Here is a 54,665-nt window from a genome sequence, read left to right as displayed (position 1 = left end):
TCACCTTTTCCAGTAAAAACGCTTTTTCTTGAGTATATTGCAACTTTCATTTATTTCACCTCATACATTAGTATATAATTTAATATTATACATTTTAAGTAGAAAATTATTCTAATAGATAACCAACCCTACAAATTTAATTGTAGGGTTTAAATATATTTAAGCAATTTTAGTTGTATTTTTAATATTAATTGATTTTTCAATTACAAGAGTTTTTCTATAATCTTCAGCAGCGGCTATTTTAGTAAATTCAATTGTTGCATTATGTTTTTCTTTTACTAAAGATTCTATTTTAGTAAGTGGAACTTTAAAAAATTCTTTTCTATTATTAATTTTATTAACGCTATAATGCTCAAATTCTTTATGTAAAGTGTTTTCTAGTGTTGGAGCATCATCACTAAATATCATCGCATGTACATCAAAATTAAAAGGTACAGATGCATTGCTTAATTCACGAACTCTATCTAATGGCTCTAATCGTCTAGTCATACCAATTTTATATACATCTTCTCCAAAAGAGCCAATATTAGAAATCACATATACATATCCAGCACGTGTATTTTGTTCGCGATTAATAATATCTTCTTTATTTTTCTTAGTGTTCTGTAAGGCCATTTCTAATTCTTGTAGTTTTGCAAGTAGTTTTTCTTTTTCTTTATCAGAAGCTTTCTCTAGCTTACTATGTATATTATTAATAGCTTGCTCAAAGTGTTTTTCTTCTTTAACTATTCTTTCTTTGGCTTTTTCAATTTCTTTAGCAGCCTTAGCTTCTTCTTTCATTCTTTCTTTTATTTCTTGTTGTTCTTCCTTCTCTTCTTGAAGTTTACATTCAAATTCATACTTTAAATAAAGTTCTTCAAGTTTTAAATTTAAATATTCATACGTAATTGAAACATTTTGCATATCAGTTAATGAGTTTAATTCAATATAAATTTTATTTATACGTTTTTCAGCACGATCAATAGTATTATATTTTACTTTAGAAATTATATTATCACATTCGTTATTAAAAGCTCTAAGTGTAAGTTTTATAGTATCTAATATAAATTCTTTTCCACGCTTTCTATCATCTTCTATAACCCAATCTAGAGAATGACTAGTTGCATTTTTTTGTTTTACTAGTTTTTTTTGTTTAGCTCTTACATCATCAAGGTGAATTTTATAGGTTGATGAGTCACGAAAACCATATTTAGGTTCATAGAAACCGAATGATTGTTCAAGTTCTATTTCTTTTAAATCTACAATACTTTCATTAAGAAAAGTAATTTCTTTATTTAAATTCTTAATATTAGAATCTATTTCTTGAATTTCCATTTCCTTAATTGCTTTTTCTTCAGTTAATGATTGAATAACGTAATCCTTTTCATTTAAAAGGTCAGCTATTTCTGTTTTTAAATCTTTATATTTCAATTGATCTAAATCATATTTAATAGCCTTTAAATTTTCATTTTCATTTTTTAATTGTTCAATTTCAGATTTGAATTTTTTAATTTTAAATATATCCAAAAAACTCATAAAAATAACCTCCTATAGTTCAAAAGTTATTGAAGACATTTATATATTTAAGGGTTGGCTCTCTAATCGGCGCTCTGATGGTCGCAATTATTATTAAATAAAATAAATTTAAATTAAATTAAGTTTAAGTTTAAGTTTAACTAAATCAACAGGCACTTTTTCCATGCAAGCGATTTCATTTATGGTGTGACAAATGCATTCGTTGCAATATTTTGAAATATCTATAAGCAATTCAGCAGCAAATAGATTAGCTTGTCTCTCATATTTGTTCTTTAAATCAAAAGTATTAGTTTCTAAAAATAGTAAATTTATTTTTTCATGAAGTACAGCATGTCCTAATTCGTGTGCTAAAACAAACTTAGAAAAGTTTTCTTCTAAGTTTGTATTTAAGTGTATAATTTTACTTCTAAATGCACTTTGAAAATAGCCATTAACTGTACCTAATTCCTCATAGATTATTTCTATTCCAAGATAAGAGCAGAGCTCTTTAGGATCATTAGTATTATATTTTTTTATTAAATTTTGAACTTCTTTTTTTATACATGTCTTCAATTTTGAAAACCCCTCTCATAAATATTTTTATGAGACCATCACCCTTACTAACATTAGTCATTATTATTTTTTCTATATTTTTTTGGTGTAAATTTCTTTTTACTAGTTAGTTTAGCATACTCTAATCCATTTTTTATAGATTGTGCTAAAAGTTGTTTTGTTACATCATCAAGAACTTCACCGTTCAACATCAATCCTTCTTCGTTTTCTAATCCATTTATAATTTTATCAAAACGTTTTTCTATATCTTTTTCATCTTTTTTTGTTAATTTTGGATTCCAAGTATCAAATTTATTTTCTAAATTAGGATTTCTTATGTCACTTCTACCAAGCAAATAATCTGTTGATACATCAAAGAATTTTGCTAAATTTTCAAGTGTATCAATATCAGGTGTTCTTTTACCATTTTCCCAATTTGAAACTGTCTGTTTAGAAATATTCAGTATTTTAGCTAATTCAGGTTGATTAATATCTTTTCTTATTCTTTCTTCTCTTATTCTTTCATGTATTTTAGCCATTGAAATGACCTCCTTATCTAAAGATATTATAAACTATTCGTTGACTAATTTGAATATTTGTCAACTTAATGAATATTTTTTTAAAAAAAGTAGTAAAATACTATTGACAGACAACACAAAGTTGACTATAATTTAAATTGTAAACAGACAACATAAAGTTTACTGAATGGAGGTGAAAAAATGGAATTCAAAAAACTTAAGGCTTATAGGCAGTTAAAGGGAATTAATCAGTCTGCTATGGCGAAATTATTAAACATTAGCCTGAACACATATAACTTCAAAGAAAATGGGAAAAAATCTTTTACACTAGATGAAGCAAAATTTATAGCTGATTATTTTAATACGAATATTGAAGAAATTTTTTTTAGCCAACAAGTAAACGTAAAGTTTACTGATGCTGGTTAATAATAGTCTATACCCTTATAAAGAAAATACTCTAGGAAAGGGGATGTAAATTTGGAAAATACATTAGAAGTAAATGACCAACAACTAATGATAAAAGAGTATGACAATAAAAGAGTAGTTACCATGTGGGATATTGCTAAAGCACATGGAGTTGATACTAGAAATATAAGAAATAACTTTAAGAATAATTCAAAATATTTGGTTGAAGGAGAAGACTATTACCTTTTAGAGAAAAGGGAGGATTTCGTTGTGAATTTAATTCACAAGGAAGATCTAAAGAGAAATGCAGTGAGTAGAGCGAAGAATATTCCAATATTCACAGAAACAGGATACCTAATGATGGTTAAGCCAATGCAGGATGAACTTTCATGGGAGGTTCAAAGAAAGTTAGTTAATTCTTATTTTAAGGTTAGTGATTATTTAAATAAGCAAAACATCACCATAGAACCTTCAAAACTTAATAGTCCATTGCAGAAGCTAGAAGACGTAAATAAAACAATAGAGCAAATAGATTCTATGTTAACCCAAATGAGAGCTAGTAATACAGAGAGAATGAAAGTAATAAATTCATTATTATTATCAGCAGGTATTGTAATTCCACAGATTGATGTAAAAAACGTTCAAGGAAGAAAAGATAAAAGTGGATTTATAACACTTGAAGAATTAGCAAGTAGAATTGGATTATATACTGAAGATTGGAAACCTAATTTAGAAGCTATAATGGTTTGTTTGAATCATATTGAAATGGAATTAAGTGATGTAAATGTAGTATTAAGATTTAATTCTAATAACAATGGATACTGGTTTTCAGTGAGGTTTAATCCACTATTGCAAGATAAAATAGAAAATTACTTAAGAAATGAGAATTATCCATATCATTTAGAAGTTGAATATGAAAATGGGAATGTTACTAGAATTGCAACTTTATATAGAAAAGCAGTATAAAAAATTAATTGGAAAGTAGGTTTTGTAATGGAAGCTTTAAAAGTATCTGTTACTAAGGTTAAAAGAGAAGAAACAATAGATAAAATATTAAATCTTATAGCTAATGAATTTGATGGAGTAGAAATTACAGCAATATTTACAAAGATGCTTTTAGAAGATGCAATAAAAACTATTGAATATAAAAGTTTAAATGCAAATTTAAAAGATTTAATTTAATTTTATTAGGGATGAGGGCACTAAATTAATAGGAGGCATATATAATGCAAATAAAATTTAGAGAACTTAGGTGTCCTTGGTGTGGAGCTTTAATTTTTAGATATAAACTTTATGGAAGTTTATGTGTGGAGGTGAAGTGCTACAAGTGTAATGGTAAATTTTCATATAAAGAGCAAACAAAACATAAATATTAAAATAGAGCTTGAATAGGAGCGAAGCTATGAGTAAAGAAATTAAAGTTACAGTTAATGGGGAAATTACGCATAAAGTCTTAGATAATTACATTACTGTAGCAACTCCAATATTAATAAAAAAGTATGGGAGAGAAAATATAATAGCTGCTTTAAATTATGATGATAAAAAAAAAGAACTATAGAAGAAAAGGCTGAAAAGCCTTGTTTTAAAAAACATTTTTTAAAAATAAAAAAATACTTCCCAATATATTCTATGCAAAAGGAATGAGAAGTTGACTAAAAATAAAAAAATATTTTATAAGTTGAGCTTTGGTAAAAGAATCAAACTCCACCAAAGGCTAAGGAGTTGTGTGGGAAAGGACTAAGTAAAAAATAGGGGGGAATAGAAGTGTTAAATTGGGGAAAGCAAATCTTATTAATATATAGTCTTATAGCTCTAATGTATGTAATTGCTAGAGATATAAAAAAAGAAAAGCAAATACCAATAAGCTTAGTAATATTCTTACCAATAATAATTTTACTAACAAACATTTAGGAGGTATATGTAATGCAAATTAAAAAATTGAGTGTTGAAAATTTTTTAGGACTTAAAGAATTTGGAATTGACTGTAGCAAAATTAATCTTATTAAAGGACCTAAAGGAAGTGGAAAAAGTAGCATTATAGAAGCAGTAGAGAAAAGTTTTACTAATAAAAATAGAAGGACAGAAATTATAAGGCATGGAGAAGAAGAGGCGACATTATTTTTAGAGTTAGATAATGGAATGTCTATAGATAGAAGAATTAGAACAGAAAAGTCAGATTATCTAAAAGTACGAAAAGAAGATGAAGCAGTGCCATCTACAGAAAAGTTTTTAAGAAGTCTCATAAATGGAGATATATTCAGGCCACTTGATTGGGTAAATATGAGCATAAAAGAACAAACAAAATCAATTTTATCAATGTTAGAAATTGATTGGACAATGGATAATATTGCAGAGTGGTTTGGAGAGATACCAAGCAATATAGACTTTGAACAGCATATATTGCAAATTTTAAAAGCAATAGAAACTCAATATTTTAAGCAAAGAGAAGAAGTAAATAGAGAAATTAAGGAATTAAAAACTCAAATAAAAGTGATATTAGATGAATTACCTGCAGAGTATGATGGAGAAGTTTGGAGAAATCTTAAAGTCCAAGAGTACTATAACAAAGTTTCAGATGCGCAAAAGGTTAATCATTGGATAGAAGAAGCTAAAGTATTACAGCAAAATTTTGAAGAGAAAATTAATGCAATAAAAGCTAATGGAGAAAATGAAAAGTCAAAAATACAGCTTAAGTTTAAGGATCATAGTCAAGATATTAAAGATATTATAGAACTTTCTAAATCTAAAATAGATAAGTCTAAAGCAACAATTGAAGGATTAGATGTAACTTATAAAACTGGATTAAAAAGCATTGAATTAGACAATGAGAAAGCTAAATCAGATTTAGAATCAGAATTACAAGTTAAAATTCAAGAACTTAAAACTGAATATAGTGAGAGGATTTCTTTAGTAGATAAAAAGTCTAATGAATATAAGGAAAAACTTAAAAAGCAATTAGAGCTAACTAAAGAAGAGTCAAAAGATTTAATAGCAATAAATGAAAATAAAATAGCAGCTAAGGAACAAGAGATTTTATCACTAGATACTTTAGAACATCAAGAAATGATAGCAGTAGATGAAAAAATTAATTCTGAAATAGAAAAAGAAGAAATTAGAGTAGGAAAAGCCGTAGATTATTTAAAAAATAATGAGCCAGTAGATATAAAACCATTACAAGTTAAAGCAGATGAAGTAGCAGAAATGCAAAGTTATTTAAGACAGTGGGATATGATGATTTCAATTCGTGATGGAAAACTAAATGAAAAAAGAGAAATATCACAGTTATTAACTATAAAAATTGATAAGGCTAGAGTGCTTCCAGAGGAACTTTTAAAAACTGCGAAAATGCCTATAGATGGTATAAGTGTAGATTCAGATGGGCTTATAAGAATAAATAATACTTTAATTGATGGACTTTCAGATGGTGAAAAATTAGAACTTGCTATGAGAATTGCAAGAGCACAAGCAGGAGAGTTAAAAGTAATTTGTATTGACAGATTTGAGAGTTTAAACCCAACTGCAAGAGAAAAACTTATAGAAGAAATGTCAAAGGATGATTTTCAATACTTTGTAACTAGCACTGAAAGTGATGAATTTGAAATTGAAAAAATAGGCTAGTATCATGAAAAAAATAATAGCAAAAAGAAGGTTGAAAAGGTGTTGTTCTGACTGTATGACTTCATTTTCAAAAGGTAGTGTTTATTACAAAAAAAGAATAGTTACTGAAGATGAAGGCATAGTATTTGCTTATGAATATCTAATTTGTCCTAAATGTAAATACAAGGTAGAACAACATGAAAAGAGATATAAGGAATTTCAGAAACGATGTAATCACCCAAAAAAGTTTATAGATACTGAATGGCATTACATTTCAGGCGAAAGTGTAAAAGAACCATATTATGAGTACTGCAGACTTTGTGGAGAGATATCATATTAGGAGGATTAAAAATGATAAAACAAACATTAAAAGAATGGAGAGAAGAAGCAACAAAACGATTTGGAAAGGATGCTAATAATTGGGTTTTCAAGTGTCCTCATTGTGGAAGAATTAATACAGTTAAAGAATTTACAGAAGCAGGAGCAGATGGTAGTAGTTCACCTTATCAAGAATGCATTGGAAGATATAAAAAAGGTTATGGTTGTGATTGGGCGGCCTATGGTTTGTTTGGTAATTTAGGAAAAGGAAGAGTAGTAGTTACACCAGAAGGAAAAGAAATTGAAGTATTTGATTTTGCAGATAAGGAGGATGTATAAATGGTTGAATTTATAGAAGATAAGGAACTTTTTAAAAATACTGTTAGAGTGATTTTTGATGCTAGAGAAGATGATGAAGCTAGAACACAATGGTTAAGTCAGAGATGTAATAGTATAGGTGGTTCAGAAATAGCAAAAATATCAGGTTTTAGTAAATACGGAAGTGCATTAACAGTGTTCAATGAAAAATTAGGACTTTCAGAAAAATTTAAGGGCAATATACACACTAAATTTGGTAACAGAATGGAGCCGTTAATAAGAGAGTGGGTACAAGAAGATTTTGAGAAAGAAACAGATATTAAGTTAAAAACATATGAGTATCCATACATGATGATTCATAAAGAGCATGAATACTTTAGTGCAAATATTGATGGATTGGCCAAATTAGAAAGTAAGTATAGATACTGGGAAAACAGAGATACTGGAGAAATAAAAGAAATTCCATCAGGAGAATTAATAGGAATTGAAATCAAAACAGCAAGTGAGTTTTTAAAAAAGATGTGGATAGGAGAAGAAATTCCAGACGAGTATTACTGTCAAGTTCAATGGTATATGGGAATCACAGGACTAAACTATTTCTTAATAATTTATCTGTTAGGAAAAGAAGTTAAATGGAAAGTAGTACCTAGAAACGATGATGATATAAAAGCTTTATTTGAAATAGGAGGAAACTTTTGGAAAAATAATATCTTAACTAAGGTACCACCAATGCCAGTAGGTCTTGAGTGTGAAACTAAAGAGATATTACAGAAGCAAGCCTTAGATAATGATATAGAAATAACTGTAACTGAAAATAAGTTAGAGAAATATAGCAAGATTGGTGAACAAATAAAAGTTTTAGAAAAAGAAAAAGAGCAATTAAAACAACTTATATATTTGGAGTTAGGAGACAGTAAAAAAGGTTCAGATGGGTTTTATAAAGTTAGTAGATATGAAGTTAAAAGAGATAAATTAGATACCAAAACTCTTAAAGAAAAATATCCAGTAACTTATGCAGCAGTATTAAATGGTCAAACAGAATATGTAAACATGAAAATTACTAAGTGTAAATAAGGAGGAATTATAATAATGGCAAATATCAATGGAGGATTAGTTGCAAATAAACAAGCAACACCAAATGTTCAAATAACACCACAAAGAAAGATGCAAAGTGCATTAGAAAAAATGTTACCAGAGATTAAAAAGGCAGTAGGTAAAACAATGACACCAGAAAGATTTTCAAGAATAGCATTAAGTTTATTCAATGGAAATCCTCAATTTTGGGAGGCTGATACTACAAGCTTTTTAAGTGCACTAATGCAAAGTGCTCAATGTGGATTAGAACCTAACACAGTGCTTGGAGAAGCGTATGTAATACCTTACAAAAACAATAAACAGAATATAACAGAAGTTAATTTTCAGGTTGGATATAAAGGTATTTTAAAGATGGCTTTCAATACAGGAGATTATGAGGCTATATATGCACATGAAGTAAGAGAGGGTGATGAATTTAATTATGAATATGGACTTCATAAAAATTTAATTCATAAACCTGCAGATGTTCCATCAGAAAAAGTTACTCATTATTATGCAGTTTATAAACTTAAAAATGGTGGCGTGGACTTTGTAGTATGGAGCAAAGAAAGAGTAGAACAACATGCTAAAGATTTTTCTAAAAACTATATGTATAAAGGTCAAGTAAATAAGAGTTCAGTATGGTTTAAAAATTTTGATAGCATGGCTAAGAAAACAGTTTTAATAGATGTATTAAAATATGCACCTAAGAGCGTAGAAATGGCTAAAGCATTAGATTTAGATTACAAAGCAGAAGCTAAGGAAGAAAAAGTAAGTAATTTTAATTATGTAGACGTAGAACAAGAACCAGTAGTAGATGTTAATTATCAGGAATATGAAAAACAGGATAATAAAGAAAAGACTGAGGATATGTTTGAAGGTTCACCATTTGAACAAAAGTAATGGTCCTTATGTTTAAGGACCAACACAAAAAACTTTAAGTTAGGTGGCTCTGCAAAGCTACCTAACTAACAAAATTATAGCACAACTTGGGCAAAAATAGTATTGCCTAGTTGTAGAAGTTTTATACAAAGGAGGGCAATATGGCAGAAATTAAGTGGATTAAAATAACTACAAATATGTTTGATGATGAAAAAATAAAGCTTATAGATGCAATGCCTGAAAGGGACACGATACATTATATTTGGATAAGGCTTTTAGTTCAAGCAGGTAAAACTAATGCTCATGGCTATATATTTCTAAATGAGAATGTACCGTATACAGATGAGATGTTAGCTACAATTTTTAATCGTCCATTAAATAGTGTAAGGCTTGCACTACAAACCTTGTCCAACTTTGGAATGATACAAGTTCAAGAGGACAAGTTAATTCAAATAGTAAATTGGGAAAAACATCAAAATGTAGAAGGGATGGACAAAGTACGAGAGCAAAATAGGTTAAGAAAACAGAAGCAAAGAGCTAAAAAGAAACAGTTAACAGATAGTTGTCCAATAGATGAGGAAGAAGTGTCACGTGACAGTAACGTGACAGTCACTGAACAGAAGAAGATAGAGAAGAAGATAAAGAATAAGAAAGAAGATATAGATATAGATATAGATGAAGATAAAGATATAAATAAAAATCATCATCATAATTATAATAATTTTTCAGATATAGCTATAAAGCTAGAAAAATGTGGTTTTGGAATATCATCACCAAATATTGTAGCTAAACTTGCAGCAGATGTAGAAATTTATGGACTTGAATGGGTTTTAGAGGCTATAGAGGTTTCAGATACTAAAGGTGTTCATAATTATAGTTTTGTAAAAACAATCCTAGAAAATTGGAAAAACAAAGGTAAGTGGGATGAAAGTAAAAATAAAAAGGAGGAAGTTGAAAGTAATGGAGCTAGTAACGAGCTTGAAAAACAAGGAATTGGACTTAAGTTCTAATATTAATATAAGAATTTGTGATAATTGTGGCGAACCTCAAGGAAAAGAAATAGTTTTATTAGGTAAAGTTCATATAGTTCCCATTATGTGCAAGTGCAAAAGAGAACAATCAGAAAATGACAGAATTAGATCAGAGGTAATAGATAAACAAACTAGATTACAACAAGTTTTTAACAATAGCTTAATGACTAAAGAGTTTAAAGAACTTACTTTTAAAAATTGGAATCATAGTATTGGTAATGAACAAATGTTTAAAGTAGGAATGGTATATGTAAATAATTTCAAAAATATGAAAAAAGACAACTTAGGGTTACTAATACATGGAGAACCGGGAAATGGTAAAACATTTTTAAGTGGATGTATAGCTAATGAGTTATTAAATAGATTAATTCCGGTTGTGTGTGTAAGTTCTATAGGGCTAATTGATAGAATAAAGAGAAATTTTAGCAAGTGGGGAGACTCTGGAACAGAACAAATTTTAAATTGTTTAGATAATGCAGAATTAGTTATTATTGATGATTTAGGAACAGAAAATGATACTTCTTGGTCTAGAGCTATTATGTATCAAATGATTGATAGCAGGTATAGAAAAGGAAAACCACTAATAATAACAACTAATTTATCTATGGAAAATCTAAAGAGACGATACGATAAAGATTGTGAAGAAGGTAAAGAAAGAACTTATAATAGATTGCTAGAGATGTGTACACTTATACAAAATTCTATGGGTAGCATAAGAATTGACAAGGCTAAGGAAAAAACAGAAGTACTAAAAAAATTATTAAAGTAAAGGGGAATGGAAAAGATGGGAATATGGATTAGAAGTCAAAAGAAAACTTATTTGGGGAGATATATTGAAGTGGCAGCAACAGTTAAAGCATATAAAAAATATGATATATCTAAAAATATTGAGTTTAGCACTTATTTAGGTGTAGTTATAACAAATGATTTAAATTATTATCATAGACAAGCGAAAAAACATAATAAAAATATTAGCTTAAATCAACCAGTTAATATTGAAAGCAATAATGATCGTAACTTGGAGCTAATAGATTTAATTAAAGGGAATGAAAATGTAGAAGAGACTATAAAAGAAATAATTAAAAAAGAAGAACTAAATAGATTAGTTAATAAATTAGATTTAAAGGAAAAGAAAATTATATATGGATTGTTTTATAAAGAAAGAACTCAATATGAGGTTGGTAAACAATTAGGTATTACACAACCACAGGTAAGTAGAATAAAAAATAAGATATTAGTTAAATTAAATATGCAACTAATGTCTAATGGAAAGGTGGATTTATAATGATAACATTAACAATTTTAAATTGCATTATTCTAGGAGTAATAGTTGTGGAAGGTAGAATTATAAGTAAAAGGTTAGAGATAACTAGAGATGATATACAAAGAGTTAAAGAAAATACAGTGGATTTAAATGTTAGAACAATACAACTTCAAGATACAGTTGAAAGTTTTGGTTATAAAGACACTGAAATCGAAAAACTTATATCTAAAACAAATTGTCTAGATGATAACATCAGAGAGCAATTTGAAAATGTAAATAAAAACATAGGTAAAGCGAAAATGGAAATATTATTCACACCGAGATCTATTAAGGTAATTGAAGAGGAGGAAAAATAGTGAATAAGGTGGTCTTAATAGGACGATTAACTAAAGACCCAGAGTTAAAGTTTACTCCAGGTGCAGGAACAGCTGTAACTACTTTTACAGTAGCTGTTAATAAAAGGTTTAAAAGAGAAGGCCAGTTAGATGCAGACTTCATACCAGTTGTTGTATGGGGTAAACAAGCAGAAAGTACTGCAAATTATATGAAAAAGGGATTGCAGATAGGCATAGCAGGAAGAATAGAGACTCGTTCTTATGAAGCTAAAGATGGTACAAGAAGATATGTTACTGAAGTTGTAGCAGATGAAGTACAGTTTCTCGAGTGGGACAAGCAAGTAAATAGTCAAGGTAGAGGAATAGAGGAACCTATAGCAGATTTAACACCAGCGAATGACGATATACCGTTCTAAAGGTGGTGATTAGGTGAAAATAAGAAAACAAGTGATTGATTTAGCAATAAGTATAGCTTTAAGAGAATCGGAAAATACAGGTAAAGAATATATAGCATGCATATCAAAAGCTTTAGACGAGTCATGTAGGATATTAGGAGTTAATAGAAAACAATTTATAAAGATGTTTATATAACGTAAATCTACTAAACAATTAATTCTAATATTAATATATATAAATAAAATAATTCAAACAAAGGAGGCAGTGCAAAAATGAGTTTAGTACCTATGGAATATAAAAATCAAAGGATAATGACAACTAGAATTTTAGGAGAACAATATGGAGCAACAGAGAAAAATATCAATGATAACTTTTGTAATAATAGAGAAAGGTTCAAAGAAGGAAAACATTTTATAAAATTGGAGGGTAAGGAACTTAAAATTTTTAAAAATAGCTTACCCGATAATATCGGTCAACCTTTAAAGTTTGCACCAAAGTTGATTTTATGGACTGAAAGAGGTGCTGCAAGACATGCAAAAATTTTAGAAACAGATGAAGCTTGGGAAGTATATGAGGTTTTAGAAGATACTTATTTCAAAGTAAGAGAAGTTAAGCAATTATCAGCAATGGAACAATTAAGATTGCAATATAAAGCACTAGAAGAGCAGGGTGAGGAAATTTCAGTAGTAAAAAATGAAGTAAGAGAGTTAAAAGATAATATGCCATTATTCAATATAGATTGTGAGGAACTTCAGAAAGAAGTTAAAAAGAAGGCTGTTAAATGTCTGGGTGGATTTGATAATGAGGCATATCATGATAAATCATTAAGAGCTAAAGTATTTGGAGATATACAAAGAGAAATAAAAAGACAATTTGATGTAAATAGTTATAAGGCAATTAGAAGAAGTCAACTTGATATAGCAATAGAGATAGTTAAAAAATATGAAATACCATTTGTACTTAAGGAGCAAATAGAGATAGTAAATTCTCAGATATCAATAGGGGTGTAGAGTTATGAATGCGAAAGAATTAGCTGATATGACAATTAAAGATATAGCTAAGAGGAAAAAGAAAAAAGATGATGATTTTTATGCTTATAAAAAAGAGTATTCAATTAATAAAAAAAGAGGTTGGAATGTTAGATACGGAGGTACTAGATGGTAGTAGTAGAGGGAAAGATTAAAGGTAAGGCTAGACCAAGAGTTTTTAATGGTCATGCAATAACACCAAAAGATACAGTAACTTATGAAAACTGGGTAAAGGTATGTTATCAAGAACAGAAAGCAGAATATTTAGAAGGTCCTATAAAAGCAGAAATAAATATTTATTATAAAGTACCTAAGAGTTACACAAAAAAGAGAATACAGGCTATTAAGGAAGGTTTAGAATATCCATGTAAAAAGCCTGATGCAGATAATGTAGCAAAGATTATTTTAGATAGTCTAAATAAAATAGCCTTTGATGATGATAGTCAAGTTGTAAATCTTATAATAAATAAGCTTTGGACATTTGATACAGAAAGAGTTGAATTTGGACTCGAAGAAATAGGGGGTGAAATTAGTGATACCACTAAGTACTAAAGCAAAACAAAAAATTACAGATGAAGATATTAACAATTTCAAAGAGAGTGCATTAGAAGGACTTCCAAGAAACAAAAGAAGAAGCTTAGAACGAGAAATTAATGATATGCAGAAAGCATTAAAAACTATGACACCAACACAATTAAAAGTTTTAAATATAGTTACAAATGAAAAAGCTAATCAGAAAATGGATAGATTTGCGGATGTAATGGATAAATGTATTACAGCTCAGTATGTAATTTTAAATCCAAATATAACATTAGATGAGATTAAGGAGTATCAGAAGCAATTAGCTAAGCTTATAAATGAGGATAATAATAAATATTGCGAATTTATGAATGGAGGAAATGATTTTATGGCTAATGAAAAAATGAAAGGTTTAGAAAAACAAGTTAAAACAAGAATAATTCAATTATTAGAAGAAGGAAAAAATCAAAAGCAATCTCTTGAGAGTCTAGTAATAGAATTTGCAAGTTTAAGTAAAGCATCATTAGCAAATGCATTTAAACAGACTAAAGAAGAATGGAAGAAAGAAAATAAGGATGTAGATAGAGCAATTGAATATATATTCCCAAATGAAGAGGCAGCAACTAACGGAGAAAAGACAGAATGTTCGGAAAATAAAGAGGTACAAGAAGAATTTGTATCAGACAATAAACAAAACTTAGATAAAAAAGAAAGTGTACAAGACTTACAAAATGAGAATTTAGACAAGCTAAAAGTGGAAAAAGATAGTACGGAGGAAAAGTTGAAAATGAGCAAGCTAAAAGTAAAGAAAATGGTAGTTGAAGGCGAGTTTGGATTATATGAGGTTGAGGGAAATGTCATCACATCAGAAAAACAAGATTTAAGCTTTTGTAAGTTAGAAGAATTAGAAGAGTATAGATTAGATGAAGTGGCAAAAATAGATGCAAGAGTTAATGAGTTTAAAGAAGTATTTGCAATGCTTAAGTAATTAAACTTCATACATTAGAAACAATTAAAAAAATAACATGCTTGTAGACAAGTTATGTGAAATTGGTACAAGCGTGTTATTTCAAAAAAAGTTAGGTGAGGACTATGAAGATAATAAAAAATGAATTTATAGAGTTTGGGAATCAGATAAATTTATTTGATTTATTAGAGAAAAATTTTAAAGATGTACCAGAAGGCGATAAAGTAGAAATGAAAATTGTAAGTTATAAGGAATTTGAAAGCTTAAAGCTTACACATAGGCAAATAAAGATAATAATCAATTCTCTAAAAGTTTATGAAAAATGTGTATTTGATAGCAGACTTAAAGAAATTGATAAGGAATACAAAATAGAAGAGGCTGAGAAAATAAGTAGTTTCTTAGAAAAAATTATTAACTATAACTATGATAAAGCGTTGAATAAGTGCATAAATAGAAAATCAAAAGAAGATGATCCAGGAATAGAAACATTTGCTTGGTTGGAAAAAAAGGAAAATGGAAAAGGAGAAAAATATGACACCACAACAGATAATAAATAAGCTAGAAAATTCAATGTTAGCACTACAAAATGGAAACATTCAATTAAAAACATTAGGTATAAATAAAGCTAAAGCAGAAAGAGATTACAAGGTTGCTTTAAATAAAAAAATACTACAACTTAAGGCAGATAAATATCCTGCAACTCTTATTATGGAAGTTTCTAGAGGTGATGAAGAAGTTGCACAGTTAAGATTACAAAGAGATATTGCAGAAAGTAGTTATTTTGTATGCTTAGATGCATTAAATAACCTAAGGTTAGAAATAGAAACATTAAGGTCAATGCTTACATGGTTGAGAGCGGAATATAAAAATAGTTAAGGATTTAGCATAGAAAACAAATAAAAATAAAAGAGAGCTATGTTGATTGGGTTCTTAAATAGCTCTCTTAAGAAAATGGTATCTATAGTATAACAGCTATCATGTAAAAAGCAAATGATATAGGAGGGATTGGCATGTGTTCGAATTGTATAGAAGAAGCAGTAATAAAACTAGTTGGCAAATTGTCATTAGAACTTAAGGAACATAAAGACCAACTAAAAGTAAGGACCATTGTGGAAGAGGTACTGTATAACTATGATATAAAACCAAAAGAAACTGCATTAGTTATAAGTGATATAGAAGAAAAAATAGCAATTTATATAGCAAGTAAGAAGCTTGATGGATTGAGCAATAAAACATTAAAGGGATATAAATATAACTTAAATATATTTGCAAGTTATATGCATAAAACAGTTGCAACTATAACTACAATAGATTTGAGAATGTACCTAGCACAAAGATGTAAAAGTATGAAGCCAAGTAGTATTAATACAGAAATTTCTATACTAAAATCATTTTTCGGATGGTTACAAGATGAAGAATATATACCTAAAAATCCAGCTAAAAAACTAAAGCAAACTAAGCAGCCTAAGCGACTTAGAAATGCATTATCAGAGGAAGAATTAATAGTATTGAAAAATGCATGTGAAAATGAAAGGGAAACAGCACTTATAGAATTTTTTAGTAGTACTGGTTGCAGATTAACTGAAGTTATAAATATAAATATTTCTGATATTGATTGGGCAGAAAAAAGTTTGAAAGTTATAGGCAAGGGGGATAAACAAAGAGTTGTTTACTTTGATGCAAAAACCAAAATAGCATTAGAAAAATATTTGAGAATAAGAACAGATAATAATGAAGCTTTGTTTGTAGCTGCTAAAGGGAATCATAAAAGACTAGGACCGAGAAGTATTCAAAAAGAAGTTAAAAAAATAGCAAAGAGAGCAGGAATAGAAAAATCTATATATCCTCATTTGCTTAGACATACCTTTGCTACTAAAAAATTAAACAATGGAATGCCATTACCAACGTTACAGCATATCATGGGGCATGAAAGTCCTGCAACTACTCAGATATATGCAGAGCTTATGGAAGAAAACATCAAGTATGAATATAGAAGGGTATCTTAAATAGATTCCTTAAGAAGGTGATTTAAATTAGTAAGTATATAAAACAAATTAAACAATTATATTATAAATACAAATTTTTAAAGTTCCAGAAGAAGAAACTTTTGATTATACAAGAGACAAAGTTTTGAGTGATTTAAATATAAAAGATAAATAAGGAGTGGACTCAATGAGGAATGAAATAAAAGTATTAAAAATGAATGATTATGAATGGTATGCAACTAAATGGAGTATAGAAGAAACTAATAAATGGTATAAGGAAAATATTGCAGAAAATGATATAGAAGATATTGTTATATGTAATTTAGATAAACATGGTGTATGGTGTCCGACAGAAGATGAAAAAGATATTGAAAAACTTAAAGATACTGATAAAGTAATTAGAATTGATGATGAACATAAATTAATGTTTGGAAATTTAATAAAAATGGATGGAGCAGTATATAAGTATATAAGTCTTAGAGAAGCAATTTTAAAAAATGCAGATTTTAGAGAACCATATTGCATAGCAAGTACTGAATGGTAGTTTTAATGATTATGAAATAAAGGAGGATAGAAGTGAAAAGATATAGAGTTGAATCTAGAAGTGGTAAAAATAATTTTAGAGCAGATTGTGATGAAAAGGATTTTAAATATTGGAAAGCGATATGTAAATATATTTCTATTCAAAATAAAGGTAAATGCTACTATAGAGAATTTCCAATAACTAAAAATAAAGAAATTTATTATGCAAAAGAAAATTCTCAAATGACAAAAGATGAAATTTTAATAATATGTAAAAGGTTAGGAGTGAGAATGTGAAAGCTAAGGAATTAACTCTAAGAGTAGTTAATGAAATTGAAGAAGGTAAATTTGAACTTAAAGAATTTAAACCATATATGACATATGAAAGTTTTATAGGTTGTATATTGGGAGAAGCAGAAATATTAAGACCTACTGGCCGTAAAGATAGAAACAATAGGGAGATATATGAAAGTGACTATTTAGGAGTTGAGCTTGAATATGATGAATTTATTAATCCAATGTGTGTTACATGGAATGATAAAAAGTGTTGTTGGAGTTTATATATAAACGGATGCCATGAATATGATTTAGATGAATTTACGGATTATGATAAAAAGGTGAAAATTTAAGGAGGAAAGTAAATGAATAATAGAATAAAAAATTATCTTTTTAGCACGGAAATGAGAGATTTTATAGGCAATGTAGAAAGAATGTTTAATTACATTTGCCAAGTAGAAGGTACTAATATGACTATGGAAGATTGGATAAATGGAAATATAGAAGCATTAGAAAAAGAAGGTGTTTTAAAAGGATTAACGGATAGAGAAAAATTTTTATTTGTTCTTTCTATACTAAGTTGTTCTATAAGAGGGAGTTTTGGCGAATAAATAACTTCGCAATTCAAATATATTGTAAATTAAATAGGAGCAGTGAAATGGATATATATGAATTTGCATTTAAGCTTAGTGTTGAAACTGAAATTAGTTATCGAAATGTAAAAATGTTAGTAAAACAAATACCTTTAGGATATTTAAATGAATCAATAGAGTGGTATAAGAAATATGGACTACGTCAATTAAAAAATTTTATTAAAGGATTGAACCTATAAGAGAATATTTAGAAGAAGGTGAAGATAATTAATGACTAATAGATATCAAAGAGAACAGCAAAAACAAAGAAGAAAAAAAGAACAGATAAGAAAAGAACAACAAATCAATAATTTTCCACATGAAAATTTTAATGTATTTTTAATGGATATGTTTAATTTATGTATTAAAGACTTAATTAAAATTGCTAAAGAAACATCTAATCCAGAAGAAAGACAATTGATTTTAACATTAGTTACATCTGGAATAAAGCTAATTAAAATGAAAACTAATGAAATGAAAGAGGTTGATTAAAGTTTGAAAACAAACTCAGGAATATTTAGAATTTCAACAATAAAGTAAAGAAAGGGAATAATATGATAGAGCTTAAAAATATAAATTTAGACAATATATCTATATCAGAGCAAATAACAAAAATTGAAGAGGAAGATAATGAGTTTAATATGGCATTGTTAGAGTATGGATATCATAAGAACTATATAACTCAAAATCATCTTATAGAGGAATTTTGGGATACTGTACAAGCTAGGATTGGAGTATTGCAAAAGGTAGGAATAGATGTAAATACAATTATGGAGCAATATCCTAAACATTTAGAAAAGATAAGAAACAGACCAAGAGATAAAAGATAAAAGGGGATGAATACAAAAATGATATATTATAAAGATGTTGAGGAAAGAGCAGTTAAAGCATCTAAGTATATTATAGATAACAAATCAACTATAAGAGAAACTGCAACAATATTTGGTGTAAGTAAAAGTACTATTCATAAGGATGTTACAAATAGAATTAATATTATCAATCCTATGTTAAAAGAACAAGTACAAAAGGTATTAGACTACAATAAGGAACAATGCTCGTTACGAGGTGGAATGTCTACAAAATTAAAATATAAGAGCTTGGGAGCAAGTTAAATTATTTAACAATATGGTTGGCTATCAATATAAGTGTATCAATATATTATCAATTGATAGTCAACTGATAATAGGATATATAAAAATAATGTGTAAATAAGGAGGTAGAGTATGAATAATGATAAAATCTTTCAAAAGACAGAAGGTAGATTATATAGATTTTATGAGGACCAACAAAAGATAAAATGTTTAGAATTAGAATGTATAGATTTAGAACAACAGAAAGAAAGAATAAGAAAAGATATACAAGAAACTAATGTATTTATAGAAGAAGAATCTAAAAGTATAACATATGAGGAAAGAGTACAAACCTCAAGTAATTGTACAAGTTATGCAGAAAGAGCATTAATTAATGAAATAGATAAATTAGAAAAAGAGTGGATTTATGTTAGAAAGAAACTTTTAAAGAAAAGAATTAAAATAAGAGAACTTGAAAGAAAAAATAGTAATATAAAAAATAATATAGAAATGCTATCAGAAGAAAATAAAAGGTTTATAGAACTTAAGTATGGTGATAAAAAGTCTTTTGAAGAAATAGGACAAGTTTTAAATATGGCAAAGGCAACAGCTCATAGAAAAAGAGAAGAGTTAATAAAAAACATAGGGATATGGATTAATATAATAAAATAGCTGATTGTAGTAAAATGTAATATAATATATTAATGGACAAGTTTAAAGAGGTGATAATGTGAAGGAAAATGAAAAATTAATGAAAATTTTTAAAAAAGATTTAAAAGTTAAATATAAAGTATATCATAAGGTTATTTATCATATAAAAAATGAGTATAGATATAAATTAAAAAATAATTTAGAAAGTATAAATAAAGAAAAAGAGAGATTAGAGTTAGAACTAGATTGTATAAAAAGTTCAAAGTTACAATATGTACTTCCAATTGGAACATTTGCTATAGGAGCTACTTTGAATAATATGAAAATGCTAAATAATATCTTAATGTTTAGGATTACAGTATTTGTTTGCATCTTAACTATGGTTGGATTGTGTATAATTGTTATAAATGATGAAAGAAAAGAAAGAACGTATAAGTATGCATTAAAGGCATTAAAAGAATTAGAAGAAGAAATTACACAAGAGGAGATAGAAAAAATAAACTTAAAAGTACTTGAAAATATTAACTAAATGTATTGTATAAAATAATGAAACGAAATGTATTGTATAAAATAATGAAACGAAAACGGAACGAATATGGAACAAAAACATAAAAAATATATAGTACAATAGTATTATAAAGTTTTAAGGGTTACATCCCCTTAGAGCACTTAGCAGAAAAAGCTAGGTGCTTTCCTTTATATAAAGAGTTATCCGAGATGGGTTAAGAAGGATTTTTTATATTTATTATAGAAATATAAAATTTAGGGAGGGGATATTTTGCAGGAAACATTTCTTGAAGATTTAAATATAATAAAAAGCAATAGAGTTAAACATTTAGTTGAATTGGAAAAGGCGATAAAGAAAGTATCATCTTATACTTGTAGAGGAGAAATTAATTTATTAAACAAATCATCGAATATACCAATTCTTCAGACACATTACGAATATTTTATAATTAGCATATTAGATGGAATGATAAAAGTAAGTGGATGTGATTCATTAGGGAAAGAAACACTTAATAAAACTATGATTTATAATTTTGATATAACTAGGTATTATGTAAGTGATACTTGTTTGACATTAGAAGGTAATTTATCAGAAGAACTAATTATGAGAATAACGATTGTATTTAAAGAAAAAATTAAAAAATAATTTTCTACAGTATTTTAGAACTCTAGAAATAGGGTTCTTTTTATTTTGCAAAAAGAAGGTGAGAATATGCTAGAGATTTATAGTTCTTACAGGTGTAAAACCTGTAAATACGAATTCGTTTTATTATCGGAACAGGAACAAGAGCAAATAAAGAACAGTAGATATTTAGTGTGTCCTTACTGTTCTAGTCAAAAAGTTGTAAAACAAAATAAAGCGGATAGCCTAAAAGAATGTATGAGTGCTAGAAGGTATAAAAGAGAAAAAGGTGCAATTAGGCAAAGATAATGAAAATGAAATATAATCCATCAGTTTATAAGTATAAAAATGTAAATAAAAGAAGGAAAAACTCCTAAAATGTAGAAGTATTTATATTAACATGCTTTAGGAGGATCATTATGAGCAAAAAAACAGTACAATTTGATTATTTTGAAATTTGGTGTGAAGTTGAAGAAGGAAATTCAGGAAAGATTAAAGAAAAAAAGTTTAATTTGAATGCAATATTTGATAAAGCAAGCAGAATAAATTCAAAAGATACTACATACCCTTATAGAGGAGAGAAAGCTAGAATTCAGAGCGTTGTTTTTGATGAAAATAGTTCTATATGGGAAGTTCAGTTGTTAAGATTAAGAGAAATAGCACCACCTGGATTAGCAAAAGACGATGGATCGTATGAAATATTTAAATTGGATGATGGAGAATATATAGGCGAATCAGTCTCTATGTTATATGATAAAATTAATTATGTATTATGTATACAAAGAAATTTTAATGCTATCCCACCTTCAGGTGTGGAAGAATATTTAAACAATTGTATAAATAAAAATCCTAAAATAAAGTTAAAACCAATAATTGAAAATAAAAAAGGCATAGAAAAAATAAATAAGAATAAGATTTTTAGGAAAATGGAAATAGGATTAGCAATGAAGGATTTGGATGGAATTGATACAGAATCTGGACTAGGAAAGACATTAAATAATTTATTAAAATTTGGTGGTACCAATGTTAAAATAGAAATATCTGTAGGGAATGCTAAGAGAGATAGAAGTTTAGCACCAGGATTATCAGAAGAAACAATTAATCAATTATATAAAAATGTTGCGACCACAAAATTAAAAGCAAATGTAAGGGATGTAGATGATACTAAAGTTGAAAAGATAGATTTGTTTGATGATAGATTAAAGGATTTAGACATTTTTGATGTTGATAGAGGTATGCCTCTTACACATGAGAGAGTGTATCCAAGATTAAGGGCAAAGTACTTAACAAGATTAGAAAATGGTGAATTTAAATAAGTGAGGTGATTTGATGGGGAGGTTTTTAGAAAGAATTTATCCATATGGCATTTCTGTAGTCATAGGTATAATTATTTTGTTAACAAAAACTGAGGTTTATAAAGTGATAAGATTAGAATTTATTTTAAATTCATCAATAACTTTCTCATCAACTTATATAGGATTTGTTATAACAGCAATTACGGTTTTGGTGGGATTAACACAAAAACCTATAATGAAATTCCTAAATAAAAAAAAGTTTTTAGATTTAATTGTAGAGTACTTTATGGCATCAATAATGATTGGAACTTTAGTTATAATATATAGTTTATATTTAGGGTATTCAGTTGATAATAATTGTATTGTGTCAAAAGTAGAATTTGCTGGATTTGTTATGATTTTTTTAAGTTTTTTATTATGCTTAATTAGAGTAGCTTCATTTTTGATGAAAATATTTCTTGTAATACAATATGAAGAAGATATATTTAACAATAATGGAGTTGAAGAAATAGATCCAAATAAACCATTTAGTAATAATATAATTAGCAAAAAGAGTCCATAAGGGACGTGACTGAAAAGGTATCAATACAACCTTGTAAAAAGGATTTTTTCAGTATCTTCTTATAAGGACTCTTTTAAATATGTAAAAAAATAAAATAGCTAACAATGAGGTGGTGGTATGGCAAGAACAAGAAGTCCAGATAGGGATAAAGCATTTGAAATATATAAAGAAAATAATGGTCAAATTGATTTAGTTAAAATAGCAGAGATATTAAAGATTTCACCTGGAACAATTAGAGGGTGGAAAAATAAAGATAAATGGAACGATAAATTAAATGGAACGTTCCAAAATGAAAAGAAAGTAGTAAAGAATACGGAACGTTCCAAAAGAAAAGTTAATAAAACAAATAAGGTAAAAAAAGAGCCAATTGCAGAAGAAGTAAAAGAGGTATTAGAGAATACTGAACTTACTGATAAGCAAAGGCTCTTTTGTGTTTTATATGTTAAGTGTATGAATGCAACTAAAGCTTATTTAAAAGCTTATACATGTACTTATGAATCGGCAATGGTAAATGGTTCTAGACTGCTAGGAAATGATAAGATAAAGGAGCAAATAGATAAGTTAATAGGTGCTAAGTGCAATAAAGAATTTCTAAGTAGAAGTGTAATACAGAAGTATATTGATATAGCATTTGCAGATATAACTGATTATGTAACATTTGGACAAGAGGAATTTGCAATAAGAGATGAAAATGGAAATATACAGTATGATGAAGATGGTAATATAAGGACGAGAAAATATAGTTATGTAAAGCCAAATGAAAGTATCAGAGTAGATGGAACACTAATTACCGAAGTAAGTCAAGGAAAAGATGGAATAAAAATTAAACTTGCTGATAAAATGAAAGCTTTAGATTTTTTAACTAAGCATTGTAACTTACTATCAGATGAAGAAAAGATAAAGCTTAATATTGAGAATAAGAAGCTTCAAAATTCTAAGATTGAATTAGAAATAAAAAATATAAAAGGTGATAATAAAAATAATAATGCAGAGGATTGGGTTAAAGCTATTGAAGCTATAGCAACTAAAAGAGGTAGTAAAAATGAATAAGGCTTTAATAACATTGATTGATAATTATTGGGATAATCCAGTATGGTTTGCAGAAGATATGTTAGGTTTTAAAGCCGATAAATGGCAATCAGATGTACTTATGTCTATAGCAAATTACCCAAAAGTTAGTGTTCGTTCAGGACAAGGAGTAGGAAAAACAGGACTAGAAAGTATAGTTATAGTTTGGTATCTGCTTACAAGACCATTTCCTAAAGTAGTAGCTACGGCACCAACAAGGCAACAATTATATGATGTTTTATGGGCAGAAGTAGCAAAATGGTTAGTAGGTTCTAAAGTTGAACAAATGTTAGAGTGGACCAAAACGAAAATATATATGAAAGGGTATAGTGAACGTTGGTGGGCAACTGCTAAGACGGCAACTAGACCGGAAAATATGCAAGGGTTTCATGAAGATTATATGTTATTTGTTGTAGATGAGGCTTCAGGTGTAGCAGACCCTATAATGGAAGCTATATTAGGAACTTTATCAGGTGCAGAAAACAAACTTCTTTTATGTGGAAATCCAACAAGAACATCAGGAACTTTCTATGATAGCCATAATAGAGATAGAGACTTATATAAAACATTCAAAGTATCGTCTATGGAAAGTCCTAGAACATCAAAAGAAAATATAGAAATGCTTAAAAGAAAGTACCATGAAGGTTCTGATCCATGGCGAGTAAGAGTATTAGGTGAATTCCCTAAGGGTGAAAGTGATTCATTAATATCATTAGAAGCAGTTGAAATGGCAACTATGAAAGAAGTAAATATAAATAATGATTATATATTAAATATAGGTGCCGATATTGCTAGATATGGTGCTGATGAAACAATAATAGCGCCAAGAATAGGGGGAAAAGTATTTGATTTATTAACTTATTCAAAACAAAGTACAATGGAAACAGCAGGTTGCATATTAAGAGCAGTAGATAAATTTAAAAATATATATGGACAAATAAATAAAGTTAAAATAAAAACAGATGATGATGGATTAGGAGCGGGAGTTACTGATAGATTAAAAGAAGTAGTATACCAAGAAAATTTAAAATATGAAATAATACCTATTCAAAATGGTTCTGATGCTATAGAAAAAAGTAATTACTATAATAAAGCGTCAGAAATGTGGGATGTAGTAAGACAAGAATTAGATGAAAACTTAAGTAATTATCTACAAGGAAGAGAACCAACGATACAACTTCCTAATGATGATAAATTAATAAAACAATTATCAAATAGAAAATATAGCATAGATTCAAAAGGCAGAATACAAATTGAAAGCAAGAAAGAAATGAAAAAAAGAATAGGAGAATCACCAGATAGAGCAGATGCAGTTATATATTCATTTGCTGAAAATAGAAATACAGAATTATCTTTATTGAAAGGAGGAAGAATATGGGGATAAAGCAATTTTTAAATAAATTACTTAATAAACCTACTGGGGAAATGATGAGAGTAGAAGGAGGAACCTATGGAGGAATGTACTCTTTAAACTCAAGTAAAGTTAATTATGAAGTAGCAAGAAAACTTTATAATAATAAAAAAGATGAATATAAGCTAGGAGCAGCATTTGTAAAACCTATTATAAATTCTACTGTAGGGTTCATGGGAGTTCCTAATTTTACAACAGAGGATGAAAATGCACAACCTATATTAGATGATTTTATATTGGACAATACTTCAAAACTGTTAAGAACACATAATGATGCTTTAAAGTTAGGAGATTGTTATGTATGGATTACAAGAGAAGAAAGAGAAAATCCTTTATACCCAGATAAACCAATAAGATTAATCTATAATATAATTCCTCCAGAAGAGATAAATGATATTATATTAAATCCAACAACTAAAGAGCCTATAGCATATATTTTAAAAAGTGAACAAGGGTGGATGGATTTAGAAGGAAACAAAAAGAAAGCTAAGATTAAACAAAGTATAACTGCTGAAAGTAGGATTATAGAAATTGAAGGGGACATTCCAGAAGGCATAGAACCAGGAGAAATACCTAATACTTGGAGATTTATACCTATAATTCATTTTAAAAATGAGCCAGACGAAACTATGAAATATGGGCAAAGCGATATAGAACCAATAGAACCATTAATTAAGGCTTACCATGATGTTATGATGCATGCTTTAAAAGGAAGTAAAATGCATAGTACACCTAAGTTGAAGATGAAGTTAAAAGATGTCACGGGATTCTTAAGAAATAATTTTGGAGTAGAGGATCCTGTTAAATTTGCTAAAGATGGTGGAAAAATAAATCTTGATGGTCATGAAATATTATTTTTAGCTGATGGAGAAGATGCCTCTTTTATAGAAGTTAATAGTGCAACAGGAGATGCACAGATATTATTAAAACTTTTATTTTATTGTATAGTTGATGTATCAGAAACTCCTGAGTTTATATTTGGAGTTCATACACCTAGCGCATTAGCTAGTGTAAAAGAACAAATGCCTATTATGGTAAATAAAATAAGACGTAAGCGAGAGCAATTTACAGAACAATGGCAAACATTAGCAAGAATGATATTAGTAATGTCTTCGCAATCAACTGGTATAAATTTTACATCTTATAGTTCTACATTAGGTTGGGATGAAGTCAATCCTAAAGATAGTAAAGAACTATCAGAAACATTAGAAAAGATAAGCAATGCATTAGACAAAGCATTAACAGGTGGTTTTATAAGTGAAGAGTCAGCAGTAAACTTCTTTGCCCAATATGTAGATACAATGAATGAATATATTAGTGATGATCCTGAGATAGTTGGTGAAAGAGAAAAAATAATTAAAACAAAAATGTTAAGGTATAGGCTTGATGATGCATCAGGATTAGAAGAAGAGAAAGAAGAAATTGATGAGGAATTAAATAAGAATGTTAAGTGACGTATTTAGAGATTTAAAACAAATAGTATTTCTCTTTTTAAAAGTTATAAAAGGTATATTGAGATTAAGTACTTTGGAAAATTTTAAAAATTTGTGGAGCTATAAAAATAATGAGTAAAGAAATAGATGAATTAAAATCAATAGCAGGAGATTATAAAATATGGGCATTGAAATCTAGAAAGAGATTTATAGATTTAAGATTTCAACAAGACTTAGAAATTAGAGAAATATATATAAGGCTTACTAATAATATATCTAAGCAATTAAAAAAAGAAGGATTATCACCTTTTAATAAAAAGAGATTAGAACAAATGTATCTTGTATTAAGTCAGAGTGAATGGATACTTAAAAAGAAATTAATTAACAATTTTAAAAAATATAGTGAAGCTAATATAGAAGCTGCGACAGGGTATTCTAAAGCTATTTTAATCAATGGAATAGAAAAAACAGGAGTAAAAAAAATAGAAAAACCAATTATTGAAAAAATGTATTTTAGAACTAATGAAAAAGCAGTAGAAGCAATATGGAATAGAACAAAAGAAGGATTATATCTTTCAGATAATATATGGTCTAAAGCTGAAAAGTATAGAAATACTATGACTACTATAATTCAAGGAGCAGTAGCAGAAGGACAAGATTGTGTTAAGACTGCTAGAATGTTAGACCAATATGTTTTAAAGGGTAAAAAAACATTAGTTGATGATTATCCTAATATGATAAAAAGAATAGGAAATAGAGTACCTTCAGATATTAGTTATGAATCTTTAAGGCTTGCAAGAACAAAAATGACCGCAGCATATGGAGAAGGAACATTGATATCAGCTAGTGTCAATCCTGCAGCTAAAGGTATAAAGTACATACTGTCTAATACACATCCTAAGCCAGATATGTGTGATGCAATATGTGGTGTAGATGATTATGGCTTGGGGAGTGGTGTTTATCCAGTAGAGAATGCTCCAAGCTATCCATTTCATCCTAATTGCTTATGTACTGTAATTACTGTAACTGAAAAACCAAAAGATTTTGTACAAAGACTTAAAAGGTGGCAAGCAAATCCTATGAGTGAACCAAGTTTAGAAAGTTGGTATCAAAATGTTTATAAGAAATATATTACTTAGTTACTATATAAAAATTGAATATAGAGGTTAATTAAGCACTTAGAGAAGTCTGGGTGCTTTTATTATTTGTAAAATTAAAGTAGTACATGCAAATGTAATTAGTCTTTAGGAGTATGTCTTTTATGAGGATCTACTTTTGTTCCATCGCTTTTAGTATATCCTTTTACTTTTACTGTCATTGGGCCTTTTCTAGCAGGCTTTTCTGTACATTTACCTTTTGTCATAAAAATCACCTCCTTCCAAATTTAGTAGAGATTAAATTTAGAAAGCATGTACTACAATTTAAGTATAACAGAAAGAAGGTGTGTTATGGATGTTTTGGATAATGTGAGAATAGGTTCAAGTGACTATAAAATAATAATATCAAATCAAGTACTTGTAGTTGACAGATGCGAGTGTAAGGGAATGATAGATTTTGAATTTCATCAAATTAAAATTAATAATCAAGTACAAGATAAACAAGGTCAGGAACAAACATTTTTGCATGAATTAATACATGGAATAGTAAAAGAAAGAAGTTTAGATTTATTAAATAGTGATGAAGAAACTATAGTAAATGAAATAGCTTTAGGATTACATCAAGTAATTAGAGATAATAAATCAATATTTACTAATAAAAATGAAACAAATATTGATGAATTAACTGAAAAAGTAACTAGAAACATGAGTAATACTTTAAAAAGTCGAGTTGAAGGGAGGTGAAAGTAAGATGGATGTACAAATTCCTATAGGAGAAATGGCAGAAGAAATACTTACAGGTGAAATGGATTTACTTAATGCTACTATATCAAATGTAAAACCGAGTGATATACCTTTGGCTAATGGTGTAGATGTAGAGACAATGAAAGCTATGGATAAAGATCCTTTAGAAGTAGTTGTTGAAATACCAGCAACTAAAAGCAAAAGAGGATGGAATTATACAACTAAAAGTTTAAAGGATATAGTTGACTACACTAATTCAAATACTTTAAATGGATTTTTGGGACATCAAAAAGCTGAAAATATAAGCACAGAGTTTGTTCCACCTGCTACATCATGGATAGGTGCAGAAATGAAAGGTGATAAAGCTTATTTTAGAGGACTTATAGATGCTGATGCGACCAATCTTAAAAGATGGCTTAGAACAGGTAGAATAAAAGAAGTAAGTATATTTGGATATCCTAAGATTAAAAAGGGAGCTAAAGGAGAAATAGAAGTAGTGGGTTATAATCCATTATCAATTGATTGGACACCACTACACAGACCAGGAATGCCGACTAAAATAGTTGGTATGGAAATGGAAGATATAAATGAGCATGCAAAAGGAGAACAGTTAGATGGTTCTTTTGAAAAACTTAAAGAAGATTTAAGAGAAGCAGCTAAAGTTTATTTTAATGCTAATGGAAATGGTAGTTATGTTTGGGTGAGAAGTGTTAGATATGATGATAGTACAATTATAGTTGAATATGAACAACAAAACTTACCTACAAAGCTATATAGTATTCCATTTACAATAAACAATAATCAAGTTGTGTTAGGAGATAAAACAGAAGTTGCAGAGCGAAGAATTTTTGAACCTATAACAACAGGAGAAATGAATGAAGGAGGAAATAAAAATATGACATTTGAAGAATTAATGAAAAATTTAAAAGGATTACTTCAAACTGGCCAAGTAACATATGCACAAGTATTAGGAGAAATGGGACTTACAACAGATAAGATAGCTGGTGAAATGGAAGAAGTTAAAGCAGCAGTAGAAGCTAAAGATACTTTGATAAAAGTTAAGGAAGCCTTAGAAATTAGTGGCGAAATGGATATAGTAGACGTTGCAAAAAAAGCACATGAAGCTATAGAAAATAATAAGAAAGTTGAGTTTAATAAAACAGTTGATGAAGTAATTAAAGAAAAGGTTAATGGTGAAATGGCTCAAAACTTAGTTAGAAAAATGCTAAAAGTTGAAGAAGGATCTACTAAAGAAATTATAGCAGGTGAAATAGATGCAGTATTAAAAGATGAATTTGTTAAAAACTTTATTTCTAATAATTATATAGATACTCCAGCAGGAACTAAAACTCCTAGTAATGGAGATTCAACAACATCAACATTAAGAACAAAAAAAGTATCAATATAGGGAGGTAGCTAATAATGGCATTTAAAGGTCAACCAATACCAAGTAATTTATATAATATATCAAGTGGTAAAATAAGTGATGGTAAATCAGTAAGAGTTAAATCTATAGGAGCAGTAGCAGAAGGTAATTTCTATTTAATAGATGGATTCTTTGGAATGGCAACTCAATCGGCAACTACAGGACAAGAAGTAGTTCTTAATATTGAACAGGCAGAATTTGAAACAGATCAAATTGATAAAACTCAAACATTTGCAGTAGGTACTTCTATATATTGGAATGATACAAAAAAGCAGTTCACTGAAACAGACACAGGTAATAGAAAAGTAGGTAGAGTTAGTGCTACTAAAGATTCTAACAATGTTATTTGGTTCATATTAGGACCACAAGCATAATAAAGGGAGGATAAAAGTATGTTTAATATTTATAGTACAGAAACACTTAAAGCTGAAAGAAGAAAGCAAACAGTAGAAACAAAAATTCCATTTGTATTAAATGGACAAAACTTTGAAGTAGATAAAAAAATAGTTAATGGTGAAATGGAGGCCGTAGAGCTTACAAAACCTATGGGAGAAATGCTTAGAAGTGGCAGTTTAGAGCAATATAAAGATCTATTAAGAAAAGTGGTACTTGACGTTGAATTAGGACGTGAACAAGTACCACTTTTGTATAAACCAATATATGATTTACTATCAGATGCAAACATGCCAAGAGTTATTGATGCAAAATGGGCATTATATGGAACTGTAATATTTAGTGAACATATGGAAGGTCAAGAAGTTAAATTTGGTTCATTGCAAGCTGAACAAGGTCCAGTTGCCAGAATCTTAACTTACACTGCAGGATTTGAATATACAAAAGAAATGAAGGATTTCAATGATAGTTTCTCAGTGGAAATTTTAAATAAAGCTATGGGTGAGGCTTATAATGCATTACTTAACCATATATATTTTAATCCTATAATTGGATTTTCATATAAAGCTGATAATAAGACTACTTACCAAGGAACAGCAGAAGATGATTTATGGGTAGGATATTATAAAACATTTAATAAAGCATTAAGTGATACTAGAGGTAAGAAAAGAGCAGGTAATATATTATTAGCATCCAGTATGGATAAAGATAATATAGAAATGGCGCTTAAAGGTGGCTATCAAATAAATGGAACTACGTATCCAGCAGTAAGCGGAATAGATAGTGTAATTTATTACGATGGTTGGGAAACAACTGTAGGTAAAAAGAAAGTATCTTATGCAGGGGTAGATAAGGGTAAATGCTATTTGATAAGACCTAAAAGAGGATTTAAAGAGTTGTTAAGACAAGACCTAAAGATAGAAGCTCAAGCAGGAGACTTAAGTAGATTAGTAGAGGAACAGATAATTGGATATGCTTACAGAGGTGTTTATGCAGCAATAGAAGAAAATGTTCAAGAAATAACTTTAAAATAGCATTCAATTTGTGAGTGCTATTTTTCTATGAGGTGGTAAATTTATGACACCAACAGATAAATCAATAATAAAATTAAGACTCTTACTAAATGATAAAGATAGTAAGAGTTTTTCTAATGATGAAATAGAAATGTTTATTGAAGAATCAGATTGTATTTATTGTGCTGCTTATCAAGGATGGATATTAAAAGCTACACAGTATGAAAATTCAGTAGGAGAAATAACAGAATATAAAACAGGTGAGGAAAGCTATAAAAGTGCTAACATAAAAGATTTAGTTTCAGTAGCTTACCAAAATGCAGAAAAATATAAAGCCATGTGTAATAAAAAAAAAGAAATTGGAAGTTTTATGTTAGGAATTGATACGGAGATAAATTTATGATTACTGTAGAAAGAAGAAAGGCTGATATTTTAAAAAGCATTGAGCTTAACCCTACTGAAATAATAATTAAACAAGTAATTAAAGTTTTAAAAGATGGGTATTTTGAAGAAGAAGAAAAAGAAGTTAAATTAACAGTAAGAATATATCATCAAAAACACCCTGAAATGATTACTACAAGTAATACTATAGGTACTGCATATACAACTAGAAGATATGGAATGTTAGTTGATTATACAAATAAGTTAGAAGTAGATTCTAAGAATTTTATAGAATTTGATTGTTTATATGGACATATGAAAATAACAGCAGTATATCCACAAATAATTAAAAATGAAATATGTGGGTATCAATGTGATTTGGAGCGTGCAGACTAAATAAGTGATAAGGAAGTGAGTAATATGGGGTTTGAAGTGTTTGATTTTATTGATAGAAAAAAAGCTGGCATGTATGCATTGTGTGATAATTGGGCTAGCGTATTAGAGGGCGAAGCTAAAACAAATGCAGATTGGAAGGATAGTGAAGAAAATAAAACGTGGAAGGCACGCACAAACCATGCAAGGCAAGCAATGCATGGAGGAGTAAATGTAAGAGGCAATAATTACAGTATATTTATTAGTCATGGTGTTGAATATGGGGGAATTCTTGAAGAAGGAAGTAAACCACATACTATAACACCTAAAAATAAACCATATTTATGTTTTAGAGGAAGTGATGGTGATTGGAGAAAGACAAAAGTCGTACATCATCCAGGAACAAAAGGATTCAAAACATTAGAAAATACTTTAGAGAGAAATAAAGGAATGATTGTAGAAACAATTATTCAACATTGGAGTGATTAAAAATTGAGGGCAGGAATAAGAGAATATTTATTAAGTAATATTCCAGAATTTAAAGGTTGTTACGAGCCTACAGTTCCAGATAAAGATAGTGTTAAGCCATATGCAGTAATTTTGCAAGGTAGTGATGATGATAATGGTGAGGTAGTTGGTTTTAAAAGAACTATAGAAATATGGTTGTATGAGAAAAGAACTACTTTTAAAAAATTAGATTTATTATCTGAAAAAGTAATAAAAGCTTTAAATATGCAAGTAATTAAAGACTTAAAAGAAAATGAAACTTTCACTTGTGTGTTTGAAGGTACTATAGGACAAGACATTATAGATGAAGAATGGAATGCAATAGCTAGAGGATTAAAGTTTAGTATTATAGCACTACATGAAGAAGATGAAGAGAATACAGATACTTGGTTAGATGCTTTAGAAAGTTATACTAAACAAATAACTGATTATCCTGTGTATTTGAATAGTTGGAAACAAAACTTTCAAGTGCCTTCTATACTTTGGAGAGTAGCTAATACGAATAAAGAACGTATTAGTGGGGCTTTAATTAAAGAAAATAAGACTTTAGTTTGTCATGTAGCTAATAACAATAAAAATGAGATTAACAAGTTATTAGACACTATAGAAGATAAGCTTATTACAGATTTAAAGATACCTTTAAATTTAGCAGACAAACGATATCTTACTATAGAAAGTATACAGGAAGATAGAGAAGCAGATATGTTATCTAAGGGACAATTAACAGTTAAATTCTTTAGAAGAAAGATGATAGAGCAAAAGGAACAGCCTATAATAGAAAAAATTTATGGTAGAGGAAATTTAGAATAGGAGGGCTAATATGGCAAAAGAAACTACAGTAGAGGTAAAAACAACTAAGGTAGAAACAAAATATTCAATAGAAGATTTTTTAAATAATTGTGAAGCACTTGGCTACAAAAGAGAAGTAGTTGCAGGTGCTTTATTTAATTCAAAGGAAAAAGAATTTACTAAAAGTGAATTTCAAGAGAAAGTAAAAGAATTTTTAGGAAAGAAGGTGCAGTAACATATGGCTACAGGAAATTGGAATGAAAATAACAGGCCACGAATACCAGGATTTTATAATCGTTTTAAAACTAAGGCAGAAGAAAGAATTGGAACTGGCATACATGGTATTTTAGCAATGCCAGTAAAATCGGATTGGGGACCAACTAAAAAAGTAGTATCTATTAAATCCGAAAAAGAACTAAAAAAAGAATTTGGAGAGAATATGGATTTAACTGCTTTTAGATTAGGTAGATTAGCGTTGTTAGGAAATCCAAAAGAATTATTACTTTATAGAATGATAGATGATAGCGCAAAATGTTTAACGCTAACTTTAAAGAATAGTGAAAATACACCTACAGATATTATAACTTTAGAAAGTAAATATCCCACAACAAGAGATTTTAACATAACTGTAAGAACAAATTTAATAGAGCAGGATAAAATGGATTTAATTCTGTTTGAAGGTAGTAAACAATTATTTGCTATAACTGCTTTAGATAATAATTTAGATGAAGTAGTTGAGAGAATTAACAGTAATGTAGAAAACATATATATAAATGCTAAAAAAATTGATAATGCAACTGGATTGTTAGGTGAAATATCAAATAAAAAGTTTACAGGTGGAAATGATGGCATAAGTTCAATCACCAATGAATGTTATTTAGAAGCTATGAAAGCATTTGAAAGTTATGGAATAGATGGTTTTACATTAGATGGTGTAACAGATACATCACTTCAAAACTGTGTGAAAGAATGGGTTATAAGAAATAAAAATGAAGGTATAAATATAATAGCTTTCTTAGGTGGGTCTAAAGAAGAAACTTTGGAACAGGCAAATAGTAAATCAAAAGAATTTAATCATGAAGATATAGTTAATATCTTCTGTCATGGCTACTATGAAGGAAGGAAATACACACAAGCAGAGGTAGCAGTATATGTAGCAGCACTTGGAACAGGACAAGGATTAGGGGAAAGTTTATGTAATGCTGTAACTGTTTTTGATGAAGTTGAACCTAGATTATCTAAAGTTGAGATTGAAACTGCATTGAATAGCGGAACTTTAGTATTAGCAAAAGATGATAATGATGTAATCATTGTGGACGACGTTAATACGTTGAAGAACTATCCAGATGATAAATCAGATGTATTTGGTTCAATTCGTGCAGTTAAATTTTTAAATGCAGTTGACGGTGACACTTCACTTAAACGAAAAGATTTTGTAGGAAAAGTGAATAATGATGATACAGGTAGAACAGTAATAATTTGTGCATTAAAAAAATATTTTGAAACTTTAGCTAAGATAGGAATTATAGAAAATGACTTTATAGTAGAAGTAGATAAAGAACTTCAAGAAAATGCAGTATCAGATGAATTTTTTTGGAGATGGGATGCAACTTATGTTGATGTTGTTAAACGTATTTATGGAACTGGATATGTGAGGAAGTAGAAAGGATAGTGATATGAATGGCATTGGATTCGAGTAGAACTATACATGGTTCTAAAGGCAAAGTACTTATAGATGGAGTATGGCAAACAAATTTAACGGAAACAACCGCTGAAGTTGAATTGGATAAAAAAGAACTTAATTTAGTTGGAGATGAGTGGACAAGATATAAACAAGGAAATAAAAAAGGTACTGGTTCAATGAATGGTTATAAAGTAACTAGTGACATGATAAAAAGAGGTTTTAAAAGATTTGAAATAATATCATGTCTTGAAGATCCAGAGGCTTATGGTTATGAGAGAATACGTTTGAAAAATTGTATGGCAGATAAGTTGCAACTTATTAACTTAAAGGCGAATGAGCTTGTAGAGGAGGAAACTCCGTTCACTTTTGAAGGTTATGAATTTTTAGATGAAATAGTAGCAGAATAATAAATTTAAGGAGGAATTATTAATGGAAAATTTAACACAAAAACAGGTAGAAGAAATGGAATTAGCACAAATGGAAGAAGAGGAAATAATAAATAAACTTATGGGGGCTACAGAGATTCCAACTGGAACATATATAATAGAAAGGGTAGGTATTCCTGTTACTCTTAAAGGATTGAGTGAAAAAGAAATAAATAGAATTAGAAAGGAATGCACATATACAGTTAAAGAAAGAGGAGGAAAAAGACGTAAAGAATTAGATAGTGAAGAGTTTAATGCAGCACTTATAGAATCTGCTACAGTTAAGCCTAATTGGAATAATGAAAAACTTTTAGAAGGATTAAAAGCAAGTGATGGAAGACAGGTTATAAAGAAAAAGTTTTTAGCTGGTGAAACATCTAATCTTGCAGATAAGGTTTTAGAATTAAGTGGGTTTGATGATGAATTAGAGGATGTAGAAAAGATAAAAAACTAGTAGGTCGTGGCGGAAGAATAACAGCTTTGTACAATATGTATACAAAGCATAATATTTGTCCTCACGACTTTTATAATGTTCAAATTAATGATATGGCGAGAAGAATTCTTCTCGCTTTTACTGATTATGAAATTAAACAAGAAATGAAAGCTCATGAAAAGGCCAGGAGGTGATGTAACTGGCTAAAAAAGAAGTATATAGCATTGGGATTAATGTTAATGTTAATGGAGATTCTGAATCTAAAAATAAACTTTCAGCTATGGAAAAGTATACAGAAAAAACTGAAAAAAGGATGAGGAAACTAGATAAAATTACTGCTAGTCCTAGTGCCAAAATAAATGATAAAATATCAGCACCTTTAGATAAAGTTGAATCTAGAATGAATAGGTTTAAGGATAGGGTTTTTGTTAGTACAGTAAAATTGGAAGATAGGGTATCATCACCTGTTTCTAAAGTTCAAGCTAAAACAGATAAATTTGATAAAACTGAATCTACTGCAAAGTTAAAGGTTAAAGATGAAGCAAGTGGAACGGTAGAAAAAGTACAATCTAAATTTAGTAATTTTTCAAAGTTTGCATTAAAGAAAATAGCAGCTATAGTTACTGCAGGGGCAATTGCACTTGGAGGACTTGGCATAGGATCATCGGTTAAAACATTTGCAAATTTTGAACAAGGATTATCTAATGTTAAGGCAGTTACACAAGCTACTGATATAGAAATGAAGGTATTAAAAGATACAGCTAAAGAGTTAGGTGCTGCTACAGCATGGTCGGCAGTAGAAGTAACACAGGCAGAAGAGTTGCTAGGTCAAGCAGGGTTTAGTGTTAAGGAAACAACATCAGCATTGCCAGGATTACTTTCTTTAGCAAGTGCAGGAGGTTTAGATTTAGCTACTGCAACTGATATAGCAAGTGGTACTTTGAGAGCGTTTAATATAGATGCATCACAAACATCACATGTTGCAGATGTACTGGCATTAAGTGCAAGTGCTACAAACTCAGATGTTACAGATTTAGGGGAAACTATGAAATATGCAGCCCCAGTAGCGCAGGCTTTAGGAATTTCATTTGAAGATACAGCTTCTGCAGCTGGATTACTTTCAAATGCAAATATAAAAGGAAGTCAAGCAGGTACAATATTAAGACAGGCAATGGCAAGACTTGCAAGTCCAACTAAAGAAGCAGCAGGTGCTATGGATGAATATGGCATTAATGCATTTGACGCACAAGGAAATATGAAGCCATTAAGTGATGTTATAGATAATTTAAATAGTTCACTTGGAGAGTTAACAAGCCAAGAGAGAGCAGATGTTATAAGTACAATATTCGGTACAGAGTCTATGTCGGGTGTGTTGGCTTTAATGAATCAAGGTGGACAAAGCTTAGGAGATCTAAGTAGGAAACTCAAAGAAACAAAGGGTGCTGCAGATGAAATGGCAGAAACTAAACTTGATAATTTAGCAGGACAATGTATTATTCTTCAAAGCGCAGTGGAGGGTATGAAAATAGAACTAGGTGAAAGATTAGCACCATATGCTAAAGAATTTGTTACATGGTTTACTGCTAAAATACCGGATATAACTACTGGAATAATGAAAATTGTAGATAAAACTTTTGAACTTGCTCATAAGTTTAATGAGTTATCTCCTTCAGCTAAAAAATCAATAGGAGTATTAGCAGGAGGAACCCTAGTTATAGGACCACTAAGTAAAGGCATTAACACACTTGTTACTGGATTGAGTGGATTTGTAAAGGTAGGTAAGGGAATTGGAACTACTTTAGGAATATTTAAAACTACAGGAGCAGTAGCTGGTAACGTAACTAAAGTTGCAACTGCTACTAATGTTGCTAGTAAGGCTATGGGCGGATTAGGATTAAGTGCTAAAGCTTCATCATTTCTTTTAAGTCCTTGGACAATAGGTATAGCTGCGGCAGGAGTTGGAGCTTATAAATTATATAAACATTTATCTAAGGATGCATTACCTGCTATAGAAGAATTTGGCGAGGGATTATCTAAGTCTACCGCTGAAGGAATGAATGCATATAGAAAATTAGATGTAGAGTTAGGAGCAAGTCTAATGAATATTAAAATAAAGAGTGAAAAAATAACAGAAGAAACTGCCACAGCTATAACAGGAAAATTCGCAGAAATGGGAAATACTATACATCAAACAATTTCTCAAAAATATTCAGATACTTATAAAACAATGGAAGAATTTTTTGCAATGTCAGGGGCATTTACTGATGAAAAAAGCAATGAAATTCTTAATAGAGTAAATGAGAAACAAGCATTTGAAGAAGAAATATTACAACAAGGACTTCAAAGAATAAATGAGATTTATAGAAATGCAGCTGCAGAACATAGAGAAATAACTTCTCAAGAGCAAATTGAAGTAAATAATATAAGACAAAATATGATGAATCAAATGGTAGAAAATATTTCTCAAACATCTGCTGAACAACAAAAAATATTAGGACAATTAGCATATGAAACAACAGCACTAACTGCAGAGCAGGCCGCAAAGGTAGTTGAAGATAGTAAAAAAGCAATGGATGAGGCAATAAATGCAGCAACTGAACAAGCAGATAAAGTTATTGAAAGTGCAAGGTATCAAAGAGATGTGTTAGGCACATTAAAACCAGAAGAAGCTCAAACGATAATTTCAGCTGCAGAAAGTCAGAAAGAGTATGCTATAAATGCAGCACAAGGTATGCATGAGGAAGTAGTAATGCATGCACAAGAACAAGCACAAGATCATGTTCATGAGGTTGATTGGGAAACAGGTCAAGTTCGAGATAAATTTGATGCTATGATGGAAAAAATAAGAGAATTTATAGCTATGGATATACCTGAGAAAAAAATTGTTATAAAAGAGGTATTTGAAAGAGTAACTAATAATATAAATGAATCATATAAGGAAAATCATAATTTTCCAGGGCCTAGTCCAGCACAGGTTATAAGTGCAGGTCCTAAATTTAGAGGTGGAAAAGCAAATGGAATAGGCAATACTTCTCCTGGTAATTATGAAGTAGCAGAAAAGGGATTTGAAATCGTTGTAGGAAAACAAACAAGATTATTTAAAGGTGGAGAAAGAATTTTGAATAATAAAGAATCAAGAAAGTTTTTACAGCAGGATTTTTCTTCCACAGAAACTCAAGAAAACACTGAAAAACCTAAAATGAATTTTAGCGTAGCTAAGCCTCAACTTATTGCGGCAGGTGGAAATAATAGTGTTAATGTAGAGGTAGAAAATAATTTTCAAAATAATTATGACATTGATAGTATAGTTAAGGAAGCAACAACACAATTTGCATATAAATTAAAGCAAGCATTATCAAATATAAAGAAGTAATGAAAGTTACTTCTTTATATGTTAAAATATTCTTGTTAAACAGTTTTAAGGGGAGAGAATTATGAAAAAGAATAAAACAATTATTATGTTATCAGTAATTATATGTACACTATTTTTATTAGTGGGATGTAAACCTAGTGGCAATCCTAAGGATGTTCTAAATGATTACTATACAGATATAAAAGAAGGAAATGCAGAAAAAGCTTACGGAAAATTGTCACAAAAAAGTAAGGATAATTTTAAAAAGGAAGACTTTATAAAGTGGGTGGAAGTTGGAAATGAATCTTCAACGTTAAATAATGTTGAAATAGAAGAAAATAAAAATTTTAATAAAAAATCTGTAGATGATATAGAATTTAAAAATATATATGAGTTTAATGTAAAAGAAAACATAAACGACTTACTTGAAGATAAGGAAAAAGTTATAGAATCTATAAGGTATGTAGTAAATGAAAATAATGAATGGAAAATATATCGTGGTGAGGAAACTGGAAAACAAAATATTAGTAAAGAATTAGCTGTATTAGCTTCAATGTATTCAGATGGCAAAGGTGGAAAAGAAAAAGATTTAAATAAGGCAGTTTCTTTATTTAATGAGGCCTTGGAAAATGATCCAGGGTATAAAGAAGTATATTATTCATTATCATATTCCTATTTCATGTTAGGTAGATATGATGAAGCGACAAAAGCCATAGATACCTATTTGGGAAAAGAAGAAACAAAAGAGGGTAAATCACTTGGTTATAATATGTTAGGATTAATTTATGAAAATACAAATAGGATTGAAAAAGCCAAGGAATATTATAAACAGGCAGTTAAATTTGATGATAAGAATGAATATGCTAAGACAAATTTAGCAAAATTTGAATAGTAATTAAAAGAATCGCTTATGCGGTTCTTTTTTAGTTATAAAGGAGTGATGGGTATAGATATATATTTAAAAAAGGATAATGATACTTTTCATTTTCCTGTTAATCCGTTAGAAAAAATCTGTATTCAAAGTGAAAAAAAGTACTTAACAGTAGAAATTTTGGACTTTGGAGAAGTTGATATCCCTGATAAGGGTAAAAAAATAACAGAATTAAGCTTTGATACATTTTTCCCAGAAAAATACGATGAATCTTTTTGCAGATATATAGATATCCCTACACCTGATGAAGCTATAGAGCTTTTACAGAAATGGAAAAACTCTATAGCTTCATCAAGATTGATAATAACTGACTTAAATTTTAATGAATTAGTAAATATAAATTCATTAACAGTTGAAGATAGAGCGGGAGAAATAGGTGATAAATATATTAGTATTTCTTTTAGAACTCATAGAGATATAAAAATCGAAACACTAAATACTCAATCTAGTAGTTCTAGTTCTCTTAAAAACAATAGATCTACTCAATCAGGAAAGTTTAATCGCAATGATATAGTTAGAGTTACTGCAGATGTACTTAATGTTAGAAATGGTCCGGGTACAAATAACGGAATTATAGGTTCTGTTTCTAATGGAACTAAATTAAAAGTTTGGAGAGCACAAGGTAACTGGTTAGATGTATTCTATGGTAACCATGGCGGTTGGATTTGCTCCGACTATGTTACAAAATAAGAGGGTTTAGTTATGGAATTAATATTAAGGAATAAATATAAAATTACATTAACTGCAGAGAGTGGAACACTTAAAGAAAGTATAGATGGTATAGCTTATACATTAAATCTATCTTTAATAAATACAAAGGAATTTGAAAGCATGGGTGTTTCTAAAGGACAGAGTATAGAGCTATATGATTATGCTTTTAATACTAAGAATAAAGTTAAAATATTTAGTGGTATAGTTTGGGATGTAAATAAGTCAAGAAAAACTAAAAAAATGAGTATAACATGTAAAGAAAGGACTGTTTACATAGAAGAATCCGAAGATGAATTTCTATGTTTAAATGGTCAAACTGCTACTCAGAGGGCTACATTATTGTGTAAAGAGTGGAATATTCCTATAGGTACTTTTGCTAATACTAAAGTTGGTTTATCTAAGGATAGAAGAAAAGAATCTATTTACGGTATGATGTGGAAGGACCTTAAAGAAACAGCTCAAAAGGGCGGTGGGTTATTTAAATTTAGGATGGAGACTAAATTAAATCTAATTAAATTAGGAAGTAATAGTATAGTTTATAGGTTAGATAGTATTTTAGATGATGTGCAACCTAAGAGCAGTTTAAGCGGTGCAGTAACGCAAGTTAAAGCTTTAGGCAAAAATGATAAGGATGATACTAAGTCCCCCATTATAGGAATATTTAAAAAGAACACAGAGGCTTATGGGGCAATACAAAAAATTGTACAAGATGATAAGGTTCAAAACTATGCTAACGCGCAAAACAAAGCAAATTCTTTATTTTCAGGAGGAGAAAATAGTATAGATGTAAGTTGTGTACAAGATATAAATACTCTCAGAGCTGGAGATGTAGCTAGTTTATATGGTACCCGTTATTATGTTACAGATATTACACATACATTAGGTGGTAAAGGTAGTATGGATTTAACATTAATGGATTGGGAAGGAGTTAAAAAGAAATTCTATGGAAAATAATATATTTGAAGAGGTAGCAAGAGTTTTTGATTCTAAAACAAATAAATTTGTTAAGGATGCATTATATGGAATTGGACTTACTTTAGGAACATTAACAACAACAGGTTTGAAATTGGATAATTTTAAATATAAAATTAATGATTATTTAGTTTTAGACTATTTAGAATTAGAAAATGAATATACTACCCAATCAGCTGGAGAACACCCACATAGTCATACACTTAAAACCCCTTCTAATCTTAAGAAGCTGAAAGTAGGAGATAGAGTATTGGTTGCACAAGTAGGAAATGAATGTGTAATAGTTGGGAGAGTGAAAATGCATGCCTGATTTATTTCCAGATGGAAGTCTAGAAGAAGTTACTTTAAAAGAAGATACACCAATAGAACTAAAAAAAACATATGCTATTAATTTTGAAACTGGGGAGTTTATTAAAAATCCAGATGGTAGCATTAAGTTACTAAACGAGTTCGATAGCTATATACAATGGTGTCAGAAAGCTTTAATGACAGCAAGATATAAGTATGCAGCATATTCAAGTTTATATGGTAAAGATATTATAGGTTCTAGCTTGGATAAGAAAGCGGTTGAGCTTGAGATTAAGAGAGTTACACGAGAAGCTTTAATGGTTCATCCATTTACTCAAGATGTAAGCTCTTTTTCTTTTGATTGGAGAAATGGCGAAGTTTATTACACATATGAAGTTACAACTTTAGATGGACAAAGCAAAGAGCTTACAAATACTGAAAAAGTGGGGTGATTAAATGGAAATAAGTATTCCGGATATTTTAAAAGAAACTACAGAAGATATTCACGCTAGAATGCTTAGTAAAGCACCTAAAAATATAAATATACTAGAAGGGGATGTATTTTGGGACGCAACTAGACCGAGTGCTGAAGAGATATCTAGACTAAAAAATATAGATATGCAAAGCGTTTTTAAAATGGCATTTCCTCAAAGTGCAACAGGGAAACACCTTGAATATATAGGAGAATATAGAGGAATATTTAAAAATCCTCCTACTAAATCAATGGGTTATATAAAATTCAAAGGAAATCCTAATACTTTTATTCCTAATAAGTCTATAATTTCAACTATTTCGGATGATGTAAAAGAATCTATTGAGTTTGAAACAATAGAATCAGCCCAAGTAAATGAAACAGGAGAAGTAGTTGTTAAAATAAGGTGTTTAATACCTGGTATTATAGGTAATGTTAAAGCACATACAATAACCATTTTAGTAAGTCAAATAAACGGCATAAAAGAGGTAATAAATGAAGATGATCTTATAGGTGGAACAGACATTGAAGATGAAGAACATTTTAGACAGAGAATTATGGAAGCTGAGCAAAATGACTTTTTAAGTGGTTCAGATAGTGACTATGAACGTTGGGCAAAGGAAGTAGATGGAGTTGGCCAAGCGTATGTTATAGAAGAATGTAATGGTCCAGGTACCGTTAAGCTTTTAATTTTAGATAAAAATTATCAAATAGCTAATGAAGATTTATTAAAAAGAGTTAAGGAATATATTTATCCGGATAAAAGAGAAGGGGAGAATAGAAGGGGTAAAGCTCCTGTAGGTGCTAAAGTTACTATAAGTACACCAAGTATTTTAAAAATTAATGTCCAAGCAAGCTTTAAATTTAGCAACAATTATAGTACAGAAATAATATTAAACGATATAAAAAATAAAATTGCTAATTATTTAAAGAAAATAAAAATTAATGGGGTAGTTAATTATAATGCCATTTATTCAATTGTAGGCTCTTATATACTTACAAATGAAGGCATAGAGGATTTTACAGAATTAAAAATAAATGATGAAGTTAGTAATATAACATTAGTGGACCAAGTAGCTGTTATAGGGGATGTTATTAATGTTTAAATCAATTAAAGCACAAGAAATGTACTCAAGTGTATCACCAGTGTATGAGAATAATAAATTAATGAAAAAAATCTATGAATTAATAGGTGTGGAACTTGATACAAGTATAGATATGACAGATGAAATTTTAAAACAATTCTTTCCACAAACTGCTACGTGGGGACTTACTATATGGGAAAAAAGATTGAATATACCAAGTAATATAAATGAAAATATAGATATAAGAAGGGCTAAAGTAATTTCAAGGTTACAGAGTAAGAATAAAATAATAAATCCTCAACAGATGGCTACTGTAATTTCAAATTACACTAAAGCTAAAATAGATATTATAGAAGATGTAGCACCTTATGTATTTGAAATAGATCTAGTTAGTAATAATGGTTTTCCTATAGATTTAAAAGAACTATATAAAGAAATAATTAGAATAAAACCTTCTCATTTGGGAGTTAGATATAAACTTACATCAATAAATCAAAATAAAGTTTTTGTAGCTTCTTCAATTATTAATGGGGAAGAGGTTACAGTATATCCGTGGTCACCAAGAGAAATAGAATCAAGGGGAAAACTAAATATATCATTAGGACACAATTCAGGAGTAGAAGATATAGTTATATATCCTAGAAAGGAGAGATAATATGGCTCAACAATTTTACACGCTTTTAACAAACATAGGAAAAGCTAAACTAGCAAATGCAAATGTGTTTGGTAAGAAAATAAATCTTACAACATTAGTTGTAGGTGATGGAAATGGAAACTATTATAATCCTACAGAGGATCAAGAACATCTAACAAATGAGGTTTGGAGAGGAAATATTCAATTAATAACTGTAGATGAACAAAATCCTAATTGGATTAAAATAGAAACAGTTATTCCTAGTAATGTTGGTGGTTTTACTATTAGAGAAGTAGGAGGGCTAGATGATGAAGGTAATTTAATACTAATAGCTAAGTACCCTGAAACATATAAGCCAATAATAGATGATGGAGCAACAAAAGAATTAAGAATTAAAATAATATTAGAAGTTAGTAATACTGAAAATGTAACTTTAAAAGTAAATCCTAATGTTATTACTGCTACAAAAGAGGATATAGAAAATCTAAAAAATAAAATAAATAATTTAGATGGAAAGGCAGTTACATTACGTTCTTATTCTAAATTAGAAAAAGATACAAAAATAATACCCATAGGTATACAAGAATTTAATCCATTTAATGAAGATGATTTAGAAGTCCATATGAATGGTAGGTTGTTAACTAAAGATGTTAACTATAAAATAGCGTCATCTGATACGGAAATAGAAAATATAGATGAAGAAATTTTATGGCAAACAGGTGATGAGTTTGATATTGCTTTACACAAAAATATTAAAAATAAAGTAGAGCATATAGATGTTGGCCTTATACCTGAAGGTAGTATAACTGAGGATAAACTCAATCCACAAATTGTAGAAAAGGTAAAAGAAGTTAGCGACAAACTTCCTAAAAGTGATTTTGATAATTTTAGAAAGGATTATGTTTCTAATAATGGATTTGCTAAGACAACAGGCACAAGTACCATATACAACGTTACGTTAAATCCTGCACCTACAAGTTATGTAGATGGATTAAATGTAACCATAATACCGCACGTTGATTGTGGAGATAATCCAAAGTTAAATGTAAATGGATTAGGAGTTACAACTATTCTTAAACAAGATGGAAGCGATATAAAAGCTGGAGAAATAAAAGCCAATAAACCCTTATCATTAGTGAGGGTAGGTAGCAATTTTTTTATGAAGAGTAGTATTGGGAAAACATTTTATAATGAGATAAAGAATTTACAAAGTGGTACAAAAGTTGAATTGATAAATATTAATCGAGAGTATGATGTTGTAACTGCTATTCCTTTAAATGTATATAAGGATGAAGAAACATATCATAAAGTCTTGACTTCTGAGACAGAGCTAAACTATAAGTATGAAAGTGGTGATGTTTATTGGTATCTAATTATTAATGGAACAAGGCAAAGTTTGATGAGCACGCGTACCTCTTCATACGCTTCGATACGTCCTGTATTTTTGTATATCGAAAGAAGTGGGACAAAAGCTAAATTGCGATTTTCATTTGCTGTGTACGATAAACCCGGAGTAGTTGGAGCTAGTGAGTATCTTGGATACTTTGAATATGAATTTAACTATACACCAAACACAATTGTAGCTATAGAGACTTCATGGTCAAATGCTATAATACCAAAGAACTATTTGAGAATAGTGGCATGGAAAAACAGTTAACAATTATGAATAGGAGGTGCAACCTTAATGCAAGTAGTCAAGTATGGTATAGATGATAATGTGCTTACGGTGGGTTTTAAAGAAGATAATTTTGTTGTATATTCTGTAATAAAATATGATAAAGCTTTATCTAAGAATCAATTGTTGCAACGAGCATATATGCAATGTAAAGATGCTATTGAATATGAAAGGACTTTAGAAGAACATTTAATTACAACAGAGGGAACAGGAGAAGAATTTATTCCTGAAATACCTATATGTAATAAAATTAATTTAAGTTTAGATAAAAAGCATATTGAATTTAAAGAAAATCAAGAGAGTGAAACAATAGAAATTAATGTAGTAGCTACGGATCAGTATGGTGATAATTTTTATAAAGAAAATAAATTAACAACTACGTATGGTTCTATAGAGAATAATATATTAACTATACCTAAAGTAGATGAAGATATTGAAATAACTGTACAAGCTGAATGTGAAGGGCTTACAACTAAAGAAAAAATACAGGTTTATTCTTATAAAGAATCCGTAGTAAAAGATGAACCTATAGATGAAGAAAAGATAGCTATGGCAGAGGCTATAATTGATTTAAATAGTGAAATAACAATGTTAAAACAAGAAATAAATAAAATGAAAGAGGGTAAATAACATGGAATTAAAAAAATATTTAATCGTATCTTATGGAATATTAGTTAAAGCAGGTAAATGGAACTTAGAAGCAATTGAAGGTGAAAATAAACCTATAGTACCTGAAGATTATGCTTTAGCAGTAGCAGAATATTTAGCTACAGAAGGTCAATCAATAGTTACAGCTTAAATAACTAATTTATAGACTTCCAAAGTCTTTTTTTATTGCAAAAAATGAGGTGATAAATAAAATGAAAAGAAAAAGTGAACTCTTACAGAAAGAAAAAAGTTTTGATGATAAAATAAAACAAAGCATAATTATTAAAAAAAATATTTTAATAGAATCATCAAAATGGGTAACGTCTTCTTATTCAACTGCTTTCCCTTATGAGTTTAAATATACAATGAGTACTCCGAATCAAATTAATTCAAATTCAGTTGTTGATGTAAATGTGGATTTAGGATATTTAACACAAGCCTCACCTTTAGCACCTTCGACACTTAGTAGAGATGATAATTATTTTCTTATGTTTGCTAAGGAAATACCACAAAATTTTTATGTCACTATTAAAATAATAAATGAGGTGATATAAATGGCAATAGGTAGAGTTAATGTTGATACTTCTAATATTTATACTAGGAAAACAGAAGATAGAATATTTTGGGGCAAAAATAATGTTAATATATTAAAAATCGAAAAACCGTTTCAAAGTGTAACTATATATCCTTATGCCCAAAGTTCTATAAGAGATAGAATATTTGAATTTAGTTATCCTAATACTAGTAGAGATACAAACCAAATATTTATTGCGATAAATGGCATAGAGATATTTAGCTATTATGATAGAAATAATTCTACGGAGTTATATATAAATCCTTTAAATATAATAGCGAGTAAAATTAGTGATACATCTATGATTATAACTGTAGTGTATGAAAAAAGAGACCAAAACATAACAGAATCTATATTTAGAAAAAATTTCGTGACTTCATATTCTGATTTAGTTATTACAGGAGGAATAAAAGATGGAGGCACAGATGATTTAAGGACAAGATTAGAATATGAATGTTATACAATAAAATAAACAAGGTAAAATGGAAAAAAACATATATCTTAAAACAATTTTAGAAATTATATTTATATAGGTTTTTCTAAATTTTACAATACAAAAATAAAATGGTGCAGATATTTACAACGGACAATAATAAAAATAGGAAGTGATAACTTGCAAATATAAAACTAATAACATTTTTACAATAAATTAAATATTAATTAAGGCAAAATAGGGACTAAAGATTTAGTCTTTTTATTTTGTCTATTTTTATATAACAAAAGATAAGATGAAATAAATTATAAAGCAATAGAGTAGGAGAATGTAGTTTTTTTATTTGAATGATTATAGAAAACACAAAAATACATTTTTATAATTTGAAAAAATAAAATATTATAATTTTATAGAATTATTGAAAAATAAACAATATTAAATAAAATTATAATATAACAAGAATAAAATACAAAAAAATACATATTTTATTTAATTGAACTATAAAAAATGTAATATATATTAAAAAAGTATAAAATTTGACAAATGTTACAGATATAATTATAATTTAATCATAATAAAATGAAAAACAAATTTGAAATAGGGGGATACTTATGTTTAAAAAAGTAATTAGTGTGTTATTATCATTATGTATAATATCACCTGGAGCAACTGCATTTGCGGCTGAAACTCAAGAAAGTGTAAAGAAAGATAGTTCAACAATTTATTGGGAGGAAAGGTTTCCAACAATTAAGGAACAACTAGATAATGGAGAGTTAAAAGAACTAGTTGGAAATGATGAAATGTATATTAAATATACACCCAAAAATGATAATATTAATATGCGTTTAGCTACTGAATCAGATTTTACATCTGAAGCTTTTACTAAAGAAGAGTATATTAAAGAGAGACAAAAAGAAAGTATAACAACAAGAGATATTGGACCATTTGAGCCTAATGAAAGTTGTAGTTGGCTTAGATTAGATTTACAGGTCTATTCAACTGCTATATATGGAGAATATCAAGCTTGTAGCTTTTGGGAATGGCAAACAAATCCTATATTCAGAATTAATGATTTAAATGGAATATATGTATCATCAGAAATGTTAATAGCAAGGAGTCATGCAAATAATCCAATAATTTCTGAATTTAGATATAGAGAAACAAATTCAGGTGTTTGGTGTACTACTAAACTAGGAACATCTGTAAGTGAGTTTGGTAATGGAGTTGCAGCTACAGTTAAACTTCCGGGAGATTCTGAATTGTTTGCGCATGATTCATTTAGAGGAATGCTATGTGCACCAGTTGAATTTTCAAATACTGGTAGCATAAGAGGTAGAATATATACATCTTATGGACATTCCTATATAGCAATTGGTGATGAACCTTCATTTGATTCAGAGGGAAAACCAAGTTTTGGACTTACTAATGCTAGAGAAGAGCATAGTGGCTCAGTACATGTAAGTAGGTAATAAAATTTATGTTTAAAAAAATTATTATTTCATTAATACTATCAATAGTAGTTTTAATGACATTTATATATGGTTTAGGCACTATATTCGCAGGTAAGAATGGAGAAATAATTATATTAACATTGTCTATCCATTTTACAATAATATTATGTACATTAATCATATTGGAAAAGTTAAATAAAAAATAAGATAAGAAAAGATTAGAGTTTACACTTGTGGCTTTAATCTTTTCTTGTTTTATAGAACAATTTATTTTAAAGTTAATTATTTTGAATAATAATAAACAAATATTTTTTATAACTAATATTTATATAAAGGAAGGTGGAAAAGTGGAGTCTAATATACAACAAGAAATACTAGAAAGGATAGTAAGAATAGAGACGAAGATAGACGGATATAACAGTACAAGAGAAAAAGCAGATATAGCCTATAATAAGGCTTGTCAAAATGAAAAAGATATATCAGAAATGAAAGATAATCAAAAGTGGCTCTGGCGTACAATCGCTGGAGCTATTATTATTGTTTTAACATGTTGAGGGCGTGATAATGCCCGAAACTAAAAACCGCCCGCTATGCGGGTGAGATTAAGTTCTTAAGAAAGAGCATCATACTTTTGTTATAATAGTGATTGTTCAAGCCACTAAAATAACAGAAAGGATGATGCTCCATGGCACAAAGTTTAGCACATACAAAGTGGATGTGCAAGTATCATATAGTATTCACACCAAAATATAGAAGAAAAATAATATATTATAAGTTAAGAGAAGATATAAAGGAAATAATAAAAGATTTATGTAAATGGAAGGGCGTAGAAATATTAGAAGGACATATGATGCCAGATCATATACATATCTTAGTATCAATTCCACCAAAGATAAGTGTATCAAGTTTTATGGGATATCTTAAAGGGAAAAGTGCAATGATGATATTTGATAGACATTCAAGTTTAAAATATAAATTTGGAAATAGACACTTTTGGGCAGATGGCTATTATGTGAGTACTGTAGGTTTAAATGAAAAAACAATAGCAAAATATATAAGAGAACAAGAAAAGTATGATCAAATGATGGATAAGATTACAACAAAAGAATTAGAAAACCCTTTTAAGGGTATAGTTAAGTAATCAGTCCACAATGGCTTGAATGAAATGAAAGCTAACACCATTTAGGTGTTGGAAGTAATACGCCCTTATAGGGCTTGAGCAAGCCACCCGTTTTACGGGTGGTCATGACTTTAGGGATTTTAGGTGCAATAATAAAATTTAAATAGGGGGTTTTATTATGGATAGGATTTTAAGAAAAATAACTAGTGCTAGATGGATAATAGCTATAGTTATGACAATAGTGTTTAGCATTATGGCTGTCAGAAATACTTTAAATACAGAGTTTATAACTATATACACTATGGTTATAGCTTTTTATTTTTCTAAAGATAGAAAGGAAGTTGACAAGGAATGAAAATAGGAATTGATTGTGGACATACCCAATATAGAGGAAGTTATGATTATGGAGCAGTAGGGATAAGACCAGAAAGTGATTTAACTAGAGAAGTTGGTAATTTAGTAATATTAAAACTTAGACAGTTAGGTCATACAGTTATTAACTGTACAGTAGATACTTGTACATCTTTAAGTGATAGTTTAGGAAGAAGAGTATTAGTAGCAAATAATAATAATTTAGATTTTTATGTATCTATTCATTTTAACTGTTTTAATTCTCAAGCTCATGGAACAGAAGTGTTCACATATGGTAGAAAGAGTTATAAACAGGCAAATAACATATTAAATAATTTAGTTGCATTGGGGTTTACTAATCGTGGCATAAAAGATGGTTCAGGATTATATGTAATAGGAAATACAAACTGTGAAGCTATGTTAGTTGAGGTATGTTTTTGTGATAATCAATCAGATATGAATATCTATAATGCTGAAAAAGTAGCTAACGCAATAGTTTGTGGATTAACAGGTCAAACGGTTGAAAATAATCCAATAAAATCTCATAGAAATGTAGTTGTATATAATAATGATGTAGATAAAAGAGCAGCAGAATATTTAAATGATTGGTTGAATGTAAATAAACAAGATGCTATTTTAGTTCATAAGAAAGATTATAAAGTTGGGATAGGAAGAAGTGTTTATGCAGTTGGTGGTGGATTAGATGATATAAAGGCCAATGTATATTTAAAAGGTTCAGATAGATTTGATACATTAAAAAAGGTTATTAAAAGAATAGGTTTATGTTAAAATAAATATATATAAATAAATATATTGCACTCAAGGAAGGCAGTTCAGAAATAAATCTGAACTGCCTTATTTATTTTTAATAATTTCTTTAGAGTATTTAATAGTGTTTTTTATGTTATTTAATATAAGTTTTAATTCATTATTATTAAAATTATTATTTTGTAAATCAGTTAAAGTTTCTTTTAGAATTAGAATTTTTACATTGTAGATCTCTATCATACATTTACTAAATATATGATAACATATAATTATTTTAAATAAGTTTCTGAAAAGAAATAAAATAAATATTAGTATAATTTTTTATATTGGTTAATGTAGTTATGTTTTGAAATTAAACTATTTTCTTAAACTTTTATTGTATTGGAAACTAGTTCTTATTTTTTTCAATAAGAGCATAAGGGAAAATTTCATCCAATCTTATTATATGACTAGGCAAAGTATAGTGTTAACATGGATACAAAAAAATTCAAAGACACAAGTTTGACACACCTTTTTCACACATAAATCTACCCTTTGTTCAGGTTTGACATACTATTTTTTTACTCAGTTTTCTAGTACAATAATAGTATGTATGGTTTTAAAGGGGGATATGCTATGGGGAAAATGTTTAAAGCTAATTTAGAAACTAAAGTAAAGGAATTAGAAATGTTTTTAAAATAGCAAGAAATTAAAATAAACAGTTAAAAGCTCTTTATCTGTAATTATGAGAAAAGAAAGTTGAAAGAATATTATGGGTGAAAAAATATATTATGCAATATTAGACAAAATACAAAGTAGACAAACTAAGAAAAGAAAATAATTAAATTTATAGGGGGTATTAATATGAGAAGCTCTGCAGTAGAATTTTATTATAATGGTGATTCTTATTGGATGAATGTTGCGTTAAATGATAATTCAGGGTTCGCAATTCTAAGTCCATGTAAGTATGGTTCATTTATGCTGAATAAAGATTTTGAAAGTACTAGAGGTATTGCATGGAATTTTGAAAAAGATTTCAAAAAAATATTTATATTTATAGATAATGAATATGATAACATTATGCATTATAAAAAAATATATGAAACTAATAAAGAAGATAATGATCTTATTGAGTGGTTTAAAAAGACACCTATATATGGTATACAAAATTTAACTTTAAATTATTTTATGAAAAATATAATATAATAAAAATATTATATATAAACTTACTATAATGGTACTGATTATACAATATTCAATTTAGAATAAGTAGATTAATAAAAGCCTAAGTTTAAACGCATGGGCTTATTTTTTATTTTAATAAAAGAAAATAAAATTTAGAGTATTGAATAATATAGTACTGAGGTGATGTTACGGCGCTTAAAAATAAATTAAAAGAAATTTACATGAAAGAATATATGATGGAGCAAAAAGAGTTTGCTAAAATGCTTAAAATATCAAATACAACTTATTGTCAATGGGAAAGCGGTATATGTAACTCTAAACTAGAATTAGCTTTCACAATAGCTGAAAAATTAAATAAAAAAGCAGATGAAATATGGATTCTATATAATGTATTTTAAAAAATCTTTTAGAAGAGATAACATGTAAGTCATGTATTATCTCTTCTAATTGGTAAAAGCTTCAATATATATTTTAATTTATAAGATTTATTTAAGTAATATTTATATAATATCATCAATAGATATAATATATGCCCATTTTAAATTTTAATTATTACGGTAAAGATAGCATTATTAAATATATAGTATTTTAATGCTATCTTTTTTTGGAGTTTTTTATATTATGATGTGTTATATATGTTATTAAATTACATACTTTAAATTTTATATAGGTTAGCAACTTTAAAATGTAATATTTCATAATATTTAAAATATTATGAAATATTATTGATAATGCTTCTCAAATTAATATATAATATTATTATAAAAACTCTATCTACAATTATAGGAGGTTATCACTATGAAAAAACTTATTTGTACTGTATGTGGATATATTCATAAAGGGAAAGCATTATTGAAATTTTGTCCATTATGTAAATCAGCATCAGACAATTTTATAATGCAAGTTAGTGAAGGTATGGTATGGAGCGATGAACATGTAGTTGGGATTAGCAAAGACTCTAATATATTAATTTTAGAAAAGATACGGGCTAACTTTTTTTGTGAATGTATTAATATTGGTACATGTTTAGTAATGGGACATCAAGCTGATAAGGAAGGATATCCAGAAATTGCACATACTTATAAAAGGATAGCTTTTGAAAAGGCTGATTATGCTAGTAAATTTGCAGAACTTTTAGGAGAAGTGTTGATGGGTGACGTTAAAGAAAACTTGCAAACTAGTATTGATAAGGAGTATGGAACTTGTAACGGGAAGGACAATTTATTTATTTTATCTAAAAAAGTGGGCTTAGATGAAATATGTGAAGTTATTAGTAATATGTGTAGAGACGAAGCTAGACATGGGAAAGCTTTAGAAGGAATGTTTTATAGAAATTTTATGGAAGGTGCTATTATTTAAACAACATACAAAAGATTAAATAAGTTTATGATATTTACGAAAATAATAATATTTAAGTTGTATTAACTTAAATTTTGATAAATAATTCAGTATAAAAAGGCATACTAAGGATTTTAAATATAAAGATATTATTGATATATACTTAAACATCTAATTTTGTATATAATTATTAAAAGTAGTGCTAATTATATAATATATAAATTTAAAACCTTTGTGATAAATAAACTTTAGTAATATTATATATATATTAGGAATAAAGTTAATTATAATGAAATTTTACTAAATATATTTGTGTATTAAAAATAAGGGTATAAATAATTAAAATGAAAATATTTAGTAATATCTTTTTCCTAGCCACAAGATTATTATTAATATAATTTTATTTTGATGAAACATTAAAATTTATATCTATAAGCGATTAACTAAGAAAGTAGTATAAGATTATGATAATCTTATACTACTTTTTTACAATAATTAAAACATTCTAATTATACTTAATAGAGAACCTATAATAATTTTTAGAAATTTTAAATAAAGGTAGTTTTATAATATTATATGTAAAATTATTTTTGAGGTGATGGATAAATCTTATTTAAAAGTATAATAATATATATGTAAAGATTTAAAGCAACTATTGCTGAAAATTGACTTCTAGCGATACATGGAAAATAACTTCTTTAA

Annotated in this window: 81 protein-coding genes (1 of these 81 running past the window's edge); 76 read left to right on the top strand and 5 right to left on the bottom strand. The window is 28.5% G+C overall.

Translation table 11 applies throughout. The features are described from left to right. From CSGHG_RS12920 to CSGHG_RS12905, 4 genes are all read right to left on the bottom strand, one after another. Window positions 1–50, bottom strand: the beginning of a protein-coding gene (locus CSGHG_RS12920; protein ID WP_010296010.1) for a recombinase family protein. The gene continues 1,549 nt to the left of window position 1, outside the view; the window shows 50 of its 1,599 coding nt (coding positions 1–50); the start codon lies at window positions 48–50; the stop codon falls past the left edge of the window. A gap of 109 nt (window positions 51–159) precedes the next feature. After that, window positions 160–1,515: a DUF4041 domain-containing protein gene (locus CSGHG_RS12915; RefSeq protein ID WP_010296008.1), complete on the bottom strand. Its 1,356-nt coding sequence runs from the start codon at window positions 1,513–1,515 to the stop codon at window positions 160–162. Window positions 1,516–1,623: 108 nt separating this feature from the next. Further along, on the bottom strand, window positions 1,624–2,067 hold the full coding sequence (locus tag CSGHG_RS12910) for an ImmA/IrrE family metallo-endopeptidase (protein ID WP_010296006.1): 444 nt from the start codon (window positions 2,065–2,067) through the stop codon (window positions 1,624–1,626). A 53-nt stretch (window positions 2,068–2,120) separates the two neighbouring features. After that, window positions 2,121–2,585: a helix-turn-helix domain-containing protein gene (locus CSGHG_RS12905; RefSeq protein WP_010296004.1), complete on the bottom strand. Its 465-nt coding sequence runs from the start codon at window positions 2,583–2,585 to the stop codon at window positions 2,121–2,123. Between the two features lie 180 nt (window positions 2,586–2,765). On the opposite strand from CSGHG_RS12905, the gene CSGHG_RS12900 reads away from it, so the two are divergent. From CSGHG_RS12900 to CSGHG_RS12690, 42 genes are all read left to right on the top strand, one after another. Continuing rightward, window positions 2,766–2,990: a helix-turn-helix transcriptional regulator gene (locus CSGHG_RS12900; RefSeq protein WP_010296003.1), complete on the top strand. Its 225-nt coding sequence runs from the start codon at window positions 2,766–2,768 to the stop codon at window positions 2,988–2,990. 51 nt (window positions 2,991–3,041) lie between these two features. Beyond that, window positions 3,042–3,935, top strand: a complete 894-nt coding sequence (locus CSGHG_RS22035; RefSeq protein WP_010296002.1) for an ORF6N domain-containing protein — start codon at window positions 3,042–3,044, stop codon at window positions 3,933–3,935. A 27-nt stretch (window positions 3,936–3,962) separates the two neighbouring features. Then, a complete protein-coding gene (locus tag CSGHG_RS12890) occupies window positions 3,963–4,151 on the top strand; it encodes a hypothetical protein (protein WP_010295998.1) in 189 nt (62 codons plus the stop codon). Window positions 4,152–4,195: 44 nt separating this feature from the next. Continuing rightward, the gene (locus tag CSGHG_RS23735; protein ID WP_162829346.1) at window positions 4,196–4,345 is read left to right on the top strand and encodes a hypothetical protein; all 150 of its coding nucleotides are present in this window, start codon (window positions 4,196–4,198) and stop codon (window positions 4,343–4,345) included. Between the two features lie 26 nt (window positions 4,346–4,371). Further along, on the top strand, window positions 4,372–4,527 hold the full coding sequence (locus CSGHG_RS23295) for a hypothetical protein (protein ID WP_155844765.1): 156 nt from the start codon (window positions 4,372–4,374) through the stop codon (window positions 4,525–4,527). Between the two features lie 206 nt (window positions 4,528–4,733). After that, window positions 4,734–4,880 carry a hypothetical protein gene (locus CSGHG_RS23290; RefSeq protein ID WP_155844764.1) on the top strand — a complete coding sequence of 49 codons (147 nt, stop codon included), beginning with the start codon at window positions 4,734–4,736 and terminating at the stop codon, window positions 4,878–4,880. Window positions 4,881–4,892: 12 nt separating this feature from the next. Next, complete coding sequence (locus tag CSGHG_RS12870; protein WP_010295996.1) at window positions 4,893–6,587, top strand: AAA family ATPase; 1,695 nt, start codon at window positions 4,893–4,895, stop codon at window positions 6,585–6,587. Window positions 6,588–6,642: 55 nt separating this feature from the next. Next, window positions 6,643–6,906 (top strand): hypothetical protein, encoded by a 264-nt coding sequence (locus CSGHG_RS12865; protein WP_052314810.1) that lies wholly within the window; start codon window positions 6,643–6,645, stop codon window positions 6,904–6,906. Between the two features lie 11 nt (window positions 6,907–6,917). Further along, a complete protein-coding gene (locus CSGHG_RS12860) occupies window positions 6,918–7,223 on the top strand; it encodes a VVA0879 family protein (RefSeq protein WP_010295989.1) in 306 nt (101 codons plus the stop codon). Further along, on the top strand, window positions 7,224–8,276 hold the full coding sequence (locus CSGHG_RS12855; RefSeq protein ID WP_010295987.1) for a YqaJ viral recombinase family nuclease: 1,053 nt from the start codon (window positions 7,224–7,226) through the stop codon (window positions 8,274–8,276). A gap of 15 nt (window positions 8,277–8,291) precedes the next feature. Beyond that, window positions 8,292–9,179 carry a recombinase RecT gene (locus CSGHG_RS12850; RefSeq protein WP_010295984.1) on the top strand — a complete coding sequence of 296 codons (888 nt, stop codon included), beginning with the start codon at window positions 8,292–8,294 and terminating at the stop codon, window positions 9,177–9,179. 140 nt (window positions 9,180–9,319) lie between these two features. Next, window positions 9,320–10,168, top strand: a complete 849-nt coding sequence (locus CSGHG_RS12845; protein ID WP_010295981.1) for a phage replisome organizer N-terminal domain-containing protein — start codon at window positions 9,320–9,322, stop codon at window positions 10,166–10,168. Next, complete coding sequence (locus CSGHG_RS12840; RefSeq protein WP_042316506.1) at window positions 10,119–10,958, top strand: ATP-binding protein; 840 nt, start codon at window positions 10,119–10,121, stop codon at window positions 10,956–10,958. Before CSGHG_RS12845 ends, CSGHG_RS12840 begins: the two co-directional genes overlap by 50 nt. A 6-nt stretch (window positions 10,959–10,964) precedes the next feature. Further along, on the top strand, window positions 10,965–11,474 hold the full coding sequence (locus CSGHG_RS12835) for a sigma-70 family RNA polymerase sigma factor (protein WP_081496318.1): 510 nt from the start codon (window positions 10,965–10,967) through the stop codon (window positions 11,472–11,474). After that, on the top strand, window positions 11,474–11,809 hold the full coding sequence (locus CSGHG_RS12830; protein ID WP_010295973.1) for a hypothetical protein: 336 nt from the start codon (window positions 11,474–11,476) through the stop codon (window positions 11,807–11,809). The genes CSGHG_RS12835 and CSGHG_RS12830 overlap by 1 nt, the downstream gene beginning before the upstream one ends. Beyond that, window positions 11,809–12,204, top strand: a complete 396-nt coding sequence (locus CSGHG_RS12825) for a single-stranded DNA-binding protein (protein ID WP_010295971.1) — start codon at window positions 11,809–11,811, stop codon at window positions 12,202–12,204. Before CSGHG_RS12830 ends, CSGHG_RS12825 begins: the two co-directional genes overlap by 1 nt. Before the next feature lie 13 nt (window positions 12,205–12,217). After that, window positions 12,218–12,379: a hypothetical protein gene (locus CSGHG_RS23285; RefSeq protein ID WP_155844763.1), complete on the top strand. Its 162-nt coding sequence runs from the start codon at window positions 12,218–12,220 to the stop codon at window positions 12,377–12,379. A 77-nt stretch (window positions 12,380–12,456) separates the two neighbouring features. Next, on the top strand, window positions 12,457–13,194 hold the full coding sequence (locus CSGHG_RS12815) for an ORF6C domain-containing protein (protein WP_010295969.1): 738 nt from the start codon (window positions 12,457–12,459) through the stop codon (window positions 13,192–13,194). A gap of 4 nt (window positions 13,195–13,198) precedes the next feature. Beyond that, a complete protein-coding gene (locus tag CSGHG_RS23730) occupies window positions 13,199–13,348 on the top strand; it encodes a hypothetical protein (RefSeq protein WP_010295967.1) in 150 nt (49 codons plus the stop codon). Then, window positions 13,342–13,764 carry a RusA family crossover junction endodeoxyribonuclease gene (locus tag CSGHG_RS12805; RefSeq protein ID WP_010295965.1) on the top strand — a complete coding sequence of 141 codons (423 nt, stop codon included), beginning with the start codon at window positions 13,342–13,344 and terminating at the stop codon, window positions 13,762–13,764. The genes CSGHG_RS23730 and CSGHG_RS12805 overlap by 7 nt, the downstream gene beginning before the upstream one ends. Next, window positions 13,745–14,719 (top strand): hypothetical protein, encoded by a 975-nt coding sequence (locus tag CSGHG_RS12800; protein WP_010295963.1) that lies wholly within the window; start codon window positions 13,745–13,747, stop codon window positions 14,717–14,719. Before CSGHG_RS12805 ends, CSGHG_RS12800 begins: the two co-directional genes overlap by 20 nt. 104 nt (window positions 14,720–14,823) lie before the next feature. Continuing rightward, window positions 14,824–15,255: a hypothetical protein gene (locus CSGHG_RS12795; RefSeq protein WP_010295961.1), complete on the top strand. Its 432-nt coding sequence runs from the start codon at window positions 14,824–14,826 to the stop codon at window positions 15,253–15,255. Further along, window positions 15,230–15,574, top strand: coding sequence for a hypothetical protein (locus CSGHG_RS12790; RefSeq protein WP_010295959.1), 345 nt, complete (start codon window positions 15,230–15,232; stop codon window positions 15,572–15,574). The genes CSGHG_RS12795 and CSGHG_RS12790 overlap by 26 nt, the downstream gene beginning before the upstream one ends. A gap of 134 nt (window positions 15,575–15,708) precedes the next feature. Continuing rightward, window positions 15,709–16,704: a site-specific tyrosine recombinase/integron integrase gene (gene xerA, locus CSGHG_RS12785; RefSeq protein WP_010295957.1), complete on the top strand. Its 996-nt coding sequence runs from the start codon at window positions 15,709–15,711 to the stop codon at window positions 16,702–16,704. Between the two features lie 166 nt (window positions 16,705–16,870). Continuing rightward, entirely contained in the window at window positions 16,871–17,227 is a 357-nt protein-coding gene (locus CSGHG_RS12780) for a hypothetical protein (protein WP_010295954.1), read from the top strand. 32 nt (window positions 17,228–17,259) lie between these two features. Continuing rightward, on the top strand, window positions 17,260–17,502 hold the full coding sequence (locus tag CSGHG_RS20780) for a hypothetical protein (RefSeq protein ID WP_010295951.1): 243 nt from the start codon (window positions 17,260–17,262) through the stop codon (window positions 17,500–17,502). Further along, on the top strand, window positions 17,499–17,834 hold the full coding sequence (locus CSGHG_RS12770) for a YopX family protein (RefSeq protein ID WP_010295949.1): 336 nt from the start codon (window positions 17,499–17,501) through the stop codon (window positions 17,832–17,834). Before CSGHG_RS20780 ends, CSGHG_RS12770 begins: the two co-directional genes overlap by 4 nt. Before the next feature lie 12 nt (window positions 17,835–17,846). Next, window positions 17,847–18,092, top strand: a complete 246-nt coding sequence (locus tag CSGHG_RS12765) for a hypothetical protein (RefSeq protein ID WP_010295946.1) — start codon at window positions 17,847–17,849, stop codon at window positions 18,090–18,092. Window positions 18,093–18,139: 47 nt separating this feature from the next. Then, window positions 18,140–18,313: a hypothetical protein gene (locus CSGHG_RS23280; protein ID WP_155844762.1), complete on the top strand. Its 174-nt coding sequence runs from the start codon at window positions 18,140–18,142 to the stop codon at window positions 18,311–18,313. A 31-nt stretch (window positions 18,314–18,344) separates the two neighbouring features. Then, entirely contained in the window at window positions 18,345–18,605 is a 261-nt protein-coding gene (locus CSGHG_RS12755; RefSeq protein WP_010295943.1) for a hypothetical protein, read from the top strand. 62 nt (window positions 18,606–18,667) lie between these two features. Further along, window positions 18,668–18,943 carry a hypothetical protein gene (locus tag CSGHG_RS20775; RefSeq protein ID WP_010295940.1) on the top strand — a complete coding sequence of 92 codons (276 nt, stop codon included), beginning with the start codon at window positions 18,668–18,670 and terminating at the stop codon, window positions 18,941–18,943. 18 nt (window positions 18,944–18,961) lie between these two features. After that, entirely contained in the window at window positions 18,962–19,225 is a 264-nt protein-coding gene (locus CSGHG_RS12745; RefSeq protein ID WP_010295937.1) for a sporulation transcriptional regulator SpoIIID, read from the top strand. A 111-nt stretch (window positions 19,226–19,336) separates the two neighbouring features. Further along, on the top strand, window positions 19,337–19,855 hold the full coding sequence (locus tag CSGHG_RS12740; protein WP_010295935.1) for a hypothetical protein: 519 nt from the start codon (window positions 19,337–19,339) through the stop codon (window positions 19,853–19,855). A 58-nt stretch (window positions 19,856–19,913) separates the two neighbouring features. Continuing rightward, window positions 19,914–20,363 (top strand): hypothetical protein, encoded by a 450-nt coding sequence (locus CSGHG_RS12735; RefSeq protein WP_010295932.1) that lies wholly within the window; start codon window positions 19,914–19,916, stop codon window positions 20,361–20,363. Between the two features lie 249 nt (window positions 20,364–20,612). Then, entirely contained in the window at window positions 20,613–20,987 is a 375-nt protein-coding gene (locus tag CSGHG_RS12730) for a hypothetical protein (RefSeq protein WP_010295929.1), read from the top strand. A 66-nt stretch (window positions 20,988–21,053) separates the two neighbouring features. Next, window positions 21,054–21,272 carry a hypothetical protein gene (locus CSGHG_RS12725; RefSeq protein ID WP_010295927.1) on the top strand — a complete coding sequence of 73 codons (219 nt, stop codon included), beginning with the start codon at window positions 21,054–21,056 and terminating at the stop codon, window positions 21,270–21,272. A gap of 110 nt (window positions 21,273–21,382) precedes the next feature. Further along, on the top strand, window positions 21,383–22,279 hold the full coding sequence (locus tag CSGHG_RS12720; protein WP_010295925.1) for a DUF6731 family protein: 897 nt from the start codon (window positions 21,383–21,385) through the stop codon (window positions 22,277–22,279). 13 nt (window positions 22,280–22,292) lie between these two features. Next, on the top strand, window positions 22,293–22,820 hold the full coding sequence (locus CSGHG_RS12715; protein WP_010295922.1) for a hypothetical protein: 528 nt from the start codon (window positions 22,293–22,295) through the stop codon (window positions 22,818–22,820). 117 nt (window positions 22,821–22,937) lie between these two features. Beyond that, the gene (locus tag CSGHG_RS12710) at window positions 22,938–23,870 is read left to right on the top strand and encodes a terminase small subunit (RefSeq protein ID WP_010295920.1); all 933 of its coding nucleotides are present in this window, start codon (window positions 22,938–22,940) and stop codon (window positions 23,868–23,870) included. Continuing rightward, window positions 23,863–25,272, top strand: coding sequence for a DEAD/DEAH box helicase family protein (locus CSGHG_RS12705; RefSeq protein WP_010295917.1), 1,410 nt, complete (start codon window positions 23,863–23,865; stop codon window positions 25,270–25,272). Before CSGHG_RS12710 ends, CSGHG_RS12705 begins: the two co-directional genes overlap by 8 nt. Then, on the top strand, window positions 25,263–26,753 hold the full coding sequence (locus CSGHG_RS12700) for a phage portal protein (RefSeq protein ID WP_010295914.1): 1,491 nt from the start codon (window positions 25,263–25,265) through the stop codon (window positions 26,751–26,753). Before CSGHG_RS12705 ends, CSGHG_RS12700 begins: the two co-directional genes overlap by 10 nt. 110 nt (window positions 26,754–26,863) lie before the next feature. Then, window positions 26,864–27,871 carry a hypothetical protein gene (locus CSGHG_RS12690; protein ID WP_010295911.1) on the top strand — a complete coding sequence of 336 codons (1,008 nt, stop codon included), beginning with the start codon at window positions 26,864–26,866 and terminating at the stop codon, window positions 27,869–27,871. Between the two features lie 98 nt (window positions 27,872–27,969). Here the strand turns inward: CSGHG_RS12690 and CSGHG_RS24690 are convergent, their stop codons facing one another. Beyond that, window positions 27,970–28,095 (bottom strand): hypothetical protein, encoded by a 126-nt coding sequence (locus tag CSGHG_RS24690; protein ID WP_268869866.1) that lies wholly within the window; start codon window positions 28,093–28,095, stop codon window positions 27,970–27,972. Window positions 28,096–28,180: 85 nt separating this feature from the next. Here CSGHG_RS24690 and CSGHG_RS12680 point away from each other — a divergent pair, with 85 nt between their 5' ends. The 34 genes from CSGHG_RS12680 (at window position 28,181) to CSGHG_RS12505 (ending at window position 53,984) form a co-directional block, all read left to right on the top strand. Further along, entirely contained in the window at window positions 28,181–28,573 is a 393-nt protein-coding gene (locus CSGHG_RS12680) for a hypothetical protein (RefSeq protein ID WP_010295908.1), read from the top strand. A 7-nt stretch (window positions 28,574–28,580) separates the two neighbouring features. Next, the gene (locus CSGHG_RS12675; RefSeq protein WP_010295905.1) at window positions 28,581–29,981 is read left to right on the top strand and encodes a hypothetical protein; all 1,401 of its coding nucleotides are present in this window, start codon (window positions 28,581–28,583) and stop codon (window positions 29,979–29,981) included. 14 nt (window positions 29,982–29,995) lie between these two features. After that, entirely contained in the window at window positions 29,996–30,373 is a 378-nt protein-coding gene (locus CSGHG_RS12670; RefSeq protein ID WP_010295899.1) for a DUF2190 family protein, read from the top strand. An 18-nt stretch (window positions 30,374–30,391) separates the two neighbouring features. Then, entirely contained in the window at window positions 30,392–31,426 is a 1,035-nt protein-coding gene (locus CSGHG_RS12665) for a phage major capsid protein (RefSeq protein WP_010295896.1), read from the top strand. A gap of 43 nt (window positions 31,427–31,469) precedes the next feature. Further along, entirely contained in the window at window positions 31,470–31,808 is a 339-nt protein-coding gene (locus tag CSGHG_RS12660; protein ID WP_010295894.1) for a hypothetical protein, read from the top strand. Further along, window positions 31,805–32,182, top strand: coding sequence for a hypothetical protein (locus tag CSGHG_RS12655; protein ID WP_010295892.1), 378 nt, complete (start codon window positions 31,805–31,807; stop codon window positions 32,180–32,182). Before CSGHG_RS12660 ends, CSGHG_RS12655 begins: the two co-directional genes overlap by 4 nt. Window positions 32,183–32,206: 24 nt before the next feature. Next, entirely contained in the window at window positions 32,207–32,647 is a 441-nt protein-coding gene (locus CSGHG_RS12650) for a hypothetical protein (RefSeq protein ID WP_010295889.1), read from the top strand. Window positions 32,648–32,650: 3 nt separating this feature from the next. Then, window positions 32,651–33,475 carry a DUF6838 family protein gene (locus CSGHG_RS12645; protein WP_010295887.1) on the top strand — a complete coding sequence of 275 codons (825 nt, stop codon included), beginning with the start codon at window positions 32,651–32,653 and terminating at the stop codon, window positions 33,473–33,475. A 10-nt stretch (window positions 33,476–33,485) separates the two neighbouring features. Then, entirely contained in the window at window positions 33,486–33,689 is a 204-nt protein-coding gene (locus tag CSGHG_RS12640; protein WP_010295884.1) for a hypothetical protein, read from the top strand. A gap of 3 nt (window positions 33,690–33,692) precedes the next feature. Next, window positions 33,693–35,117 (top strand): phage tail sheath subtilisin-like domain-containing protein, encoded by a 1,425-nt coding sequence (locus CSGHG_RS12635; RefSeq protein WP_010295881.1) that lies wholly within the window; start codon window positions 33,693–33,695, stop codon window positions 35,115–35,117. Between the two features lie 17 nt (window positions 35,118–35,134). Next, a complete protein-coding gene (locus tag CSGHG_RS12630) occupies window positions 35,135–35,545 on the top strand; it encodes a phage tail tube protein (protein WP_010295878.1) in 411 nt (136 codons plus the stop codon). Between the two features lie 22 nt (window positions 35,546–35,567). After that, on the top strand, window positions 35,568–36,017 hold the full coding sequence (locus CSGHG_RS12625) for a phage tail assembly chaperone (RefSeq protein WP_010295876.1): 450 nt from the start codon (window positions 35,568–35,570) through the stop codon (window positions 36,015–36,017). A gap of 259 nt (window positions 36,018–36,276) precedes the next feature. Further along, entirely contained in the window at window positions 36,277–39,369 is a 3,093-nt protein-coding gene (locus tag CSGHG_RS12615) for a phage tail tape measure protein (RefSeq protein WP_010295870.1), read from the top strand. 61 nt (window positions 39,370–39,430) lie between these two features. After that, complete coding sequence (locus tag CSGHG_RS12610; RefSeq protein WP_010295868.1) at window positions 39,431–40,240, top strand: tetratricopeptide repeat protein; 810 nt, start codon at window positions 39,431–39,433, stop codon at window positions 40,238–40,240. A gap of 48 nt (window positions 40,241–40,288) precedes the next feature. Continuing rightward, on the top strand, window positions 40,289–40,969 hold the full coding sequence (locus CSGHG_RS12605) for an SH3 domain-containing protein (protein WP_010295863.1): 681 nt from the start codon (window positions 40,289–40,291) through the stop codon (window positions 40,967–40,969). A gap of 12 nt (window positions 40,970–40,981) precedes the next feature. Next, the gene (locus tag CSGHG_RS12600) at window positions 40,982–41,944 is read left to right on the top strand and encodes an XkdQ/YqbQ family protein (protein ID WP_010295860.1); all 963 of its coding nucleotides are present in this window, start codon (window positions 40,982–40,984) and stop codon (window positions 41,942–41,944) included. After that, window positions 41,934–42,272, top strand: a complete 339-nt coding sequence (locus CSGHG_RS12595; RefSeq protein WP_010295856.1) for a hypothetical protein — start codon at window positions 41,934–41,936, stop codon at window positions 42,270–42,272. The genes CSGHG_RS12600 and CSGHG_RS12595 overlap by 11 nt, the downstream gene beginning before the upstream one ends. Further along, entirely contained in the window at window positions 42,265–42,702 is a 438-nt protein-coding gene (locus CSGHG_RS12590; protein WP_010295853.1) for a DUF2634 domain-containing protein, read from the top strand. Before CSGHG_RS12595 ends, CSGHG_RS12590 begins: the two co-directional genes overlap by 8 nt. 4 nt (window positions 42,703–42,706) lie before the next feature. Then, on the top strand, window positions 42,707–43,828 hold the full coding sequence (locus CSGHG_RS12585; protein ID WP_010295850.1) for a baseplate J/gp47 family protein: 1,122 nt from the start codon (window positions 42,707–42,709) through the stop codon (window positions 43,826–43,828). Continuing rightward, window positions 43,821–44,462 (top strand): YmfQ family protein, encoded by a 642-nt coding sequence (locus CSGHG_RS12580; RefSeq protein WP_010295848.1) that lies wholly within the window; start codon window positions 43,821–43,823, stop codon window positions 44,460–44,462. Before CSGHG_RS12585 ends, CSGHG_RS12580 begins: the two co-directional genes overlap by 8 nt. A 1-nt stretch (window position 44,463) precedes the next feature. After that, window positions 44,464–46,098 (top strand): phage tail protein, encoded by a 1,635-nt coding sequence (locus CSGHG_RS24315; protein ID WP_010295845.1) that lies wholly within the window; start codon window positions 44,464–44,466, stop codon window positions 46,096–46,098. Between the two features lie 27 nt (window positions 46,099–46,125). Beyond that, the gene (locus tag CSGHG_RS12570; RefSeq protein WP_010295843.1) at window positions 46,126–46,746 is read left to right on the top strand and encodes a hypothetical protein; all 621 of its coding nucleotides are present in this window, start codon (window positions 46,126–46,128) and stop codon (window positions 46,744–46,746) included. Between the two features lies 1 nt (window position 46,747). Next, window positions 46,748–46,915, top strand: a complete 168-nt coding sequence (locus CSGHG_RS23725; protein WP_162829345.1) for a CD1375 family protein — start codon at window positions 46,748–46,750, stop codon at window positions 46,913–46,915. Window positions 46,916–46,976: 61 nt separating this feature from the next. Beyond that, window positions 46,977–47,318 (top strand): hypothetical protein, encoded by a 342-nt coding sequence (locus tag CSGHG_RS12560; RefSeq protein WP_010295841.1) that lies wholly within the window; start codon window positions 46,977–46,979, stop codon window positions 47,316–47,318. Further along, on the top strand, window positions 47,319–47,810 hold the full coding sequence (locus CSGHG_RS12555; protein ID WP_010295839.1) for a hypothetical protein: 492 nt from the start codon (window positions 47,319–47,321) through the stop codon (window positions 47,808–47,810). A gap of 572 nt (window positions 47,811–48,382) precedes the next feature. Beyond that, window positions 48,383–49,240, top strand: coding sequence for a hypothetical protein (locus tag CSGHG_RS12550; protein WP_010295837.1), 858 nt, complete (start codon window positions 48,383–48,385; stop codon window positions 49,238–49,240). Window positions 49,241–49,248: 8 nt separating this feature from the next. Continuing rightward, complete coding sequence (locus CSGHG_RS12545) at window positions 49,249–49,428, top strand: hypothetical protein (RefSeq protein WP_026022343.1); 180 nt, start codon at window positions 49,249–49,251, stop codon at window positions 49,426–49,428. A 141-nt stretch (window positions 49,429–49,569) separates the two neighbouring features. Beyond that, window positions 49,570–49,776, top strand: a complete 207-nt coding sequence (locus CSGHG_RS12540; RefSeq protein WP_026022342.1) for a hemolysin XhlA family protein — start codon at window positions 49,570–49,572, stop codon at window positions 49,774–49,776. Between the two features lie 131 nt (window positions 49,777–49,907). Further along, the gene (gene tnpA / locus CSGHG_RS12535; RefSeq protein ID WP_010295833.1) at window positions 49,908–50,363 is read left to right on the top strand and encodes an IS200/IS605 family transposase; all 456 of its coding nucleotides are present in this window, start codon (window positions 49,908–49,910) and stop codon (window positions 50,361–50,363) included. Window positions 50,364–50,520: 157 nt separating this feature from the next. Beyond that, window positions 50,521–50,697 (top strand): hypothetical protein, encoded by a 177-nt coding sequence (locus CSGHG_RS23720; RefSeq protein ID WP_010295830.1) that lies wholly within the window; start codon window positions 50,521–50,523, stop codon window positions 50,695–50,697. Beyond that, a complete protein-coding gene (locus CSGHG_RS20765; protein WP_010295828.1) occupies window positions 50,694–51,482 on the top strand; it encodes an N-acetylmuramoyl-L-alanine amidase in 789 nt (262 codons plus the stop codon). Before CSGHG_RS23720 ends, CSGHG_RS20765 begins: the two co-directional genes overlap by 4 nt. 822 nt (window positions 51,483–52,304) lie before the next feature. Beyond that, window positions 52,305–52,646 (top strand): hypothetical protein, encoded by a 342-nt coding sequence (locus CSGHG_RS12515; RefSeq protein WP_010295826.1) that lies wholly within the window; start codon window positions 52,305–52,307, stop codon window positions 52,644–52,646. Window positions 52,647–52,846: 200 nt separating this feature from the next. Beyond that, window positions 52,847–53,023, top strand: a complete 177-nt coding sequence (locus CSGHG_RS12510) for a helix-turn-helix transcriptional regulator (protein WP_010295824.1) — start codon at window positions 52,847–52,849, stop codon at window positions 53,021–53,023. Window positions 53,024–53,423: 400 nt separating this feature from the next. Continuing rightward, on the top strand, window positions 53,424–53,984 hold the full coding sequence (locus CSGHG_RS12505; protein ID WP_010295822.1) for a rubredoxin-like domain-containing protein: 561 nt from the start codon (window positions 53,424–53,426) through the stop codon (window positions 53,982–53,984). Window positions 53,985–54,665: the final 681 nt, after the last annotated feature.

The organism is Clostridium senegalense JC122, from assembly GCF_000285575.1.
Classification (GTDB): Bacteria; Bacillota; Clostridia; order Clostridiales; family Clostridiaceae; genus Clostridium_J; species Clostridium_J senegalense.
This window is presented reverse-complemented; position numbering and strand designations above follow the sequence as displayed.

What these genes read in the sequence shown, in the direction of transcription:
- CSGHG_RS12720 (WP_010295925.1), top strand. Translation starts at nt 21,383, where the DNA reads ATGAGCAAAAAAACAGTACAATTTGATTATTTTGAAATTTGGTGTGAA.
- CSGHG_RS12845 (WP_010295981.1), top strand. Translation starts at nt 9,320, where the DNA reads ATGGCAGAAATTAAGTGGATTAAAATAACTACAAATATGTTTGATGAT.
- CSGHG_RS12700 (WP_010295914.1), top strand. Translation starts at nt 25,263, where the DNA reads ATGGGGATAAAGCAATTTTTAAATAAATTACTTAATAAACCTACTGGG.
- CSGHG_RS23725 (WP_162829345.1), top strand. Translation starts at nt 46,748, where the DNA reads ATGGAATTAAAAAAATATTTAATCGTATCTTATGGAATATTAGTTAAA.
- CSGHG_RS12705 (WP_010295917.1), top strand. Translation starts at nt 23,863, where the DNA reads ATGAATAAGGCTTTAATAACATTGATTGATAATTATTGGGATAATCCA.
- CSGHG_RS12745 (WP_010295937.1), top strand. Translation starts at nt 18,962, where the DNA reads ATGATATATTATAAAGATGTTGAGGAAAGAGCAGTTAAAGCATCTAAG.
- CSGHG_RS12580 (WP_010295848.1), top strand. Translation starts at nt 43,821, where the DNA reads ATGTTTAAATCAATTAAAGCACAAGAAATGTACTCAAGTGTATCACCA.
- CSGHG_RS12835 (WP_081496318.1), top strand. Translation starts at nt 10,965, where the DNA reads ATGGAAAAGATGGGAATATGGATTAGAAGTCAAAAGAAAACTTATTTG.
- CSGHG_RS12600 (WP_010295860.1), top strand. Translation starts at nt 40,982, where the DNA reads ATGGAATTAATATTAAGGAATAAATATAAAATTACATTAACTGCAGAG.
- CSGHG_RS12890 (WP_010295998.1), top strand. Translation starts at nt 3,963, where the DNA reads ATGGAAGCTTTAAAAGTATCTGTTACTAAGGTTAAAAGAGAAGAAACA.
- CSGHG_RS12865 (WP_052314810.1), top strand. Translation starts at nt 6,643, where the DNA reads ATGACTTCATTTTCAAAAGGTAGTGTTTATTACAAAAAAAGAATAGTT.
- CSGHG_RS12615 (WP_010295870.1), top strand. Translation starts at nt 36,277, where the DNA reads ATGGAAAAGTATACAGAAAAAACTGAAAAAAGGATGAGGAAACTAGAT.
- CSGHG_RS12505 (WP_010295822.1), top strand. Translation starts at nt 53,424, where the DNA reads ATGAAAAAACTTATTTGTACTGTATGTGGATATATTCATAAAGGGAAA.
- CSGHG_RS12795 (WP_010295961.1), top strand. Translation starts at nt 14,824, where the DNA reads ATGAAGATAATAAAAAATGAATTTATAGAGTTTGGGAATCAGATAAAT.
- CSGHG_RS12660 (WP_010295894.1), top strand. Translation starts at nt 31,470, where the DNA reads ATGACACCAACAGATAAATCAATAATAAAATTAAGACTCTTACTAAAT.
- CSGHG_RS12915 (WP_010296008.1), bottom strand. Translation starts at nt 1,515, where the DNA reads ATGAGTTTTTTGGATATATTTAAAATTAAAAAATTCAAATCTGAAATT.
- CSGHG_RS12515 (WP_010295826.1), top strand. Translation starts at nt 52,305, where the DNA reads ATGAGAAGCTCTGCAGTAGAATTTTATTATAATGGTGATTCTTATTGG.
- CSGHG_RS12830 (WP_010295973.1), top strand. Translation starts at nt 11,474, where the DNA reads ATGATAACATTAACAATTTTAAATTGCATTATTCTAGGAGTAATAGTT.
- CSGHG_RS24690 (WP_268869866.1), bottom strand. Translation starts at nt 28,095, where the DNA reads ATGACAAAAGGTAAATGTACAGAAAAGCCTGCTAGAAAAGGCCCAATG.
- CSGHG_RS12635 (WP_010295881.1), top strand. Translation starts at nt 33,693, where the DNA reads ATGGCTACAGGAAATTGGAATGAAAATAACAGGCCACGAATACCAGGA.
- CSGHG_RS12815 (WP_010295969.1), top strand. Translation starts at nt 12,457, where the DNA reads ATGAGTTTAGTACCTATGGAATATAAAAATCAAAGGATAATGACAACT.
- CSGHG_RS12870 (WP_010295996.1), top strand. Translation starts at nt 4,893, where the DNA reads ATGCAAATTAAAAAATTGAGTGTTGAAAATTTTTTAGGACTTAAAGAA.
- CSGHG_RS12855 (WP_010295987.1), top strand. Translation starts at nt 7,224, where the DNA reads ATGGTTGAATTTATAGAAGATAAGGAACTTTTTAAAAATACTGTTAGA.
- CSGHG_RS12560 (WP_010295841.1), top strand. Translation starts at nt 46,977, where the DNA reads ATGAAAAGAAAAAGTGAACTCTTACAGAAAGAAAAAAGTTTTGATGAT.
- CSGHG_RS12545 (WP_026022343.1), top strand. Translation starts at nt 49,249, where the DNA reads ATGTTTAAAAAAATTATTATTTCATTAATACTATCAATAGTAGTTTTA.
- CSGHG_RS12605 (WP_010295863.1), top strand. Translation starts at nt 40,289, where the DNA reads ATGGGTATAGATATATATTTAAAAAAGGATAATGATACTTTTCATTTT.
- CSGHG_RS12805 (WP_010295965.1), top strand. Translation starts at nt 13,342, where the DNA reads ATGGTAGTAGTAGAGGGAAAGATTAAAGGTAAGGCTAGACCAAGAGTT.
- CSGHG_RS12715 (WP_010295922.1), top strand. Translation starts at nt 22,293, where the DNA reads ATGGGGAGGTTTTTAGAAAGAATTTATCCATATGGCATTTCTGTAGTC.
- tnpA (WP_010295833.1), top strand. Translation starts at nt 49,908, where the DNA reads ATGGCACAAAGTTTAGCACATACAAAGTGGATGTGCAAGTATCATATA.
- CSGHG_RS12790 (WP_010295959.1), top strand. Translation starts at nt 15,230, where the DNA reads ATGACACCACAACAGATAATAAATAAGCTAGAAAATTCAATGTTAGCA.
- CSGHG_RS12550 (WP_010295837.1), top strand. Translation starts at nt 48,383, where the DNA reads ATGTTTAAAAAAGTAATTAGTGTGTTATTATCATTATGTATAATATCA.
- CSGHG_RS12675 (WP_010295905.1), top strand. Translation starts at nt 28,581, where the DNA reads ATGGATGTACAAATTCCTATAGGAGAAATGGCAGAAGAAATACTTACA.
- CSGHG_RS12710 (WP_010295920.1), top strand. Translation starts at nt 22,938, where the DNA reads ATGGCAAGAACAAGAAGTCCAGATAGGGATAAAGCATTTGAAATATAT.
- CSGHG_RS12510 (WP_010295824.1), top strand. Translation starts at nt 52,847, where the DNA reads ATGAAAGAATATATGATGGAGCAAAAAGAGTTTGCTAAAATGCTTAAA.
- CSGHG_RS12625 (WP_010295876.1), top strand. Translation starts at nt 35,568, where the DNA reads ATGGAAAATTTAACACAAAAACAGGTAGAAGAAATGGAATTAGCACAA.
- CSGHG_RS12850 (WP_010295984.1), top strand. Translation starts at nt 8,292, where the DNA reads ATGGCAAATATCAATGGAGGATTAGTTGCAAATAAACAAGCAACACCA.
- CSGHG_RS12570 (WP_010295843.1), top strand. Translation starts at nt 46,126, where the DNA reads ATGCAAGTAGTCAAGTATGGTATAGATGATAATGTGCTTACGGTGGGT.
- CSGHG_RS12595 (WP_010295856.1), top strand. Translation starts at nt 41,934, where the DNA reads ATGGAAAATAATATATTTGAAGAGGTAGCAAGAGTTTTTGATTCTAAA.
- CSGHG_RS12740 (WP_010295935.1), top strand. Translation starts at nt 19,337, where the DNA reads ATGAATAATGATAAAATCTTTCAAAAGACAGAAGGTAGATTATATAGA.
- CSGHG_RS12725 (WP_010295927.1), top strand. Translation starts at nt 21,054, where the DNA reads ATGCTAGAGATTTATAGTTCTTACAGGTGTAAAACCTGTAAATACGAA.
- CSGHG_RS23280 (WP_155844762.1), top strand. Translation starts at nt 18,140, where the DNA reads ATGGATATATATGAATTTGCATTTAAGCTTAGTGTTGAAACTGAAATT.
- CSGHG_RS12555 (WP_010295839.1), top strand. Translation starts at nt 47,319, where the DNA reads ATGGCAATAGGTAGAGTTAATGTTGATACTTCTAATATTTATACTAGG.
- CSGHG_RS12630 (WP_010295878.1), top strand. Translation starts at nt 35,135, where the DNA reads ATGGCATTGGATTCGAGTAGAACTATACATGGTTCTAAAGGCAAAGTA.
- CSGHG_RS12840 (WP_042316506.1), top strand. Translation starts at nt 10,119, where the DNA reads ATGGAGCTAGTAACGAGCTTGAAAAACAAGGAATTGGACTTAAGTTCT.
- CSGHG_RS12640 (WP_010295884.1), top strand. Translation starts at nt 33,486, where the DNA reads ATGGCAAAAGAAACTACAGTAGAGGTAAAAACAACTAAGGTAGAAACA.
- CSGHG_RS12765 (WP_010295946.1), top strand. Translation starts at nt 17,847, where the DNA reads ATGAATAATAGAATAAAAAATTATCTTTTTAGCACGGAAATGAGAGAT.
- CSGHG_RS12610 (WP_010295868.1), top strand. Translation starts at nt 39,431, where the DNA reads ATGAAAAAGAATAAAACAATTATTATGTTATCAGTAATTATATGTACA.
- CSGHG_RS20765 (WP_010295828.1), top strand. Translation starts at nt 50,694, where the DNA reads ATGAAAATAGGAATTGATTGTGGACATACCCAATATAGAGGAAGTTAT.
- xerA (WP_010295957.1), top strand. Translation starts at nt 15,709, where the DNA reads ATGTGTTCGAATTGTATAGAAGAAGCAGTAATAAAACTAGTTGGCAAA.
- CSGHG_RS12665 (WP_010295896.1), top strand. Translation starts at nt 30,392, where the DNA reads ATGTTTAATATTTATAGTACAGAAACACTTAAAGCTGAAAGAAGAAAG.
- CSGHG_RS12585 (WP_010295850.1), top strand. Translation starts at nt 42,707, where the DNA reads ATGGAAATAAGTATTCCGGATATTTTAAAAGAAACTACAGAAGATATT.
- CSGHG_RS12860 (WP_010295989.1), top strand. Translation starts at nt 6,918, where the DNA reads ATGATAAAACAAACATTAAAAGAATGGAGAGAAGAAGCAACAAAACGA.
- CSGHG_RS12655 (WP_010295892.1), top strand. Translation starts at nt 31,805, where the DNA reads ATGATTACTGTAGAAAGAAGAAAGGCTGATATTTTAAAAAGCATTGAG.
- CSGHG_RS12650 (WP_010295889.1), top strand. Translation starts at nt 32,207, where the DNA reads ATGGGGTTTGAAGTGTTTGATTTTATTGATAGAAAAAAAGCTGGCATG.
- CSGHG_RS12680 (WP_010295908.1), top strand. Translation starts at nt 28,181, where the DNA reads ATGGATGTTTTGGATAATGTGAGAATAGGTTCAAGTGACTATAAAATA.
- CSGHG_RS12690 (WP_010295911.1), top strand. Translation starts at nt 26,864, where the DNA reads ATGAGTAAAGAAATAGATGAATTAAAATCAATAGCAGGAGATTATAAA.
- CSGHG_RS23295 (WP_155844765.1), top strand. Translation starts at nt 4,372, where the DNA reads ATGAGTAAAGAAATTAAAGTTACAGTTAATGGGGAAATTACGCATAAA.
- CSGHG_RS12900 (WP_010296003.1), top strand. Translation starts at nt 2,766, where the DNA reads ATGGAATTCAAAAAACTTAAGGCTTATAGGCAGTTAAAGGGAATTAAT.
- CSGHG_RS12905 (WP_010296004.1), bottom strand. Translation starts at nt 2,585, where the DNA reads ATGGCTAAAATACATGAAAGAATAAGAGAAGAAAGAATAAGAAAAGAT.
- CSGHG_RS12780 (WP_010295954.1), top strand. Translation starts at nt 16,871, where the DNA reads ATGAGGAATGAAATAAAAGTATTAAAAATGAATGATTATGAATGGTAT.
- CSGHG_RS23730 (WP_010295967.1), top strand. Translation starts at nt 13,199, where the DNA reads ATGAATGCGAAAGAATTAGCTGATATGACAATTAAAGATATAGCTAAG.
- CSGHG_RS23720 (WP_010295830.1), top strand. Translation starts at nt 50,521, where the DNA reads ATGGATAGGATTTTAAGAAAAATAACTAGTGCTAGATGGATAATAGCT.
- CSGHG_RS12755 (WP_010295943.1), top strand. Translation starts at nt 18,345, where the DNA reads ATGACTAATAGATATCAAAGAGAACAGCAAAAACAAAGAAGAAAAAAA.
- CSGHG_RS24315 (WP_010295845.1), top strand. Translation starts at nt 44,464, where the DNA reads ATGGCTCAACAATTTTACACGCTTTTAACAAACATAGGAAAAGCTAAA.
- CSGHG_RS20775 (WP_010295940.1), top strand. Translation starts at nt 18,668, where the DNA reads ATGATAGAGCTTAAAAATATAAATTTAGACAATATATCTATATCAGAG.
- CSGHG_RS12670 (WP_010295899.1), top strand. Translation starts at nt 29,996, where the DNA reads ATGGCATTTAAAGGTCAACCAATACCAAGTAATTTATATAATATATCA.
- CSGHG_RS23735 (WP_162829346.1), top strand. Translation starts at nt 4,196, where the DNA reads ATGCAAATAAAATTTAGAGAACTTAGGTGTCCTTGGTGTGGAGCTTTA.
- CSGHG_RS12590 (WP_010295853.1), top strand. Translation starts at nt 42,265, where the DNA reads ATGCCTGATTTATTTCCAGATGGAAGTCTAGAAGAAGTTACTTTAAAA.